Here is a 57671-nt window from a genome sequence, read left to right on the forward strand (position 1 = left end):
TGGGATACAGCTCACCTAATGACTACGCAAAGCAACTGAAGCAAACTGCTTAACACTCACTTCATGGCGTACGTTTTGAGGGAACAAGTCCATGCTTACTTTTGGGCCTTTCCAAAAGTGAGCCGCCGTAAGGGCGGAACCAATATCAGCCGTGACCGCAGCAACGGATATGTACTCGGTCAAACCCAACGACATGGTCGGCCCGAAGGCCGCCACGGAAGCAAGCTCCCTCGCCACAGACCACTGAAAATTGTGTAGATACCCATGCCCCCGATGAGGGCGTGTCAGTTGATGGATTTGGTACTGACCCACTGCAATCGGGGGCAAGTCGAATCGTCGCACCGTCCCTCCCACATTTGATCTGCATACATCAGGTATGCCGTTACCTGAATAACGGATATGTACTCAGTCAACTCAACCCCGACTACCGGCTCTTGTAAGAAATTTCCCAGAGGAGTACAAATGTACTCCATGACGACCCTGACCCCCCGCCGCACCGCCATCCTGACCTTCATCCGCGACCGTATCGCGCAGCAAGGCCAACCCCCCAGCCTCGCCGAGATCGCCGAGGCGTTCGGCTTTGCCTCCCGCAGCGTCGCGCGCAAGCACGTCGTGGCCCTGGCCGAAGCCGGCTTCATCGAGGTCAACCCCAACCAGGCGCGCGGCATTCGTTTGCTCAACCAGCCCCCGCGCCCGGAGTGGCTGGATGTCCCTGTACTCGGCCGAGTGGCAGCCGGCCGGCCCATCGGCGCGGATGCCGACGTGCACAGCCGCCTGCAACTCGACCCCGCCACTTTTGCGAAAACCCCGGATTACCTGTTGCGGGTGCAAGGCGATTCGATGATCGAAGACGGCATCCTCGACGGCGACCTGGTGGGTGTGCGCCGCAGTGCCGAAGCCTTGAACGGGCAGATTGTGGTGGCGCGCCTGGACGGCGAAGTCACCATCAAGCGTTTCGAGCGCAGTGGCGAGCGTGTGCGTCTGCTGCCGCGTAACCCCGCATACGAACCTATCGTGGTCGGCCCCGACCAGGACCTGGCCATCGAAGGGGTGTTCTGCGGCCTGGTGAGGCAAGGCTGATGGGCGCCGTGGTTGCACTGGATACGCTGTTCAATGGCGGCCGCGTCTGGAAAGGCCGGCCTGTCGCGCCTCCGGCCAGCGTGCAGCCTACGGGGCTGGCGGCGCTGGATGCGGTGCTGCCCACGGGCGGCTGGCCGGAGTCGGCCTTGAGCGAAATCCTGATGGCCAGGGACGGTATCGGCGAACTGCAACTGGTGCTGCCGACCCTGGCGCGATTATCGGCGGCGGGGGAGCGCATTGTGCTGGTGGCGCCGCCCTATACCCCGTACCCCCACGCATGGCAGAACGCCGGGGTGGATTTGCGCCAGCTGTCGGTGGTCCAGGCCGAGGCGCGGGATGTGCTGTGGGCGGTGGAACAATGCCTGCGCTCCGGCAGTTGCGGCGCGGTGCTGTGCTGGCCGCGCAAGGCGGATGACCGCGCCTTGCGTCGCTTGCAGGTGGCTGCGGAAACCGGGCAGACCCTGGCGTTTGCCTGGCGCGCCTTGAGTGAAGCGATCAACCCTTCGCCCGCCGCCCTGCGCCTGGCCGTCGAGGCCAAACCTGCCCAGGTGCGGGTGCTCAAGTGCCGGGGTGGCTTGGCTCATCCGGCGCCGATTGCACTGGCGGGGCACTGAGGTTGCCATGCGCTGGGTGTGTATTGTCTTCCCGCAATTGGCGCTGGACGGGGTGCAGCGCCTGCACCCCGAGCCCGACCAACCCCTGGCGCTGCTGGCCGGCACGCCGCAGCGGCGCGTGCTGCAAACCGTCAATGACGCCGCCCGCGCACTGGGCCTGCGCCCGGGGCAATCGCTGACGGCCGCCCATGCCCTGGCCAAGACCTTTGCCAGTGCCGAATACGACCCCGTGGAGATCGAGCGCTGGCAGCAGTTTCTCGCCGCCTGGGCCTACCGCTTCAGCTCCCAGGTCAGTGTGTATTACCCGCGTGCCTTGCTGTTCGAGATCGAATCGAGCCTGGGCCTGTTCGGGCCCTGGCCTCGGTTCGAGGCACGCCTGCGCCAGGAGTTGACCGAGCTGGGCTTTCGTCACCGTATCGTCGCCGCGCCCAACCCGGCGGCGGCGCGGGTGCTGGCCAATCTCTACGATGGCCTGGCCGTGGCCGATGAGGAGGGGTTGCTCCAGGCCCTGGCGCCATTGCCCATCGACCGCGCCGGCCTCGACCCGCAGGCGGCCACCGCGTTGTCGCGCATGGGCCTGCGTACCCTGGCCCAGGTGCAGGCGTTGCCCCGGCACACCCTGGCGCGGCGCTTTGATGCCGGCCTGCTCAAGCACCTCGATGCCTTGACCGGGCAACGGCCGTTGGCCCTGGCGTTCTATCAGCCGCCGGACCAGTTCGATGTGCGCATCGAGTTGAATTTCGATGTGCAATCCCACCAGGCCTTGTTATTCCCCCTGCGCCGTTTGACCGGCGACCTCTCGGCGTTCCTCTGCGGCCGTGACAGTGGCGTGCAGCGTTTCGACCTGCACCTGGAACATGCCGATGCACCGGACAGTGTGATCAAGGTCGGCCTGCTGAGCGCCGAGCGTGAGCCGGCGATGCTGTTCGAACTGGCCCGTGGGCGCCTGGAGCACGTGCAAGTCACCTCGCCGGTGCGTGGTTTTCGCCTGGTGGCCCAGGACCTGCCGGTGTTCGTGCCGCAACGCCAGGACCTGTTCGACGATCGCCCGCAACAGACCCTGCCGTGGGAACAACTGCGCGAACGCCTGCGTGCGCGCCTGGGGGATGAGGCGGTGCAAGGCCTGCGCTTCCATGCCGACCATCGCCCCGAATGCGCCTGGCAAATGGCGGCGGATAAAAGCCCGTGCGCCACCTTGAACAAGGTGCGGCGTCCCGGCTGGTTGCTTGACGAACCGACCTTGCTGGCCGAGCAGGGCGTGCAGATCCTCATGGGCCCGGAGCGCATCGAATCCGGCTGGTGGGACGGTGCCGATATTCGCCGCGACTACTACCTGATCCAGACCCGAGCCGGCCAGCAAGGCTGGGCCTATCGCTGCGTGGGGCAAAGCGATGGGCTGTGGCTGCAGGGCTGGTTCGCATGAGCCTCCATAGGCTGCAACCGGCCCTCTGTAGGAGCGAGCTTGCTCGCGAAAAACCTAAGGGCACCGCGATGACCCAGGGCTCCCGCGTCATCGTTAACGCGCTTCGCGAGCAAGCTCGCTCCTACAGGCGGCGGTGGCCATGAGTTATGCCGAGCTGCACTGCCTGTCCAACTTCAGCTTCCAACGCGGCGCCTCCAGCGCCCTGGAGTTGTTCGAGCGGGCCAAGCGCCAGGGCTACAGCGCCCTGGCGATCACCGATGAATGTACCTTGTCGGGCATCGTGCGGGCCTGGCAGGCGGCGAAGGCGGTGGGCTTGCCGCTGATTATCGGCAGCGAAGTGCGCATCGAAAACGGCCCGAAACTGGTGCTGCTGGTGCAGGACCTCAGCGGCTACCAGCACCTGTGCCGCTTGATCACCGTGGCCCGACGCCGGGCTGAAAAAGGTCGCTACCGCCTGCTGCTGGAAGACTTCGAGCAGCCGTTGCCCGGCCTGCTGGCGCTGTGGGTCGCCGAAGACAGCGACACCCAGGTCTCCATCCACTGGCTGCGCCGTACCTTCGCCGAACGCCTGTGGCTGGCGGTGCACCTGCACTGCGGCCAGGACGATGCGCGGCATCTGGAGCAACGCCTGCACCTGGCCGCCAGCCTGCAGATTCCGGCGGTGGCCTGCGGCGATGTGCATATGCATGCCCGTGGCCGCCGCGCCCTGCAAGACACCATGACCGCGATCCGCCATCACGTGCCGGTGGCCGACGCCGGCACGCGCCTGCACCCCAACGGCGAGCGGCATCTGCGCAGCCTCGACGCCCTGGCCACGCTGTACCCGCAGGCGCTGCTCGACGAAACCCTGGCCATCGCCCAGCGCTGCCGCTTCGATCTTGGCCAGTTGCGCTATCACTACCCGCGCGAGCTGGTGCCCGAGGGCCACGATGCCGAATCCTGGTTGCGCGCCGTCACCGACGAAGGCGTCGCCCGGCGCTGGCCGCACGGGGTCGACGCCAAGACCTTGCAGCAGATCCATCACGAGCTGACATTGATCAGCAAACTGGGTTACGAAAGCTACTTCCTCACGGTGCACGACATCGTGCGCTTCGCCCGCAGCCGGTCGATCCTGTGCCAGGGCCGGGGCTCGGCAGCCAACTCGGCGGTGTGTTTTGCCCTGGGCATCACCGAGATCGACCCGAGCCTGACGAGTACGCTGTTCGAGCGCTTCCTGTCAGAGGAACGCAACGAGCCGCCGGACATCGACGTCGACTTCGAGCACGAACGTCGCGAAGAAGTGCTGCAGTACGTGTTCCAGCGTTATGGCCGTACCCGCGCGGCGCTGACGGCGGTGGTCAGCAGTTACCACGCCGCCGGTGCGGTGCGCGATGTGGCCAAGGCCCTGGGCTTGCCGCCGGACCAGATCAACGCGCTGGCCGAATGCTGCGGGCGCTGGAGTGACGATGCGCCGCCCTTGGAACGCCTGCGCGAAAGCGGCTTCGACCCGGACAGCCCGATCCTGCGCCGTGTGCTGACGCTCACCCAGCAACTGATCGGTTTTCCCCGGCACCTGTCCCAGCACCCCGGGGGCTTCGTGATTTCCGAATACCCACTGGATACCCTGGTGCCGGTGGAAAACGCCGCCATGGCCGAGCGCACCATCATCCAGTGGGACAAGGATGACCTCGATGCGGTCGGCCTGCTCAAGGTGGATATTCTCGCCCTGGGCATGCTCAGCGCGATCCGCCGCTGTTTCGATCTGCTGCGCCGCCATCGTGGCCGTGACCTGTCGCTAGCGACGATCCCCCAGGAAGACCAGGCCACCTACGCGATGATCAGCAAGGCCGACACCATCGGCGTGTTCCAGATCGAGTCGCGGGCGCAGATGTCGATGTTGCCCAGATTGCGGCCGCAAAAATTCTACGACCTGGTCATCGAGGTGGCCATCGTGCGCCCCGGGCCGATCCAGGGCGGCATGGTGCATCCCTACCTGCGCCGGCGGAACAAGGAAGAACCCACGACTTACCCGTCGCCGGAGTTGGAAACCGTGTTGGAGCGCACCCTGGGCATCCCGCTGTTCCAGGAACAGGTGATGCAGATCGCCATGGTCGCCGCCGACTACAGCCCCGGCGAGGCCGACCAGTTGCGCCGTTCCATGGCCGCCTGGAAACGCCACGGTGGCCTGGAACCGCATCAAGCACGCCTGCGCACCGGCATGTTGAAAAATGGCTACACCGAGGCTTTTGCCGCGCAGATCTTCGAACAGATCAAGGGCTTCGGCAGCTATGGTTTTCCCGAGTCCCACGCCGCCAGTTTCGCCTTGCTGACCTACGCCAGTTGCTGGCTCAAATGCCATGAGCCGGCGGCCTTCGCCTGTGCGTTGATCAACAGCTGGCCCATGGGGTTCTACAGCCCGGACCAGATCCTGCAGGATGCGCGGCGCCATCGCTTGCAGATCCGCCCGGTGGATGTGCAGGCCAGCGACTGGGATTGCAGCCTGGAACCCATCGATGGCCAGCAACCGGCGATTCGCATGGGGTTGCGCATGATCTCGGGGTTTCGCGAAGAGGATGGGCGGCGCATCGAAGCCGCACGTCAGCGCCGGGCGTTCAGGGATATTGCCGATCTGGACGCCCGCGCCGGGCTGGATGCGCGCACCCAGGCGTTGCTGGCGGATGCCGGGGCCTTGCGTGCCCTGGCCGGCAACCGGCATACGGCGCGCTGGGCCGTGGCAGGGGTGCATAAGCAGCTTGGCTTGTTCGCCGGCCTGTCCAGCCCCGATGAGGCGCGGGTGGAACTGCCGAAACCGACGGTGGGCGAGGATCTGCACGCCGACTACGCCATGCTTGGCACCACCCTTGGCCCGCACCCATTGGCGCTGCTGCGCGCCGAGCTGCGTAAACGGCGTTGCCGCAGCTCGAATGAACTGCAGGCGGTGGAGCACGGGCGCACTGTCAGCGTCGCCGGGCTGGTCACCGGTCGCCAGCGCCCCGGCACGGCCAGTGGCGTGACCTTTGTCACCCTCGAAGATGAATTCGGCAACCTCAACGTGGTGGTCTGGCGCGACCTGGCCGAACGTCAGCGCCAGGCCCTGGTGGGGTCGCGATTGCTCAAGGTGGACGGGCGTTGGGAGGCGGTGGGCGAGGTGCGACACCTGATCGCCGGGCGCCTGACCGACCTGACGCCACTGTTGGACGGCATCACGGTGCGCAGCCGGGATTTTCACTGAGGCGGGTAGCGCCGGCGGTGATTACCCCCTAATTTATACAAAATGAAACCATCGCCCCTTGATACGTTCCAAATTTTGCGACCGTCCTTTCTCTGCGCAGAGCCGAACGATGCAATTCTTATCCGACCCCCACGGCTGTGAAGGTTGGGCCGGCGAAATGGCCCAGCGCATTCGCGCATTTGACTGGTCAACCACCGACCTGGGACCCCTTGACCGCTGGTCCACCAGCCTCGCCTGTACCGTGCAGATGATGCTGGCATCCCCCGTGCCCATGGTGATGCTCTGGGGGCCGGCGGGGTACATGATCTACAACGACAGCTATTCGGTGTTTGCCGGTGGCCGCCATCCTTATTTGCTCGGCACGCCGGTGGAGCTGGGCTGGCCGGAAGTCGCCGACTTCAACCGCCATGTGGTGGACACCTGCCTGGCCGGCGGCACCTTGTCGTTCAACAACAAAGACCTGGTACTGCTGCGCAACGGCCAGCCGGAAACGGTGTGGCTGGATCTTTATTACAGCCCCGTCGCCGGGGATAACCAGCAACCGGCCGGTGTGCTGGCGATTGTGGTGGAGACCACCGCCCACGTGCATTCCGAACGCGTGCGCCAGGAATTGACCCATAACCTGGAGCAGCGCGTGGCCGCCGAAGTCCAGGCGCGTTCCGCCGCCGAAGACCAACTGCGCCAGTCGCAAAAGCTCGAAGCCATTGGTGGCCTGACCGGTGGCGTGGCCCACGACTTCAATAACCTGTTGCAAGTGATCGCCGGCAACCTGCACCTGCTGGCCCGCCATGAACCGGAGAATGCCCAGGTGCAGCGGCGGGTCACGGCGGCCATTGCAGCGGTGGAGCGGGGCGCCAAACTGTCCTCGCAACTGCTGGCCTTTGCCCGGCGCCAACCGTTGTCACCGGCCGTGTACAACCCGCAGCGCATCTACGCCGGGCTGGGCGAACTGCTGCAACGTGCGTTGGGTGAAACCATTCATATCGATGTGCAGTTGCCCCAGGATTCCTGGTGCATCAACGTCGATCGCAACCAGTTGGAAAATGCGCTGCTCAACCTGGCGATCAACGCCCGCGACGCCATGAAAGGCGAAGGCGTGATTCGCATCACCGGCGAAAACATCATCCTCAACCCCAAGGATTGCCGCGGCAAAAGCATCAAGCCAGGCGAGTATGTGCGCCTGGCCGTCACCGACATTGGCGTGGGCATGCCGGCAGCGATCCTGTCGCGGGTGTTCGAGCCGTTTTTCACCACCAAACGCGATGGCCACGGCACCGGCCTTGGCTTGAGCATGGTGTTTGGTTTTGTCCGCCAGAGCGGTGGGCATGTGGACGTGTGGAGCGAGGAGGGCAAGGGCACCGTGGTGCAAATGTACTTTCCGCGCAGCCTGGGCGAAGAAGTCCAGGAGACTCACCCAGAACCCGTGCCCCACGACATGGGCCAGGAGACCATCCTGGTGGTGGAGGACAACGAGGATGTGCGGGTGACCGTGGTGGATCTGCTCGAACAGGCAGGCTACACGGTGTTGACCGCCGAAGACGGCGACCGCGCGATGCAAGCCTTGCAGGACGGCGTGCGGCCCGACCTGATCTTCACCGATGTGGTGATGCCCGGCCGTATCAAAAGCACTGACCTGGCCGAGTGGGCCCGCGTCCAATCGCCGCCGGTGGCGGTGCTGTTCACCTCGGGGCACACCCGCGACATCCTCTCCAGCAATCACCTGCTCAGCGCTGACATTCATTTGCTGAGCAAACCCTACAGCCCCGAGGCCCTGACGCAACGGCTGCGCAGCGTGCTCACCGCCAGACAAGGTTGTTCATGACGTCACAGCGCAACATGCCTCCGATCACTGCCCAGCACCTTGGATTCGTAAAGGTGCGCGGCGCCCGCGAACACAACCTGAAGAACGTCGACGTGGACATTCCCCGGGATGCCCTGGTGGTGTTTACCGGCGTCTCCGGCTCGGGCAAATCGTCCCTGGCATTTTCCACGGTGTATGCCGAGGCCCAGCGCCGCTATTTCGAATCGGTGGCGCCCTATGCACGGCGCCTGATCGATCAGGTCGGCGTGCCGGATGTCGACAGCATCGAAGGTCTGCCGCCCGCCGTGGCGTTGCAGCAGCAGCGCGGCACGCCGAGTGCGCGTTCCTCAGTGGGCAGTGTGACCACCCTCTCGAGCCTGATCCGCATGCTGTATTCGCGTGCCGGCAGCTACCCGCCGGGACAGGCGATGCTGTATGCCGAGGACTTTTCGCCGAACCTGCCCCAGGGTGCGTGCCCGCAATGCCATGGCCTGGGCCGTGTGTATGAAGTGACCGAGGCGCTGATGGTGCCCGATCCGTCCCTGACCATCCGCCAGCGCGCGGTGGCGTCCTGGCCCCTGGCGTGGCAGGGCCAGAACCTGCGCGACATTCTCGTGACCCTGGGCTATGACGTGGATGTTCCCTGGCGCGACCTGCCGAAAAAACAGCGCGACTGGATCCTGTTCACCGAAGAAACCCCCACCGTACCGGTGTATGCCGGTTTCACCCCGGCGCAAACCCGCGATGCACTGAAACGCAAGCTGGAGCCAAGCTACCAGGGCACGTTCAGCGGCGCGCGGCGCTACATCCTGCACACCTTCACCCACACCCAAAGCGCGCTGATGAAGAAGCGCGTGTCGCAGTTCATGCAGGGCAGCGCCTGCCCGTTGTGCGAGGGCAAGCGGCTGACCCGGGCGGCGCTGTCGGTGAAGTTTGCCGGGGTGGACATTGGCGAGTTGTCGCAACTGTCATTGACGCAATTGGCCGCGTTGTTGCGGCCGGTGGCGGCGGGGCAGGACAAGATGAAGCTGTCGGTGGAAAAACGCCTGGCGGCCCAGCGCATCGCCGAGGATCTGCTGGAGCGGGTCAGTACCTTGATCGAATTGGGGTTGGGCTATCTGTCCCTGGAGCGCAGCACGCCGACCCTGTCGTCCGGGGAGTTGCAGCGCCTGCGCTTGGCCACGCAATTGGGCTCGCAGTTGTTCGGCGTGATCTATGTGCTGGATGAGCCCTCGGCAGGCTTGCATCCGGCAGATGGCGAAGCGTTGTTCACCGCGCTCGAACGCTTGAAAGCGGCGGGCAATTCGTTGTTTGTGGTGGAGCATGACCTGGAAACCATGCGCCGCGCCGACTGGCTGATCGATGTGGGCCCGGCCGCCGGCGAGCATGGCGGGCACGTGCTGTACAGCGGGCCACCGGCCGGTCTGGCGGACGTTGAGGCGTCGCAGACCCGGGCCTATCTGTTCGCCGACAAGCGCCCTGGGAACCCGGCGCGCCGTGAACCCAGCAACTGGCTGAGCCTGGAAGGCGTGACGCGCAATAACCTCAAGGACCTGAGCGTGGATGTCCCGTTGGGTTGCTTTACGGCGGTCACCGGTATTTCCGGCTCGGGCAAGTCCAGCCTGGTCAGCCAGGCGCTGCTGGAACTGGTGGGCAGCGGCCTCGGCAGCCGGGTGGAAAACGACGAAGAGCCGAGCCTGGAAGACGACGCCCCGCAAATCAGCGGCGGGCGCATCAGTGCCGGTCTGGAGCACATTCGCCGCCTGGTGCAGGTGGACCAGAAACCCATCGGCCGCACCCCGCGCTCCAACCTGGCGACCTACACCGGTTTGTTCGACAACGTGCGCAAGTTGTTTGCCGCCACGCCAGCGGCGAAGAAGCGCGATTACGACGCCGGGCAGTTCTCCTTCAACGTCGCCAAGGGCCGTTGCCCGAACTGCGAAGGCGAGGGCTTTGTCAGCGTCGAATTGCTGTTCATGCCCAGCGTCTACGCCCCGTGCCCGACCTGCCACGGCGCGCGCTACAACCCTGAAACCCTGGCCGTCAAATGGCAAGGCCTGAGCATCGCCCAGGTGCTGGGGCTGACCGTGGAACAAGCGGTGGAGGTGTTCGCCGAGCAACCTGGGGTACTGCGTTCACTGCACGTGCTGCGGGATATCGGCCTGGGTTACCTGCGCCTTGGGCAGCCGGCGACGGAACTGTCCGGCGGCGAAGCGCAACGCATCAAACTGGCCACCGAGCTGCAACGCAATGCCCGGGGCGCGACGTTGTATGTGCTGGACGAACCCACCACCGGACTGCATCCGCGGGACGTCGACCGCCTGCTCAGCCAGCTCAATCAACTGGTGGATGGGGGGCATACGGTGGTCGTGGTGGAACATGAAATGCGTGTGGTGGCCCAGAGTGACTGGGTGATCGACATCGGACCGGGGGCCGGGGACCTGGGCGGCAAGGTGGTTGCCAGTGGGACACCGCAGACGGTGGCCAAAAACAAGAAAAGCCGGACTGCACCGTTTCTCGCTCAAGAGCTGCTTTAACAAACATGAGGTCCAAATGTGGGAGGGGCGGTGCGACGATTCGACTTGCCCCCGATTGCCATGGGTATCTACACAACTTGAGCGAGCCTTCTGCGTAGATACCGTCTTATCCAACACCGCGCAAATCCGTAGCAGCTGTCGAGCGCAAGCGAGGCTGCGTCGGTCGCGACTCGAGCTTGAATCGGCAGCGCGCCTGACGCAGCCTCGCTTGCGCTCGGCAGCTGCTACGCACTATTGAAGTTGTGTAGATACTCATGCCGAATCGTCTTACCGCCCCTCCCACATTTGATCAGTATTGGTTCAGGTTGATCTGTGCCCTGGCCTGCTTCACCACATTCTCAACCGTAAACCCGAACTGCTCCTGCAACTTCGCCAGCGGCGCCGATGCGCCGAAGCTGTTCATCACTACCTTGGCGCCGGTCTGGCCGACATAGCGGTCCCAGCCTAGTGGCCCGGCCTGTTCCACCACTACCCGGGCCTTCACTGCCGGCGGCAACACGCTGTCGCGGTAGGCCTGGTCCTGGTCTTCGAACAGTTCCCAGCTGGGCATTGATACCACCTGCGCGGCAATCCCTGCGCTTTTCAATTGCTCATACGCGGCCACCGCCAGGCTGACTTCACTGCCGCTCGCCAGCAGAATCACCTGAGGATCATCCGCCCTCGCCAACACATAGGCGCCCTTGGCCGCCCCCGATGCCGCTGCGTACTTCGTACGATCCAGCGTCGGCAGGGGCTGGCGGGACAGCACCACGCAACTTGGCCGGTGGGTCTGCGCCAGCGCGACCTTCCACACTTCCAGGGTTTCATTCGCGTCGCCGGGGCGCAGGGTCAGCAACCCCGGCGTGGCGCGCAGTTGGGTCAGGTGTTCGATGGGCTGGTGGGTCGGCCCATCTTCGCCCACGCCAATCGAGTCATGGGTGAAGACGAACACCACCGGCAACTCCATGATCGCGGCCAGGCGTATCGGCGGCTTCATGTAGTCGCTGAACACCAGGAACGTCGAGGTGTACGGCCGCAGGTAGGACAGCGCCATGCCGTTGGCAATCGCGCCCATGGCGTGTTCGCGGATGCCGAAGTGCAGGTTGCGCCCGCTGTAGTCGTCGGCACTGAAACGCCCGGCACCGTCGAAGGTGAGGTTGGTCTTGGTCGAGGGCGACAGGTCCGCCGAGCCGCCGAGCAGCCACGGGATCTGCCGGGCAAAGGCATTCAGTACTTCGCCACCGGCGGCACGGCTGGCCACGCCCTTGCCGTCGGGGTCGAAACCGGGCAGGTCATCCTGCCAACGCTCCGGCATTTCGCCGGCACGCATGCGGCGCAACTCCTCGGCCAGTTCCGGCTCGTGCTGCTGCAGCTGCGACAGGCTGTGCTGCCAGGCGTCATATAACGGCTGGCTGCGCTCCAGCAGGGCGTCACGCAACACCGTGCGGGCCTCATCGGGGACCAGGAAGCTGGAATCCTGCGGCCAGCCATACGCGGCCTTGGTCAGGCGGATTTCCTCATCGCCCAACGGCTCGCCATGGGCGGCGGCGGTGTTGTGTTTGTGTGGCGAACCGTAGCCGATCACGCTGTCGACCACGATCAGGGTCGGCGCGCCGGTGTTGCCCTTGAAGGTGTTCAGCGCCTCGTTCAAGGCCTGCAAGTCATTCGCGTCGGTCACGTGCACGGTGTGCCAGCCATAGGCCTGGAAGCGCTTGATCACGTCCTCGCTGAAGGCCAGCTCGGTGTGGCCTTCGATGCTGATGGTGTTGTTGTCGTAGATCCAGCACAGGTTATCCAGCTTCAGGTGCCCGGCCATGGACGCGGCTTCGCTGCTGATGCCCTCCATCACGTCGCCGTCGCCGCACAGGGTGTAGACGTTGTAGTCGAACAGCACCTGGCCGTCGCGGTTGAAGCGCTTGCCCAGCCAACGCTCGGCCATGGCCATGCCGACACTGTTGGCGCAGCCCTGGCCCAGCGGCCCGGTGGTGGTTTCCACGCCGGTGGTCATGCGGTACTCGGGGTGGCCGGGGGTCTTGGAACTCATCTGGCGGAACTGCTTGATATCGTCCAGGCTGATCGCCGGTTGCCCCGAACGTTTGCCGTGGGCATCGATCTCGACCACACCGGCCAGGTGCAGCAGCGAATACAGCAGCATCGACGCATGCCCCACCGACAACACAAAGCGGTCACGGTTGGGCCAGTCGGGATGCTCGGGGTGGTAGCGCAGGCAGCGGCTCCACAGCGTATACCCCACCGGCGCCAGGCCCATGGGCGTGCCGGGGTGGCCGGAGTTGGCCTTCTGCACGGCGTCCATGGCCAGGGTGCGCAGGGTGTTAATGCATTGGGTGTCGACAGCGGTGGCAGCATGAGTCATGAAACCGTTCTCCCTCGGGTGGCGATCTACAGTGGAGGGCTGGGTGTGGCAAAGGTTTGATCCCATTGCCCGCGCCACGACGAACGGGGATGGATTGACCCTGAACATGACAAGACCGGCTGGAATGGGCTAGCTTCAAGGGGGTAAGCCATTGATCAACATGCGGAGGTACGCCATGCCAGTGAAACACGACCTGTATCAGGATTTGGGGTTGAGCAAGGAAGCCGTTCACGAACGCAGGGCGAACGACAAACGCCTGGACTCGCTGTTCACTCAATACGATGCGGCCGATGGGGAGGTGCTGAAGGCGGAATCGGCCAAGGCCAGCGATGAGGAGGTGGAGAAGCTGAAGAAGAAACGCCTGTTGGTCAAGGACGAGATTGTGGGGCGATTGGGTTAAATGAAAATCTTGACCCACCGGTAGGAGCGAGCTTGCTCGCGAAGAACGTCAACGATTACGCAGCTCTTCTGATTTAACGCGGCGTTCTCAAGTTTTTCGCGAGCAAGCTCGCTCCTACAAAAGCACAGCGTATTTATTCAGGATTGTCTTAGGGACATCATTCACGCCACTGTCTATGATCCCGCTCGCCCGCCCGGCCCTGGGGACTGTTGCGGCGCAAGGATTGCGCCGGTGAGCCGGGTGGGCACTCTCCGTTTTTACACCAGCAGTGTCCGGGTGCATTCATCTATGGAGCGCTGCTGCGTCTCGCCATACACCTTCAATTCATCGACAGTCGTGCGCCCCAGGGCCTTCTCGAATTCGGCCTGGTTCGAATTGGCCGCGTAGTGACTCTGCGCCCCATCCCCCAGGTTCGACTGGAAAATCCCCGCCGCACTCACTGGCAGGAAATCCTCATACACCAAGGGTTCGACAGCCACATGGCCGGCGGCGACCAATGCCTCCAGTGTGCGTGGTTGATCGGCCTGGCCGCGTGCCGCCAGGCCTTTCTCCGTGGCGAAGTAGCGGAAGTAGGCCAGATCCTGCTCACGCATCTGCCCGTGGTTATCCGGGAAGGCCTGGAAGTGCTGCTCCATCAACTGCATGTAGCGCGCGGCATTGCCCTCGTTGGGGAAGGCGCCCAGTTCGTCGCGCGCGGCATTCAGCAGTTGGTCGTACAGCGCGCGGCCCTTGGGCGTCAGCGCCACGCCACGCTGTTCGATTTCGCCGAAACGCGCGCTATGGCTGCCCTGGGCATCGGTGAAGGCGATGGGTTCATCGAGGGCCTTGAAGCTGGTCTGGCGCAACAGGATCGGGCACTGGCGGCGGGGCGGCCCTTCGATCACGGCCTTGGGGGTGATGCCCTTGCCGGGCATGGCGGCCTGGACCTGGTCGATGTCCAGGGTGCGCGGGGTCAGGTGGTTGATGTGCGGGCCCTTGAAGGCCACCACGTCGGCGATCAGGCGGTGCTGGTCGCTGAGTTGCTGGTACTGCGCGGCGGTCACGGTCGCGGTGTGGTGCCAGCGGAAGGTTTCCAGGGCCTGGCGCACAAACTCATCGGCATCCGCAGCGTTGAGGCCACCATCCTTCTCCGCTTGTTCGATCAGCGCCAGGGCGCGGGGAGTGAATATCGAGCGCTTGGCCAGGGCGGTTTCGGCAAACCCGCGCAGCTCGGGGTTTTCGATCAGCTCCAGGCGCAGCAATGAGGTAAACACGCGAAACGGGCTGGTCTGCAGCGCGCTTTCGTGCACGGCGCGGAACGCCGTGGAATGCACCGGGACGCCGGCAGGGGTCAGGTCGTAGTAACCCACCGGCTGCATGCCCATCACCGCGAACAGGCGGCCGATGGTCGCCAGTTCCGCCGCGGTGCCGAGGCGGATGGCGCCATGGCGCTCCATGTCCAGGCGCTGGATCTCACCGGTGCGTTGCAGCTGTTGCGCCAGGCCCGGTTCGCTGGCGAGTACGCGGGCGTTGGTGGCGGCGACCAGCTCCATCAGTGCGCCATACAGCGGAACTTCATCTCGGTACATGTCGGACATGGCCTTGGAAAAGCCCTTGCGGATCTCGTCGGGGCTGACATGTGCGGTGCTGTGCATAGAAAAATTCCTGATGACGATGCTGATGGGCGCGGCCGATGCCTGGATTTTGTTGGGCTATGGGCGGGCGTGCAAACGAAGAATCCTCTGGACTTCATTCTGCAAATGAATGAAATGACGTGAATATGACAAAAAACGGCGGCAGGGAAATTTCATTTTCCAGGCCCTTTTCTAAAGAAAGCTTCACGAGGTCCGCCCTGGCCGGCATGAAAGAATCGTCACGTTTGCAGAGCCGACAGTGGGTTTGCACGCCAAACACGATAAAAAAACATTCAGGGGCCGCAGTTAATGAAAATTTCTACACTGGCGCTGTCGATCACCGCCGCCGTTCTTGCACAACAGGCTTACGCTGATGACTTCGGGCTCGGCTCGCTGGGCACAGGCAATGGCCACAGCGGCTTTCTCGAAGACAGCCATGCGTCCGTCAGTTCGCGGACCATGTACTACAGCGCAGATAACCGCTCGGGCACCAACAACGACTTGCGTGAAGCGGCCACCGCGCTGCGTTTCGACTACAAATCCGGCTTCACCCAAGGCACCGTTGGCCTGGGTTTCGACGTGATGGCCTTCGGCGCCCTGCGTCTGGACGGCGGCGATGGTCACACCGCAGGCCCGGGCCTGGCGGGTAATGGCAACAGCTTCTTCCCGACCAAAAACAACGGCACCGAGCCGGCCGATGCCTTCGGTCGCGCGGCCGGCAACGTGAAGTTCCGCATTTCCCAGACCGAGTTGCATGTCGGTGGTGGCCTGGCGCCGGTGTTGCCGATCCTGGTCTCCAACGACAGCCGCGTGGCGCCGCAAACCTTTGACGGCGGCATCCTCACCTCCAACGATATTCCCAACGTCACCTTCACCGGCGGCGAGCTGAACCGCGCCGAAGGCCGTGCCTCCAGCAACTCCACGGGCTTGAGCGTGGCCGGCGGTACGCGCGACAGCGACAGCTTCAAGTTCGGGGGGGTGGACTACAAGCCGTTTGGTTCGTCCGACAACGCCATCGCAAAAAACCTGACGTTGCAGTACTACTACGCCCAGTTGCAGGACTTCTACAAACAGAACTACGTCGGCCTGGTCCACGTGCTGCCCCTGGGCAACGACCAGTCGTTCAAGACCGACCTGCGTTACTTCGACAGCAGCAGCGACGGCAAGAATGGCGAGAGTGGCTACCAGTTCAACAACAACGGCGGCTACGCCAAGCACGCCAACGAAGTGGACAACAAAACCTACAGTGCCGCGTTCACCTACCAACTGGGCGGCAGCAGCCTGATGCTTGGCCACATTGGCGTGGGTGACGATGGTGGTTTTGTCTGGGTCAACCAGGGCAGCCTTGCCGATCCCCACGCCCAAGGCGCCGGCGGCAGCGACTTCTACCTGTTCACCGATGCGGTGGTGGGCCAGTTCTCCCGGGCGGGCGAGCAGGTCAACTTCGGGCAGTACGCGTATGACTTCAAGGCCTACGTGCCGGGCCTGAAAGCGTCCGTGGCCTACCTGGACGGTACGGATATCAAGTCGAAGGTCGCCGGTGGCCCTGACCAGAAAGAAAACGAAACCGACTTCCGCCTGGACTACGTGGTGCAGGCCGGTCCTCTGAAAGGCTTTGGTACCACCTTGCGTACCGGCACCTATCACGGCAAAAACACCGGCACCGCCGACCAGGACCAGACCCGCCTGATCTTCAACTACACCTACGCCATCTTCTAAGTCTTCATGTGCACCCGGGCGTCATTGGGCTCTACACTGCTCCTCACCTGGTAGGCGATGGAGGACCCGATGACGGCCACACCCGACACCCGAATACTGGACACGATCGAAGGCCAACGCCTGGCGACGCCGGAGGCCGAGCGTTGGCGCGAGTGGGGCCCCTATCTGAGCGAACGCCAATGGGGCACGGTGCGCGAAGACTACAGCGCCGACGGCGATGCCTGGGCTTACTTCCCCCATGAACATGCACGCAGCCGCGCCTACCGCTGGGGCGAGGATGGCCTGGCCGGCTTCAGCGACAAGGCGCAACGCTGGTGCCTGGGCCTGGCCCTGTGGAACGAGCGCGACGCGATCCTCAAGGAACGCCTGTTCGGCCTGAATAATGCCGAGGGTAATCACGGTGAAGATGTCAAGGAACTGTACTTTTTCGTCGACGGTGTGCCCAGTCATGCCTATATGCGCATGCTCTACAAATACCCCCATGCCGCCTTTCCCTACGCCGACCTGATCGCCGAAAACGCCCGCCGTGGGCTGGGCGATGCCGAGTACGAGATCCTCGATACCGGTGTGTTCGAAGACAACCGCTACTGCGACGTCAGCGTCGAATACGCCAAGCATCAGCCCGACGATATCTTCATGCGCGTCACCGTGCACAACCGCTCGCAACAGCCGACGCGCCTGCAGGTGCTGCCGCAGGTGTGGGCGCGCAATGACTGGAGCTGGACCTTTGATGCACCCAAGCCGCAGTTGAGGCTGGACGGCGAATACGTGCTGGCCCGTCATCATGAACTGCCCGATCGGCATCTCAGCGCCTGGGGCCAGGAGGGCCTGGAATGGCTGTTCTGTGAGAACGAAAGCAACTTCCCGCTGCTCGACGGGCAACCGGCGCCGGGGCCTTTCAAGGACGGGATCAACGACTACGTGGTCGAAGGGCTGGACGCTGCGATTCGCCGCGACACCGGTACCAAGGTGGCCGCGCGCTTTATCCTTGAACTGGCGGGCCTGCAAAGCCAAAGCCTTTACCTGCGCTTTGCGCCCGTGGACGCGCCCGAGGTCAACGCGCGCAAACTGTTTGAACAGCGGCGCCAGGAGGCCGATGACTTCTACGCCGCCTTGCAGCAAGGCATCGCCGATGACGATGCGCGCAATGTGCAGCGCCAGGCCCTGGCCGGCTTGCTGTGGTCCAAGCAGCTCTACTATTTCGATGTGAACCAGTGGCTCGACGGCGACCCGGCCCAGCCCGCGCCACCGCCCGAGCGCCTGCATATCCGCAATACCCATTGGCGGCATCTGTCCAACTTCGACATCCTCTCCATGCCCGACACCTGGGAATACCCGTGGTACGCCTCTTGGGACCAGGGTTTCCAGGCGGTGGCGTTTGCCCTGATCGATCCGGGGTATGCCAAGCAACAGCTGTTGTTGCTGGTGAAGGACCGCTTCATGCACCCCAACGGCCAACTGCCGGCCTATGAATGGCGTTTCGACGACGCCAACCCACCGGTGCATGCCTGGGCCAGCTGGCGCGTGTACCAGCAGGACAAGGCGCTGACCGGTGTGGGCGACCTGGATTTCCTCGAGCGGATTTTCCACAAGCTGCTGCTGAATTTTTCCTGGTGGGTCAACCGCAAGGACGCTGAGGGTCGCAACCTGTTCCAGGGCGGCTTCCTGGGGCTGGACAATATCGCCTTGTTCGACCGCTCGGCCGCGTTGCCGCCGGGTTATCAGCTCGATCAGGCCGACGGCACCGCCTGGGTGGCGGCGTATGCGCTGGACTTGATGCGTATCGGCCTGGAGTTGGCCAAGCGCAATGCGGTGTATGTCGATATCGCGGTGAAGTTTTTCGAGCATTTCCTGTATATCGCCGGCGCCATCAACCGCGTCGACGACAGCGCCGAAGGCCTGTGGGACGAGCAGGACCTGTTCTTCTACGACGTACTGCACCGTCCCGATGGCCAGAACGAGCCGGTGCGGCTGCGCTCCATCGTCGGCCTGATGCCGTTGTTTGCCGTGCTGGTGCTGGAGCAACGCGAACACGAGGGGCTGGAAGGGTTGCGTGAACGGCTGTTGGGTTTCATGCATCACCGGCCGGACCTGGCCAAACTGGTGTCGCGCTGGAACGAACCGGGGCAGGGCAATCGCCTGTTGCTGGCGCTGTTGCGTGGCGAGCGCACCAAGGATTTGCTGCGGCGCATGCTCGATGACGACGAATTCCTCTCGGCCTTTGGCGTGCGCTCCCTGTCCAAGGCGTTCGCCGAGCAGCCACTGGCGCTGAAGATGAATGGCGACACCCTGTGCGCCCGTTACCAGCCGGGTGAATCCGACTCGCGCCTGTACGGCGGCAATTCCAACTGGCGCGGGCCCTTGTGGATGCCGGTGAACTACATGCTGATCGAATCGCTGCGCGAATTTCACCGCTACTACGCGGACAACTTCTCGGTGGAATACCCCACGGGCAGCGGGTATCTGGCATCCCTGGAGGACGTGGCCGACAGCCTCAGCCAGCGGATGACACGCCTGTTTCTGCGGGATGAAAACGGTTCACGACCGTCGATGGCGGGGTATGCGCAGTTGGAGGCGGACCCGGCCAGTCGTGAGCTGGTGTTGTTCCATGAGTATTTCCATGGCGAGACGGGGCGGGGGTTGGGGGCTTCGCACCAGACCGGATGGAGTGCGTTGGTGGCGTTGCTGCTACAGCCCAAATGCGGGAGGGGGCTTGCCCCCGATAGCGGTGGGTCAGTCAACTGATGACGCGACTGACAAACCGCCATCGGGAGCAAGCCCCCTCCCACAGGGATTCAGGGTTGCCCGTGAATCAGGAAGGGAACAGTTCGCTCAGCTTCATGGCCAGCATCATGTCGCCTTCGGTGCGCAGCTTGCCGCCCATGAAGGCCTGCATGCCGTCGGTGGAACCGTCGACGATGCCCTCCAGGGTCTCGCTGTCCATGACCAGGGTCACTTGGGCGTCCGGGTTTTCGCCTTCCAGCAGTTCGCAGGTCTTGTCTTTGACTACCAGGGAAAAGTTCTTGGTGTCGTCGATACGGAAACCGAACACCAGGTCCAAGCCTTCGGCAGCGCTTGGGTTGAATTTGGCTTTCATTGCTTCTACGGCTTTAGCTACGTCAGTCATGGTTTCGATCCTTTTATGGTGAGTCCAGTGACCTTGGGGTCACGGTTGGCCGCACTTCATCGGAAGGTGATGAGTTGCGGCGCCTTCAACAGTTGCAAGTGGGTGTGACTGTTGAAGGAAGCCAGTGCCACCTCGCGACCGCGGAATTTCAGCTGGTTGAGCGAGGTGTTAACAATTTGCCAGTTCAGTTCGAAGGCCTGGGCGGCAGGCATCCGGGTAATCAGGTGGAGCAGGGCGGTGATGGTGCCGCCGGAGGTGAACACGGCGATCTTCTGCGTGTTGTTCGCCGCTTCCAGAATGCGTTGCAGGCCACCCTGGACGCGCTCGACGAACCCCAGCCAGCTTTCCAGCCCCGGGGTGTCATAGGTGCCGGCCAGCCAGCGCTCGATGATCAGGGCGAAGATGCGTTGGAACTCGCTGCGGTTTTGCGCGGCGTTGCGCAGGATGTCCAGGGCGTCGGGTTCGCTGCCGAGCAGGTCGGGGAGCAGGGCGCGGATGATTGCGTCGGCGTCGAATTCGTTGAAGGCGCTGTCGGTTTCCAATGCAGGCACCGGCAGGCCGAGGGTGCAGTATTGATCGAAGGCGGCAGTAGCGGTGTGCTGCTGGCGGCGCAGGTCGCCGGCGATGCAGCGGTCGAACACCAGGCCCATATCCGCCAGGTGGCGGCCGAGCACTTGCGCTTGTTCCACGCCGACGGGCGATAGCACGTCATAGTCGTCTGCACCGAAGGAGGCCTGGCCATGTCGAATCAAATAGATGCTGCCCACGTCCGTTTTCCCGGTACGTTGAAAGTCTGGCGAGGTTATGAGGATGCCAGGGTGCTGTCAATGAAAAAACATACGCTTGTTTTAAAAGCTCGTTGGAGCGCGTTCCTGCTGGCGGTTTGAGCACTGGCCGCCCGGCGATCCCGTCGGTATGCTTGGGCAATCCGCGCCTGGCGCCGTGCATTGTTAAGGAGACACATGGATTTTTTGGCTGAATACGCGAGCTTTCTGGCGAAGACTGTCACCCTGGTGGTCGCTATTCTGGTGGTCTTGATCAGCTTCGCGGCACTGCGCAGTAAAGGGCGTCGCAAAGCCGCCGGCCAACTGCAAGTCAGCAAGCTCAATGACTTCTATAAGGGCCTGCGTGAGCGCCTGGAGTCGAGCCTGCTCGACAAGGAGCAGCTCAAGGCCCTGCGCAAGTCCGAAAGCAAAGCCGAAAAGAAGAACGGCAAGAAGAAACCCGAGGTCAAGCCACGGGTGTTCGTGCTGGATTTCGACGGTGACATCAAGGCCTCGGCCACCGAGAGCCTGCGCCATGAAATCACCGCGCTGCTGAGCCTGGCCACGCCCAAGGACGAAGTGGTGCTGCGCCTGGAAAGCGGCGGCGGCATGGTCCACAGCTACGGCCTGGCGTCGTCGCAACTGGCGCGTATCCGCCAGGCGGGCGTGCCGTTGACCGTGTGCATCGACAAGGTCGCGGCCAGCGGCGGCTACATGATGGCGTGCATCGGCGAGAAGATCATCAGCGCACCGTTTGCCATCCTCGGCTCCATTGGCGTGGTGGCGCAGTTACCCAACGTCAACCGCCTGCTGAAAAAGCACGACATCGACTTTGAAGTACTGACCGCCGGCGAGTACAAGCGCACCCTCACGGTGTTTGGCGAAAACACCGAGAAAGGCCGCGAGAAGTTCCAGGAAGACCTGGACATCACCCATCAGCTGTTCAAGAACTTCGTCTCGCGTTATCGCCCACAGCTGGCGATTGATGACGTAGCGACCGGAGAGGTGTGGCTGGGTGTTGCCGCGCTGGATAAGCAACTGGTCGACGAACTGCAAACCAGCGACGAATACCTGGCCACCAAGGCCAAGACCGCCGAAGTGTTCCACCTGCACTATGCCGAGCGTAAAAGCCTGCAGGAACGGGTGGGCCTGGCGGCCAGCGGCTCGGTAGACCGGGTGCTGCTGACCTGGTGGAGTCGCCTGACCCAGCAACGCTTCTGGTAAGGCCCTTTGAGGTATAGGTAATACCTGTGGGAGGGACGGTGCGACGATTCGACTTGCCCCCGATGGCGGCCTGACAGCCGACCAGGCCGACCAGGATGTTGGATCAGGCCGAGTACATATCCGTTGCTTCGGTAACGGCGGCTATTGGTTCCGCCCTTACGGCGGCTCACTTTTGAAAAGCGCAAAAGTAAGCAAAACGCTTCGCCCCACCACTCGGCACCTCGCCTAGGCTCGGTGTGCCCGTAATCCGACAGTGATTTGGGGGGCCGCCGCCACGCGCCATCCATGGCGCGGGGCGGCTAAACCGGCATCCCTGCCGGTTTACCCCCCAAATCACTATCGAATTCCGGCCAGCGTGGTTTAACGGGGCGCCTGAGATCAAGATCAAGAGCGGCTCGCTTCGCATCGTGGTTAGCGTTGGCTGCTACAAAGTTTTGTAGATACCTATGCTCATCGGGGGCAAGTCGAATCGTCGCACCGTCCCTCCCACATTCAGTTCGGTGTGGGTATCGGCTTGCGCATCAGCCTCCCCACCACCAGCGCTCCGAGCAATCCCAGCACACCCGCCACCCACAATACGTAACTGAATCCACCCACAAACGCCTGCTGCGCCAGCGGTTGCACCATCGCCCGTGCCGGCTCGGGCAACAAGCCCATTGCCGCCGGCATATCCCCGGCCACCACCCGTGAAGCAATCCCCGCCACCTGCGCCTGCCATTGCGTGTCGATACGTGCGCGCAACACGTGCTCGCTGTGGCTGCTCAGCAGTGCGCCATACACGCCAATCGCCAACATGATCGCGCTGAACCGCATGGTGGTGCTCATGCCCGACGCCATCCCCGCACGGTCCCGTGGCACGCAGGCCATGATGTTTTTTTGCGTATCACCATTGAGCAAACCGGCACCGGCACCGGTGACGGCAATCGCCAGGGCGAAGGGCAGGTAGCCGCCGATATTCACCGCCCAGGCACTTAGCAGGTTGCCGCAGCCCACCAGGGTCAACCCGGTTGCCATCATCGTTGCCGGTGCGAAGCGCCCCGCCAGCCGCGCGCCGATCCGGGGACAGACCAGCATGGTCAGGGCGAACGGCAGCATGCCCAGGCCCGAGGCAATCGCGGAGAAGCCCAGGCCGTTCTGCAGATAGAACGGCAGCAGCGTCATCATCACTTGGGCACAGCCGGCGTAGGCAAACATCCCGAGCAAGGCGCCGATAAAACGCGGGTGGCGAAACAGTTGCAGGTCCACCATGGGCCGCCGCTGCACACGTTCGACCCCTACAAATACACCCAGCAACACCGCACCGCCGATCAGGCGTGCATAGGTCAGCGGGTTATCCCAGCCGATACGGTTGGCCTCGATCAGGCCCCAAATCAGGCACAACAGGCTCGCGCTGAAGGCCAGGCTGCCCCACGGGTCGAGGCGGGCGGATTGGCTATCGCGGGATTCCGCAATGGCGTGCAGCACCAGGCTCATCAGCGCCAGGCCCACGGGCAGGTTGAGGTAGAAAATCCAGCGCCAGCCCAGGTACTCGGTGATCAAGCCGCCCAGGGTCGGCGCGGCCGTCATCGCCACGCCCATGCAGGCGCCCCAGAACGCCCAGGCCTTGGCCCGCTCGACTTCATCGTGGAAGGTGTGGCCAATGGAGGCCAGGGCTGACGTGAGCAATAACGCTGCACCGACGCCCTTGACCGCGCGGGCGATATCCAGCCACAACGCACTCGGCGCCGCCCCGCAGCCAACGGAGGCGAGGATAAAAATACTCAGGCCCCAGACCAGGGATTTCTTGCGCCCGAACCGATCGGCAAGGCTCCCGGCCGGCAGCAGCAAGGCGGCAAACGCCAGCATGTAGGCGCTGACCACCCATTCGATATCGGCAAAGTTCGCCCCCAGGTCGCGAGCGATGCTCGGCAGGGTCACGGCGACGATATTAGTGTCGAGCACGATCAGCGAGCAGACGCCGGACGCGGTCAGCAACGTCAGGCGCGGGTTGACCCGGCTCATGATTGGATTACCTTACAGGCAATAGGGCAAATGCAGTTGATGGGCATCGCAAGGGCGCTCCAATGGTGAGGTGCTTCGAGCTTATCCCTGGCCACTGCTGGTATTGTTAGCCGCTGTGGAGCACTTCATTACCTTTGAGCTAACCCTGTTATGGATATCCGCCATTTTCGCTACTTCCTCGCCGTGGCCCGGCAGCGCAACTTCACCCGTGCCGCCGAGCAATTGGGCATTGCGCCACCGACCCTGAGCCGGCAGATCCAGGACATGGAAACCAGCCTGGGCACGCGCTTGTTTATCCGCCGGCAACGCGAAGTCAGCCTCACCGAAGCCGGCGCCGCCTTGCTGGTCGAGGCCGAAGCCACCGTGCGCCAGTTTGAATTCGCCCAACGCCATGCCCAGCGTGCCGGGCGTGGCGAGATCGGCCATATCGAATTGGGTTACGTGGCTTCGGCGCTGTACGCCGGGCTGTTGCAGCGGCAGATGCGTGCGTTCGGCCAGGCATTTCCCGACGTCAGCGTGACGGTGCGCGAATGCGCCATGGCCACGCTGCCGAGTGCGGTGGCGGACGGGCGCTATGACATCGGCTACATCCGCTCGCCGATGACCTTGCCCGAGGGGGTGGAGGCGGTGCGCCTGGACGGCGAAGGTTTTGTCCTGGCGCTGCCCCAGGATTCCTGGCTGTTGGGGCTCGCGGCCATAGGCTGCGAACACCTGCAAAACGAGACATTTATCCTGCCGGAGCAAATCAGCGGCACCCTGCATATCGCCGCGCAAGGCGGTTATGCCCCGCGCCTGGGGCCACAGCCGGGCGGGCTGGTCGCGGTAGTGGCGCTGGTGTCGATGGGGCAGGGCGTGGCGGTGGTGCCCGCGTCAATGGTCGGGCATGTGCAATTGCCGGGCGTGGTGTACCGCAGCATTCAGGGCTGCGACGCATCCTCGTGGCTGTCGCTGATTCACCGGCGCTTCGAGAAAGCGCCGGCGGTGGCGCGGTATATCCAGCAGGTCAAGCACTCAGGCGCGGCTGCACCGAATCCGCCAGGCGCGTAAGGATCAGGCAGCACGACACCGCCCCCGCATCCAGCACGCCGAGTGAGCGCTCGCCCAGGCGACTGGCGCGGCCGATCTTCGCCACCAGGTCCTTGGTGGAGTCGCGCCCCTGGGAGGCGGCGGTTTTCATCGCCTCCAGTGCATCACTGAAGGACGCCCCCGAGGCGTGCGCGCGCTCGAAGGCTTCCACCGCCGGGATCAATGTGTCCATCAGGCACTTGTCGCCCACGCCCGCTTCGGTGATGTCCTGCAACGAGGTCAGGCCGCCGCGCAACAGGTGGGCGAAGGTGGCCGCGTCGATGTCGTCACGGCCACGCACTTCGTCGGCCATGCCGATAAACAGGCTGCCATACAACGGCCCCATGGAGCCGCCGATGCCTTCCATCAGGCTCAGGGTCAGTTCATCCAGGGCTTCGGCGAGGGTCAGTTGGCGACCTTCGATCGTGCGCCCGCAATGGGCGAAGCCCTTGGCCATGTTGATGCCATGGTCGCCGTCGCCAATCGCGCCGTCGACTTCGCTGAGGTATTCACGGTTGGCCACGATCACGCTGACCAGGTCGGTGACGATGGCGCTGCCGTGGTGGCTGGAAAAATGCTGGCTCATGGTTCAGTCCGCCTGGGTCATGCCGATGGAGCGGCAGGGTTGGTCGATCAGGGTTTTCAGCTCGGCGTCGAGGCCGAGCAGGGTCAGGGTCACGCCCATCATTTCCAGGGAGGTGAAGTAGTTGCCGACGTAGCAGCGGTGAATCTTCAAGCCCTTGGCCTTGAGTTGGCGTTCGACCTCGGCATAGAAAATATACAGCTCCATCACCGGCGTGGCGCCAAGACCGGAGACCAGCACCACCACGCTGTCATCCTGGCTGAAGTCGCGGTCGGCGAGGATCGGCGCGAGCATGCGCTCGGCCATGGCGGCGGCGGATTCGATCGGGATGACCTCAATGCCCGGTTCGCCGTGATGGCCGATGCCCAGTTCCATCTGGCCGTCGGGGATCTGGAAGTTGGGCTTGCCCACGGCGGCAATGGTGCAGGGCGTGAGGCCGATGCCAATCGAGCGGCACTGGTCGACAGTTTTCTGCGCGACGCGAATCACGCCGTCGAGGTCGTAGTGCTGGGCGGCTGCGGCACCGCCGATCTTCCACATGAAGATTTCCCCGGCCACGCCTCGACGTTTGGCGATCTCGGCCTTGGGCGCGGAGGCCACGTCGTCGTTGGCGACCACGGTGCGGATGCGCATGTCTTTGCTGGCGGCCATTTTCATCGCCAGCTTCACGTTCATATTGTCGCCGGCATAGTTGCCGTACAGGCAGGCCACGCCGGCGCCATGGTCGGCAGCGCGGAAGGCGTCGAAAAAGCTCTTGGCGGTGGGCGAGGAGAAAATCTCGCCGACGGCCACCGCGTCGACCAGGCCGGGGCCGACATAGCCGAGAAAGGCCGGCTCATGGCCGGAGCCGCCCCCCGTGACAATGCCGACACGCCCTGGCCCGGAAGGCCTGGCCTTGACGATCACCCGTGGGTTGCTTTCGTACTGGCGCAGTTCGGGGTGCGCGACCAGGATGCCGCGCAGCATGTCCTCGACCACTTGGTCCGGATCGTTGATGACTCGATTCATAACGCGGGTTCCTGTGTTCTTTTTGTAGGAGCGAGCTTGCTCGCGAAAAGCGTGAAGACACCGCGTTTATCCAGAAGCCCCGCGTTATCGTTGTCGACCTTCGCGAGCAAGCTCGGCTCCTGCAGTAAAGCGGTTGTGTGTTCCTAGGGTTCGAGTACAACCTTGAGCGACTTGTCGCCACGTTCCATCACCGCAAACGCTTCCTTGAAGTCCGCCAGGGCGAACTTGTGGGTGACTACATCGCGCATATCGATCTTGCGGTTGCCGATAAAGTCGATGGCCCGCGGGTACATGTACGGCCCCAGGTGCGAGCCGAGGATGTCCAGTTCCTTGCGGTCGCCGATGATCGACCAGTCCACCGTGGCCTCGTCGTTGAATACGCTGAACTCCACGAAGCGCCCCAGCTTGCGCAGCATCGCCAGGCCCTGGTTCACCGCCTTGTGGTGCCCGGTGGCCTCGATATAGATGTCGCAGCCATAGCCGTCGGTGATCGCGCGGATGTTGGCCAGTACGTCCACTTCGGCCGGGTTCCACACTTCGTCGGCGCCCATGCGCAGGGCGAGGGCGGCGCGTTCGGGTTTCATGTCGAGCACGATGAGTTTTTTCGGGTTGCGCAAACGCACGGCGCCGATGATGCCCAGGCCCAGGGTGCCGGCGCCGGCGACCACCACAATGTCGTCATGGTCGACGTTGGCGCGTTCCGCCGCATGCAGTGAGCAGGCCAGGGGTTCGATCAGGATCGCTTCGTCGGGGGCGATGGATTCCGGCACTTTGTGAATGATGCCTTCCTTGGTGAAGATCATGTACTGGGCCATGGCACCCTGCACATTGTTCTGGAAACCATAGAGGTCGTGTTTCTGGCACATCCAGTACTGGCCGTGGTTGCAGAAGCGACAGCCCCAGCACGGCACGATCTGCTCCGAAATCACCCGGTCACCGACCTTCACGCCGCGCTTTTCCGCGCCCGGGCCCAGGGCCACCACGCGACACACGAACTCATGGCCGGGGATCATCGGCGGCTTGACGTAGCGCGGTTGCTCGGCATCGCCCCAGAACGACGGCGCGCCGCGATAGGTCTTGATGTCGCCCATGCAAATGCCGCACAACTCGACCTTGGTGAGGATCTCATCGGGGCCGGGCGTGGGTACGTCGACGGTTTCCAGGCGATAGTCTTCCGGGCCGTGGCAAACCACGGCCTGCATGGTTTTCGGGATGGCCGGCGAGAGTTGTTCGGGTGTGCGTTCGGTGACAGTGGACATGACAAAACCTCACGACAGATAAATGAATTACTGAATGCTGTAGCCGCCGTCGATCACCAGGTTGGCGCCGGTGATCATCTGCGCGGCATCGCTGAGCAGGTACAGCGCCAGCCCGGCGATTTCCTCCGGCTGCGCAAAGCGGCCCGCCGGGATCTGCAATTTGGCCCGTTCGCCGACTTCACCGGCCCAGGCCTTCTTGCCCAGCGCGGTCTCGACGATGGTGGGGGAAATGGCGTTGACATTGATGTGCGGCGCCCATTCCATGGCCAATACCTTGGTCATGCCGACGATGGCCGCCTTGCTGGCGCAGTAGGCGACGTGGCGGTCGAGGCCGATCACCGCGGCCTGGGACGCGAGGTTGACGATGCGCCCGCTGCCCTGGGCGAGCATGTGCCGGGCGCAGGCCTGGGCCACGAAAAAGCTGGCCTTGAGGTTGATGTCCAAGGTGGTGTCCCAGGCGCTTTCGCTGACATCGACGGCCTTGTCCAGCAGGGCCACGCCGGCGCTGTTGATCAGGTAATCCAGGCGTTGGAAGTGTGCGAAGACCTGGTCGATGGTGTGTTGCACCTGGTTGATCTGGCTGAGGTCGACGGCAATGCCCAGATGCCCGGCACCCAGGCCCGCTGCCACTTCAACCACCGCCGGGTCGCGGTCGAGCAAAGCCACGCGGGCGCCGCGCTCCACCAGCAGGCTGGCACAGGCCAGGCCGATACCGGCGGCGCCGCCGGTGATCACCGCGCAACGGCCGTTGAGGTCGAAGGCTTGGTTCCAGAATCCAGACATGCATGACTCCTCTTTCAATAACGATCGAGATCCAATGTGGGAGGGGGCAAGCTCTCTCCCACACTTGACTGTATTTCAAGCCAATGACTACTTACCGCCACTGACTTGTTTGTACAGCGCATCGGCGTTGGCGTTAGTCACGGGCACCCACGGCAGGATGTAGGTCTTGGCCGTGCCATCGCCCCATTTCAGGTCCTTGGCATAGCGCTCCCAGATCACCGACTGCGGCTTGTAGTCCTTGCCGGCGAGTGCGCGCAACGCCACGTCCAGTGCGCCCTGGGACTGGGCCTGGGCGTCCTGGAGGAAGGTGGTGACTTCGTCTTTCTTCGCCGCCTGGATCGCGTCCGGCATGCCGTCGATGGACGTGACGGGCACATCCTTGGAGGTCAGGCCGTGGGATTTGAGGGCCTGCACGGCGCCGAGGGCCATGTCGTCGTTCTGCGCGATCACGCCGTTGATGCCTTTGGGGTGGGCGTTCAACCAGTCTTCGGTCAGCGCCAGGGCCTGGGCGCGGTCCCAGTTGGCGGTCTTCTTCTCGATGATCTTGATGCCAGGGTGCTTGCCCAGCACTTCCAGCTCGCCTTTTTCGCGGTCGATCTGCGCCGACTGGCCAATCGGGCCCTGGATGATCACTACGTTGCCCTTGCCGTTGAGCTTGTCGACCATGGCCTGGGCCTGCAGGCGGCCGCCTTCCACATCATCGTTACCGACGTAGGGCACCGAGGCGTCGGCGACCTTGGTGTTGGAGGCGATAACCACCACGTCGTTGCTCATGGCTTGCTTGACGGTGCCGACGCCGGCCTTGGTGTCGATCGGCACGAACAGGATCGCGTCGTAGCGCTGGGTCACCATGTTTTCGATCTGATTGTTCTGGGTCAGGGCGTCGTAGTTGCCGTCGAACACCGTCAACTGCACGGTGCCGTCCTTGACCGCCGGGTGCTCCTTGAGCTCGCGGACCCAGTTCTGCATGAACTGGCCCTTGAGGCCATAGACGGCCGCGCCGACCTTGTAGGTCTTGCCATCGGCGGCCATTGCGATACTGCCGGCGAGCAGGGAGAGAGCCGCCGCGGCGGCCAGGGTGGTACCAAGTTTCATGGGGGGAACTCCGGTTATTGTTGTAGTGGTCGTTCTCTAGCGTTTTTTCTTGCGCCACACGTCGATCAGTACTGCAAACACGATGATCAGGCCCTTGGCGACCTGCTGGTAATAGGAGGACACGCCGAGCAGGTTCAGGCCGTTGTTGATCACGCCGATCAACAACGCGCCGAACAGCGTGCCGACAATGCTGCCGGTGCCGCCCGACAGGCTGGTGCCGCCGATGACCACGGCGGCAATCGCGTCCAGCTCATAGGACACCCCGGCCTGGGGCAGGGCGGAGGTGGTGCGTGCCGACAACACCACGCCCGCCAACCCGGCGAGCAGGCCGGACACCACGTACACCGAAAACATCACCTTGCGCACGCCGATCCCGGAAGTGCGCGCGCTTTTTTCATTGCCGCCCACCGCGTACACATAGCGGCCGTAGGTGGTGTAGCGCAGCACCATCCAGAAGATCAGCGCGACCACGGCGAAGATGATGATCGGCACGCCAATCGGGCCGATCTTGCCGATGCCCAGGGCCAGGTAGGCGTCGGGCAGGTCGGTGATCGGGCTGCCGTCGTTGAGGATGAAGGTCATGCCGCGGGCAATGCTGAGCATGCCGAGGGTGGCCACGAATGGCGGGATCGACAGGTTGGCGACCATAAAGCCGTTGACCACGCCGAGCATCGCCCCGGCAAACATCCCCGCACTCACTGCCGCCAGCAGCCCGTAGCCCTGGGTCGCGACCATGGCGCTGCACAATCCGGCAAAGGCCAGGATCGAGCCGACGGAAAGGTCGATGCCCTTGGTCAGGATCACGTAGGTCATGCCCACCGCGAGGATGCCGTTGATGGAGGTCTGGCGCAGGATGTCCATCCAGTTGCGCCAGGTCATGAAGTACTCGCTGGAAAACGCCATCACCACGCACAGCAGGATAAACACCAGCGGCAGGCCGAAACGGTCGAGGGACAGGCGCAGGCGGTTGCGTGGCGCTGTGGTGATGGGGGCGGCAATGGTTTTGGCATTCATGAGGCAAGACTCAACAGGGCTTCCTGGGAAAGGGCGGTGTCGGTGCTGATGGTCACCAGGCGGCCGCCCTTGAAGACGGCGATGCGGTCACTCAGGTGCAACAGTTCCGGAGCTTCCGACGACACCACGATGGCGGCGCCACCAGCGCGCACGAATTGGTCCAGCAGGTGGTAGATCTCCTGCTTGGCGCCCTCATCGATACCCCGTGTCGGCTCATCGCACAGCAGGCACACCGGTTCGGTCGACAGGCATTTGGCGAGCACCACTTTCTGTTGGTTGCCGCCGCTCATGGACGCCACCGGCAGTTCCAGTGAGGTGGTTTTGATCTGCAGGCGCTTGACCATGTCCTGGGCCAGTTGGGTTTCCTTGCGCGCATTGATCAGCGACCAGCTCGACAGGCGCTTGTAGGCCGACAGCGCAATGTTGGAAAGAATGCTGCCGGTAAGCACCAGGCCGCTGTCCTTGCGGTCTTCGGTGACCAGCGACATGCCGGCATTGATGGTCGCCTTGGGCAGGCCCACGGGCATGGGCTTGCCTTGCAGGGTGACGCTGCCGGAGTCCGCCACGGTCAGGCCATAGATGCAGTTGAGGAATTCACTGCGCCCCGAGCCCATCAGGCCGTAGATGCCGAGGATTTCACCCTGGCGCAGTTGCAGGCTGATGTCGTGGAACTCACCGGCGCGGCTGAGGTTGTCGACTTGCAGGCAGGTGTCGGCGGCGCATTCGCGGCCGACCTTGTGGTCGATGCGGGTCAGTTCCTGGCCAACGATGCCGCGCACCAGGTGGTCGCGGTCGATATCGGCCATGCGTCCGCTTTCCACAAAGGCGCCGTCGCGGAAGATGCTGTAGTCATCGGCGATCTGCGCCAGTTCGCTCAAGCGGTGCGATACATAGACGATGCCGGCGCCCCGCGCGGTGAGGCGGCGAATCGCCTTGAACAGGGTTTCGGCTTCGCGCTCGCCAATGGCCGAGGTGGGCTCGTCCATGATCATCACCTGGCAGTCATGGCTGAACGCCTTGGCGATTTCCACCAGTTGGATCTGCGCCACGCTCAGTCGGTGCATGGGGCTGCTGGCGTCGACATCGAATTCAAGGCTTTCCAGCAGCTCGCGGGTGCGGCGGTTCAAGGCCTTGTTGTCGACGATGCAGCCGGCGCGGCGCGGTTCGCGGCCCAGCCAGATGTTTTCGGCGACGGTCATGTAGGGGATCGGTTCCAGTTCCTGGGTGATCATCGCGATCCCCGCCGCGAGGGCTTCGCTGGGGCGATTGAACTGTACGGCGGTGCCGTTGAGCAGAATGCTGCCGGCATCACGCGGGGTGATGCCCATCAGGATGCTCAGGAAAGTCGACTTGCCTGCGCCATTGCCGCCGCACAGGGCGTGGACGCTGCCGGCCCGCAGAGAGAGGCGCCCGTCACGCAGGGCAGGGATCCCGGCGTAAGCCTTGGCGACGTGTTCAGCCTGGAGCAGTAATGGCGTGGCCATCGGCGTGTCCTCGTGCTGTGAATTCTTATTAGGTCGCACAGTCATGTTTCGCTGTGATCATATGTGTATCAAATGAAATTCTGATCAGTCAATCTCTTTCATGTAAATGCTGCGATTCTGATCTTTTTCGCCAATTACCCTTTTTTAGAGCGCTTTGACTGGCAAGTCAGTTAAATCCTGCTTGACAGGAGAGGGTTACGCCTGCGAAATGAATGAGAGAAATTTCATTGAGTGATCAGTTGATCAGTCATAAGCACCCTCACGGCAGCGGAGCCAGACACCATGAACACACCTTTCCCGGTGGCTATCGGATGCGATGAAGCGGGTTTTGAGCTCAAGGAGCTGTTAAAGCGCCATATCGAGGCGCTGGGCTATCCGGTGACCGACTTCGGCACCCATTCCACCGCGCCGGTGTTGTACCCTGACATCGCCCTGGCCGTGGCCACCGCCATCAACGCCGGGCAGCAGCGCCTGGGCGTGCTGGTGTGCGGCACGGGGATCGGCATGGCGATCTCGGCCAACAAGGTGCTCGGGATTCGTGCGGCCCAGGCCCATGACACGTACTCGGCAGAGCGGGCGCGCAAGAGCAACGATGCGCAGATCCTCTCTATCGGCGCGCGGGTGATCGGCGCCGAACTGGCGAAAAGCATCGTCAAGTCGTTCCTGGAGTCGGAGTTCGAGGCGGCACGTTCCGGGGCCAAGGTCGAGCGCATCAATGCGATCGAGCGCGATGGGCATCAATAGTGGACGTAGCAGGGCAAGAGTCGGGAGAATGCGCCTTTGACGCCGAAACGGAAGCCCGTCCCCATGAGTGACAGTACCCAGCGCATGGCCAGCGATATTGATCAGATGACTGAAGTGGCGATGCTCTATTACCTCGAGAACGTCACTCAGGAAGCCATCGCCAAGCGCTTCGACCTGTCCCGGGCCAAAGTCAGCCGATTGCTCAAGCGCGCGCGGGATGAAGGCATTGTCGAGGTGCGCGTCTTGCAGCATCCGGCGATGAACAACGAGCTGGAACAGGCCTTGGTGGCGCGCTTCAAGCTGGATCGCGCGTTGATCGCGGTGGACCACAGCGACCCCGATACCCAGCGCTCGGCGGTCGCCAGCCTGGTGGCCAACTACCTGAACAAGACCTTGAGTGACGGCATGATCGTCGCCGTGGGCATGGGCCGCAACGTCGGCGCCGTGGCCGATAACGTGTTCCTGCCGGTGACGCGCAACTGCACATTTGTCTGCGCCATTGGCGGTTCGCTCAAGGCCGGCGAATACATGAACCCCGATCACATCTGCCGGCGCCTGGCCCTGCGCTTTGGCGGCGAGAGTGAAAGCCTGTACGCCCCGGCCCTGGTGGCCAACCCGGAGTTGCGCGGGGTGTTGATCAACAACGACACGGTGCGCTCGACCCTCGACCGTGCGCGGCGGGCTGACATGGCGCTGATCGGCATCGGCGACATGAGCGAAAACAGCAATATGGTGCGCATGGGCTGGTTCTCGCCCCAGGAGATCGCCCAGGCACGCTTGTCCGGCACCGTGGGCGACATGATGGGCTATGACTTCATCGACATCCATGGCCAGCCGGCGGTCAACGCGATCCAGGGGCGAGTGATCGGGTTGACGGTGCAGGAGTTGTTTCGCATCCCGGACGTGGTGGCGATTGCCAGCGAGAACACCAAGGCGGCGGCAACGCTGGGGGCGTTGCGTTCGGGGGTGATCAATACGTTGGCGACGACGGTGACGAATGCCCACACCATCCTGGCGCTGGACGATGCAACCCGTAAAACCTGACACGCCCTCGTCGGGGCATGGGTATCTACACAACGTTGGCTCAACGCCGGACGCCCGGCAGACAGGGCTGTTGTGGTGAGCGGGCTTGTCGAATCGTCGCACCGCCCGCGCCGGGCTGCGAAGCAGCCCCAGTAAAGAAGTACGCGGTGTATCAGGCACTCTGTAGAGGCTGGTTTTGGGGCTGCTTCGCAGCCCAGCGCGGGGCAAGCCCGCTCACCACAGAGATTTGGCAGGATCTGAAAATACTCATGCTCGTCGGGGGCAAGCCGTCTCCCACATGATTTTGTGTGGGGTTCGAAGACAGGTTTTGTAATAGTTTTGCGTTGCAGGAAATTTGTATTTCGCCTGTAGGATTCAAGTCCTTTTGTTATTTCAGGACCTGCATGAACATCCTCTCGGAGCCTCCCAGTCGTCTTTCCCCAAGACATCCGCCGCCGCTGTTCCCGCTGAAACACCCCGTATCCCGACTGCCAGCCGTGTCCCGGTCCACTGACCGCGCCTTGCCGTGCCCGGCATTCTGAAACCTGTAGAGAGACTTGTATAAATGGAATGGTTAGCGGATCCAACGGCCTGGCTCGGCCTGTTGACCTTGATTGTGCTGGAACTGGTGCTGGGCATCGACAACCTGGTGTTTATTGCGATCCTGGCGGATAAGCTGCCGCCGGAGCAGCGCGACCGAGCGCGCTTGATCGGTTTGTCCCTGGCGTTGCTGATGCGCCTGGGCTTGCTGGCGAGTATTTCCTGGTTGGTAACCCTGACCCAGCCGCTGTTCGAGGTGTTCGACAAGAGCTTCTCCGGCCGTGACCTGATCATGCTGTTCGGCGGTGTGTTCCTGTTGTTCAAGGCCACCATGGAACTGCATGAACGCCTGGAAGGCCATGTGGCCCAGCGCACCGGCAACGTGGCATACGCGATGTTCTGGCCGATTGTGGCGCAGATCGTGGTGCTCGACGCGGTGTTCTCCCTGGATGCGGTGATCACGGCCGTGGGCATGGTGGATGAGCTGGCGGTGATGATGATCGCCGTGATCATTTCCATCGGCCTGATGATCGTCGCGAGCAAGCCGCTTACACGCTTCGTCAACGCCCACCCGACGGTGATCATGCTGTGCCTGGGCTTCCTGATGATGATCGGTTTTGCCCTGACCGCTGAAGGCCTGGGTTTCCATATTCCCAAGGGCTACCTGTACGCGGCGATTGGTTTCTCGATCCTGATCGAGGTGTTCAACCAGATTGCCCGCGCGCGTCGCAAGAAGTCGGCCCAGGGCGTGTTGCCGGTGCGTGAGCGCACGGCCCATGCGGTGATGCGCTTGCTCGGCGGTCGCAGCCTGGCGGTGGAGGAGGTGGGGGAAGAGGTGGCTGACCTGTTGGGCGAGACGGATGCCGCCCAGGGGCCGCTGTTCGACCGACGCGAGCGGGTGATGATCAGCGGTGTGCTGCAACTGGCCGAGAGGCCGATTCGCAGCTTGATGACGCCGCGGGCCAACGTCGACTTTATCGACCTGGCGGACGACCCCGACACGATTCGCCTGAAGCTGATGCATTCGTCCTATTCGCGCCTGCCGTTGATCCGCAATGGCGCGGTGGATGAACCGTTGGGCTTTGTGCATAAGAAGGAATTGCTCAAGGAGTACCTGGCCGGCAACGAGCCGAACCTGGAGCACCTCGCACGCCGGGCGATCAACCTGCTGGAGAGCTTTTCGATCCTCAACGCCCTGGAACAGATGCGCCAGGAATCCACCCATATCGCCTTCGTGATCAACGAATTCGGTGACTTCATGGGCGTATTGAGCATGACCGACATTCTTGAATCCATTGCCGGTGAGTTGCCGGACGCCAGTGAGATCGAAGGGCCGGATATTGTCGAGGAGGGCGCGGGCTTCCGTGCCAATGGCGCCCTCAACCTCACCCAGATTCGTCAGCGTACCGGCTTCAAGGCCGTCGCGACCGAGGACTACCAGACCCTGGCCGGCCTGGTGATGAGCCTGCTCGACCGCCTGCCTGTGGTGGGCGATAGCCTGGAGCATGAGGGCTGGCGCCTGACGGTGGCGGCGGTAGAGGAGCGGCGGGTGACGCAGGTGTTATTGCAGCCTTGCGGCGTGCATAACGCCTGAAGGTGTCCTCCACAAACTGCGCTTGCTGCTCCTCGGGTCCGAAACCCTTGAATGTTTCCATCAAGGTGCCGTTCTGGAAGACCAGCAGCGTCGGGGTGCCTGTAACCTGCGGGTGCCTCGGCGTTTTCGCGCAATCGAGCACCAGGCTCACTACTGATCGGTACTGGGCGGCAATCTGCTCAAACAGCGGCCCGGCTACCCCGCAGGCCGGGCAGTGAGCTGAGATGAACAGCATGAACACCGGGCGCGAACTGCTCAGCACGCGCCGGTAGTCGTCGGTAGTGGCAATGGTTGCAGTGGCAATCCCCATGATGATCTCCCTTTGGACCGTGCAGGTTTTTTACCAACGCTAGGCCCGGGGACCGTCACCGTCTACTGTCAACCTTCACAGGTCTGCCTCACGCTCCACCCGTTCCCGGGCCTTGCGCGCCTGGTTTGCGCACTTGCGGTATTCCTCATTGTCCCGGGAGGCCTTGGCCCGGCGGTAGTCGTGGTGGTTCTGGCTGGTGTAGTTGGTGTCGAAGGCTTCCTTGAGCCTGCGCAGTTCTTCCTTGCAGTCGCGGCGGTCGTTGCTGGCCGACGCGTTGCCGGCTGCCAGCAAGGTGAGCATCACCAGGGTAAGGCATGACTTCATCAGGGCAGGGTCCTTGTCGGCAGGGATGTGCCAAGGCTAGTCCAGCGTGGAGATTTTTCCACGCTGCGCGCGCACTGCAACGGTGCGCGGTAACGCTGTCGCAGTGCGTCCAAAGGGACCTGTCACCGCCATATGGGGCCCTGGGTAGCAAAGTGATTGCAGATGCTGGCGTAGCGCCTTGTCTCCCCGAAATATTTATCTAACTGATTTAAAAAGCCTTTATTGCAGGCATGTTTTTCTTTGAGGGCGTGTGGCACACTTTCTGCTGTCTATTCCGTTGTTACATACTATGTTCCGGTATAGCGGAATACACAACTCCTGGAGTGCTTGTCATGCATCACCGACCTTCCGTGTTCAAAGCGTGTGTTTTTCTCTTCGCCGCATCGGCTTCCCTCGCAGGCATCGTGCAGGCGGCGGACAGCAAGCTCGATGATGTGCTCAAGCGTGGGCACCTGATCGTGGGTACAGGCAGTACCAATGCGCCGTGGCACTTCCAGGGAGCGGATGGCAAGTTGCAGGGGTTTGATATCGACATCGGCCGTATTGTGGCCAAGGGCTTGTTCAACGACCCGAGCAAGGTCGAGTTTGTGGTGCAGTCGTCCGACGCACGCATTCCCAACCTGCTGACCGACAAGGTCGACATGAGCTGCCAGTTCATCACCGTCACCGCCAGCCGTGCCCAGCAAGTGGCGTTCACGCTGCCGTACTACCGCGAAGGCGTGGGCCTGCTGCTGCCGAACAACAGCAAGTACAAGGAAATCGAAGACCTGCAGGCGGCCGGCGATGGCGTCACCGTGGCGGTGCTGCAGAACGTGTATGCCGAAGAACTGGTGCACCAGGCGCTGCCCAAGGCCAAGGTCGACCAATACGACAGCGTCGACCTGATGTACCAGGCGGTGAACTCCGGTCGCGCCGATGCCGCCGCCACCGACCAGTCCTCGGTCAAGTACCTGATGGTGCAGAACCCTGGCCGCTACCGCAGCCCGGCCTATGCCTGGAGCCCGCAGACCTACGCGTGTGCGGTCAAGCGTGGCGACCAGGACTGGCTGAGCTTCGTCAACACCGCGTTGCATGAAGCCATGACCGGTGTGGAATTCCCCACCTACAAGGCGTCGTTCAAGCAGTGGTTCGGTGTGGACCTGCCGGAACCTGCCATCGGCTTCCCCGTCGAGTTCAAGTGATTCGTGAAAACCGGGGCGCCGCCAACGGCGCCCCCATCAGGTACTGCTGACCATGAACTATCAGTTGAACTTTGCCGCCGTGTGGCGCGATTTCGACACCTTGCTGGCGGGGCTCGGCCTGGGCCTGCAACTGGCATTGCTGTCGATCGCCATCGGCTGCGTGATCGGCCTGTTGATGGCGTTTGCCATGCTGTCCAGACATCGTGCGTTGCGAATCCTGGCCTCGGTGTATGTGACGGTGATCCGCAATACGCCGATCCTGGTGCTGATCCTGTTGATCTACTTCGCCTTGCCTAGCCTGGGTATCCGCCTGGACAAGATCCCCTCGTTCATCATCACCCTGTCGCTGTACGCCGGTGCCTACCTGACCGAAGTGTTCCGCGCCGGGCTGTTGAATATTCCCAAGGGCTTGCGTGAAGCCGGACTGGCCATCGGCCTCGGCGAATGGCGGATCCGCGCCTATATCACCGTGCCAGTGATGCTGCGCAACGTACTGCCCGCGCTGTCGAACAACTTCATTTCGCTGTTCAAGGACACTTCCCTGGCCGCCGCCATCGCAGTGCCCGAGCTGACCTATTACGCCCGCAAGATCAACGTCGAAAGCTACCGGGTGATTGAAACCTGGCTGGTCACGACCGCGCTCTACGTGGCGGCCTGTTACCTCATTGCCATGCTGCTCCGTTACCTGGAACAGCGTCTGGCGATCCGTCGTTAAGGAGGGTGTCCATGTACGAGTCCCCCAGCTGGCTGCATGAGTTGTGGATCGCCCGGGATACGCTCTGGGCGGGGTTTCAGGCCAGTGTCGCGGTGTCGGCACTGGCGATTGTCTTTGGCACGCTGATCGGTATCGTCGCCGGGTTGATCCTGACCTACGGCAAATTCTGGATGCGCGCACCGTTTCGCCTGTATGTCGACCTGATCCGTGGCACACCGGTGTTTGTGCTGGTGTTGGCGTGTTTCTACATGCTGCCGGCGCTCGGCTGGAAAATCACCGCGTTCCAGGCCGGCGCCGTCGGGCTCACGCTGTTTTGCGGCTCCCACGTGTCGGAAATCGTGCGCGGTGCACTGCAAGCCATTCCCCGTGGGCAGTTGGAAGCAGGCAAGGCGATTGGCCTGACATTCCGGCAGTCCCTGGCCTACGTGCTGCTGCCCCAGGCGTTGCGACAGATCCTGCCGACCTGGGTCAACTCCTCGACGGAAATCGTCAAGGCCTCGACCTTGCTCTCGGTGATCGGCGTGGCTGAATTGCTGCTGAGTACCCAGCAGGTGATCGCACGTACCTTCATGACCCTGGAGTTCTACCTGTTCGCCGGGTTTCTGTTCTTTGTCATCAACTACGCCATCGAGTTATTCGGGCGCTACATTGAAAAACGGGTGGCCTTGCCATGAACCAACCTCAAATAACCGAGCCGCTGCTGGACATCCGCGGCCTGCGTAAACAATACGGCGAGGTCGAAGTGCTCAAGGGCGTCGACCTGTCCATGGCGCGCGGCAACGTGGTGACGTTGATCGGCTCCAGCGGCTCGGGCAAGACCACCTTGCTGCGTTGCGTCAACCTGCTGGAAGAGTTCCAGGGTGGGCAGATCACCCTGGATGGCGAGTCCATTGGCTACAGCGATATCGGCGGCAAGCGCGTGCGTCACCCCGAACGCGTGATCGCCCAGCACCGGGCGATGACCGGCATGGCGTTCCAGCAGTTCAACCTGTTTCCCCATCTGAGCGCGTTGCAGAACGTCACCCTCGGCCTGTTGAAAGTTAAGAAAATGCCTAAGGACGAGGCGGTGGCACTCGCGGAAAAATGGTTGGACCGTGTAGGACTTCTGCAGCGCCGCGATCACTTCCCCGGCCAGCTGTCCGGCGGCCAGCAACAGCGTGTGGCGATAGCCCGTGCCATTGCCATGAACCCGAGCCTGATGCTCTTCGACGAAGTCACTTCGGCCCTCGACCCGGAATTGGTGGGCGAGGTGCTCAGTGTGATCAAGGGCCTGGCGGAAGAGGGCATGACCATGTTGCTGGTCACCCACGAGATGCGCTTTGCCTATGAAGTCTCGGACAAGATCGTCTTCATGAACCAGGGCCGGATTGAAGAGCAGGGCTCGTCGAAGGACATCTTCGAGCGGCCGCAATCGCCGCGCCTGGCGGAATTTCTCAAGAACATTCGTTTTTAATCAGGAGCATCGTTTTATGAGCATCACTCGTTACGGAGCCGGCAGTACGGCCGGCGGTGGCCAGCCGCGTCCCTTCGCCCGCGCGGTGGAAGCGGACGGTTGGTTGTACGTCTCGGGCCAAGTGCCTGCGGTGGACGGCGAAATCATCACCGGCGGGATCATCGAGCAAACCCGGCAGACCCTGCGCAATGTGGTGGCAATCCTCGAAGAAGCCGGCTACGAGTTGAAAGACGTGGTGCGGGTCGGCGTGTGGCTGGAAGACCCGCGGGACTTCTGGAGTTTCAACAAGGTCTTCGGCGAATACTTCACCCCGGAACACGCCCCGGCGCGGGCCTGTGTGCAGGCCAACATGATGGTGGACTGCAAGGTCGAGATTGATTGCGTGGCCTACAAGAAAAAGGGCTAAATTGCCCTCACTCTTAAGCCCACCAGAGATCAAATGTGGGAGGGGGCTTGAACCCGATAGCGGTGTATCAGTAACAGAGGTGTTGATTGACACGCCGCCATCGGGGGCAAGCCCTAATGCCAGTCAGTTAAGGCTTTTTGTAGGAGCGAGCTTGCTCGCGAAAAACTCACAGGCGCCGCGTTCATTCAGGAAGCACGCGTTATCGTTGACGTTTTTCGCGAGCAAGCTCGCTCCTACAGGAGGCGATGTACGCTTAACTGACTGGCATTAGGGCAAGCCCCCTCCCACAGTGGACCTGCGCCAGCCCTACCATTTCGACCGGACCGAAATTGCCATGACCGAAGACACCATCAAACGCCGCGCCAAAGGCCTGGACCGTGCATTCGATATCCTCGATTTTCTCAAGGAAATCGGCCAGCCCCTGCGCCCGAATGATATTGCCAGCGGCATCGGCAGCCCCAAATCCACGGTCTACGAATTGGTCGCCTCCTTGTTGGAGCGGCGCATCCTCGAAACCGTGGGCAAGGACGGTCACGTCTACCTCGGCCGTCAGTTGTACTTCCTCGGCCAGGCGCATCTACGCCATTTCGACCTGACCCGCGAGGCCGACCACGCCTTGCAGGAGATCGTCAGCCAAACCCACGAAACCGCGCAGATGTGCCTGCTCAACGGGCGCAAATACACGGTGGCGCTGATGCGCGAAGGCGAGCGGCATTTCCGCATTTCCTCGGACATCGGTGAAGACGCGCCGATCCCATGGACCGCCTCCGGGCGCCTGTTGCTGGGGCACTTGAGCGACCAGCAGATCATCGACCTGATCGACCACGACGACTTTATCCTGCCGGACGGCCAGCGCCTGCCGCTGGAGACCTTTCTCGCGCAAATCCGCCAGGCCACCCTCGACGGGTTCTTTTCCTTCGACAGCGTGGCCGACACCTTTACCCACTGCTTTGCCGCCCCGGTCCGGGACGCGCAGGGCATCAGCATTGCGACGCTGTGCATCGTCGCCCCTCGGGCCGATGCGAGCAAAAACTACAACGACTATCGCCGGGTGTTGATCGACAGCGCCAACAACCTGGCTCGTCGCATCAACGAATAGGAGTTTTCCATGTCAGCCATCAATGCCGTTGAAAAGGGCGCCGCCGCCGTCGGTGCCCACCTGGTCCGCGACGTCGGCCTGCCCGCCCTGGTGCTGCACCGCGATGCCCTGGAGCACAACATTCGCTGGATGCAGGATTTCGTCAGCAACAGCGGCGCGGAACTGGCGCCCCACGGCAAGACCAGCATGATGCCGGCGTTGTTCCAGCGCCAGCTTGCTGCGGGCGCCTGGGGCATCACCCTGGCCAACGCGGTGCAGACCCGCGCCGCCTATGCCGGTGGCGTGCGCCGGGTGCTGATGGCCAACCAGTTGGTGGGCGCACCGAACATGGCGTTGATCGCCGACCTGCTGGCCGACAAGGATTTCGACTTCCACTGCATGGTCGACCACCCGGACAACGTCGCCGACCTGGGCCTGTTCTTCGCTGCCCGTGGCCTGCGCCTCAACGTGATGATCGAATACGGCGTGGTCGGTGGCCGTTGCGGTTGCCGCAGCGAGCAGGAAGTGCGCGACCTGGCCAAGGCGATCAAGGCCCAACCAGCCCTGGCCCTCACCGGTATCGAAGGCTACGAAGGTGTGATCCACGGCGAGCACGCCATCAGTGGCATCCGCGACTTCGCCGCGAGCCTGGTGCGCCTGGCCGTGGACCTGCAAGACAACGGGGCCTTCGACCTGCCCAAGCCTATTATCACGGCGTCGGGGTCGGCCTGGTACGACCTGATCGCCGAGTCCTTCGAAACCCAAAACGCAGCTGGTCGTTTCCTCAGCGTGCTGCGCCCCGGCAGCTATGTGGCCCACGACCATGGCATCTACAAAGAGGCGCAGTGCTGCGTGCTCGACCGCCGCGGCGACCTCCAGGAAGGCCTGCGCCCGGCCCTGGAAGTCTGGGCCCATGTGCAATCGTTGCCTGAGCCGGGGTTTGCGGTGATCGCCCTGGGCAAGCGCGACGTGGCCTACGACGCCGGTTTGCCGGTGCCGCTCAAACGCTATCGCGCCGGGATCCTGCCGGCGGAAGGCGATGATGTGAGCGCCTGCACCGTCACCGCCGTGATGGACCAGCACGCCTTCATGACCGTCGCGGCAGGTGTCGAGCTGCGCATCGGCGACATCATTTCCTTCGGCACCTCGCACCCTTGCCTGACCTTCGACAAGTGGCAGGTCGGCTGCCTGGTGGATGAGCAGTTGCGGGTGATCGAGTCCCTGGAAACCCGTTTCTGAGTGTAAAGCCATGACCACCACCCATCCCAGCATCGCCCTGATCGGCGAATGCATGATCGAATTGCAACACCGCGCCGATGGCAGCCTGCAACAGAGCTTCGGCGGCGATACCCTGAATGCGGCGGTGTACCTGCGCCGTGAGCTGGGGGATATCGGCACGGTAGACTATGTCACCGCCTTGGGCGATGACAGCTTCAGCGACGCCATGTGTGCGCACTGGGCCGAAGAAGGCCTGGGGCTGGAGCGGGTCCAGCGCCTGCCCGGACGTTTGCCCGGCTTGTACTGCATCCAGACCGATGCCAACGGCGAGCGCAAATTCCTCTACTGGCGCAACGAAGCGGCCGTGCGCGACTGCTTTACCACGCCGGCGGCTGCGCCGATCCTGGCGGCATTGCCGGACTACAACGTGGTGTATTTCAGCGGCATTACCCTGGCGGTGCTGGGTGAAGTCGGGCGCCAGCGCTTGCTCGAAGTGCTGATCGAAACCCGCCGACGTGGCGGCGCAGTGGTGTTTGACAACAACTACCGGCCACGGCTCTGGGCCACGGTGGACGTTGCCCGCGAGGCTTATCGCAGCGTACTGGCCGAGGTGGATATCGCCTTGCTGACCGAGGATGACGAACGCGCGTTGTTTGGTTATGCCGACAGCGAACAGGTATTCGCGGCGTACCCGGCGATTGCGGAAGTGGTGCTCAAGCGCGGTGCGGATGCGTGTTTGATCCGTTGCGACGGCGAGCGCCTTGCCGTGCCGGCGCTGAAGGTGGAGAAGGTGGTGGACACCACGGCGGCGGGGGATTCGTTCAGTGCGGCGTACCTGGCCAGTCGGCTCAAGGGTGGTTCGCCCCAGGAGGCTGCTTTGGCCGGGCATCGATTGGCGAGCCGGGTTATCCAGGTGCCGGGGGCGCTGATCCCCAGGGAGTAGGTGAATGGCCGCCTGCGGCGGATCGGGAGCAAGCCCCCTGTGGGAGGGGGCTTGCTCCCGATAGCGGTCTTAAGCCAAAGCCTCAATCCCGGTAAAACACCTGCACCAGGTGATACCCGAACTTGCTCTTGATCGGCCCGTGCACCACCTTAACCGGTTTCTTGAAGATCACCGCATCGATCACCCCGACCATTTGCCCCGGCCGCACTTCACCCAAGTCGCCGCCGCGCTTGCCGGACGGGCACGTGGAGTACTTCTTGGCCAGCACATCAAAGGCTTCGCCCTTGGCAATGCGCTGCTTGAGTTGTTCGGCTTCTTCGCTGGTTTTCACCAGGATATGGCGGGCTTGGGCTTTCATCGGTCTCTACCAGGTGTGCGACGGCGCGCGATTATGCCTGAACTGAATCATCGACGCTGATCATGCTGCGGATTTTGGTCGCCAGCAGGTCGATGGAAAACGGCTTGGCGACCATGTCCATGCCGTCCTCCAGGAAGCCCTGGCGTTCGGCGGCTTTCTCCGCGTAGCCGGTCATGAACAGCACCTTGAGCCCCGGCCGATGCTGGCGAGCGATCTCCGCCAGTTGGCGGCCGTTCATGCCGGGCAGGCCGACGTCTGTCACCAGCAGGTCCACGCGCAAGTCCGACTCCAGCAACGGCAGCGCTGCACGCGCATCCCCCGCCTGGTGTGCGGTATAACCCAACTCGTCGAGCACATTGACCACCAGCATGCGCACCGCCGGGTCATCCTCGACCACCACCACCGCTTCGCCGGCAAGGGCCAGCGGGACTTCGCCCAGATGGGCGGGCTGGCTGCTTTCCAGGGAGGTGCCGTGCAGGCGCGGCAGGTACAGGCGCACGCAGGTACCCTGGCCCGGTTCGCTCTGGATGGTCACGTGGCCACCGGACTGCTGGGCAAACCCATAGATCATCGACAGCCCCAGGCCGGTGCCCTGGCCGATGGGTTTGGTGGTGAAGAACGGGTCGAACGCCTTGGCGAGAATCTTCGGTGCCATGCCGCTGCCGTTGTCACACACGCCGAGCATCACGTAGTCGCCGGCCCTGACCGGTTCGAGGGTGGTGATATCGGTGCCGTCCAGGTAACTGTTAGCGGTTTCGATCAGCAGTTCGCCGCCATCGGGCATGGCGTCGCGTGCGTTGATCACCAGGTTGAGCAGGGCGTTTTCCAGTTGGCTGGCGTCGGTGTTGACCGGCCAGATGTCGCGGCCCAGTTGCACCTTGAGCGTGATATGCGCGCCCTTGGTACGCTGGAACAGCTCCTCCAGGGACGCTACCAACTGGTTCGGATCCAGCGGGCGAAGGTCCAGCGACTGGCGCCGCGAAAACGCCAGCAGACGGTGGGTGAGGGCGGCCGCGCGATGGGCCGAGGACACGGCGGCGTCGGTAAAGCGGCCGATCTCGTCGCTGCGCCCGGCGGCGATGTAGCGCTGCATCAGATCCAGGCTGCCGATGATGCCGGTGAGCATATTATTGAAGTCGTGGGCGATACCGCCGGTGAGCTGGCCCACCGCTTCCATCTTCTGCGCATGGCGCAGAGCATCTTCGGCGCGCTCGCGCTCGAACATCTCGTTTTGCAGGCGTTCGTTGGCTTCGGCCAGCGCCTGGGTGCGCTGGGCCACGCGCTCCTCGAGGTTCTCGTTGAGGTGGCGCAGGGCTTCTTCGGTGAGTTTGCGTTCGGTTTCATCGATGACAAAGATGTAGAAACCGTTCACCGAGCCGTCATTGCTGAAGCGCGGTAGGTATTTCATCAACGCATGGCGCGGGCGGCCATCGCGATGGGGGGTGACGGTCATGAAACTGCAGGCCTTGCCCCTGAGCGCAGCGGTGATCTTGTCCTCGCGCCCGGCGTACACATCGTCGCCGAGCACCTCGCGGATGGTCTTGCCGTACAGCTCCTGGGGCGTCATGCCGTACCAGTCGAGGTAGGCACTGTTGTTCAGGCGAAAGCGCTGCTCGTGGTCGACGTAGCCGATCAGCACCGGCATGGCGTTGATGATCAACTGCAGTTCGGTCTGGCTCTGGCGCAGGGCCTGCTCGGTGTTTTTGCGCTCGGTGAGGTCCAGTGCCGCGCCGAGGAAGCGCGCGGGGCGGCCTTGATGATCCTTGTAGCAACGCCCCCGGGCGAACACCCAGCGCACCTGGCCGTCGGCTTGTTGCAGGCGATATTCCTCGGCGTATTCAGTGCCGTAGGTGATGCAGTGCTTGATGCTGCGCGCCACCATGCCGCGATCTTCGGGATGTACGCCTTGCAGGTAGTCGCTGATCGGCAACCGGCTGGCGTCGCTTGGATCAACCCCGTGCAGGTAGGCGAAGTGCGCATCGGCGATAAAGTGGTCTTCACCAATGTCCCAGTCCCAGGTGCCCACCGCATCGGTGGCGGCCAGGGCCAGTTGCAGGCGTTGTTCGGTGTTGTGTTGGGCCTTGCGCCGTTCGTTGGTTTCGATGGCCGTGACCAGGATGCCGGCCACATTGGCGCTTTCATCGCGGATCGGGCTGTAGGTCAGGTCCAGCCAGATTTCGGTATCGCGATTGTTGCGTTGCAGGACAAAACGCTGCTCGCTGAAGGTGCGCACCTGGCCGCTCAGCACGGCGTCGTAGATCGGCGCAGTGAAGCTTTCGAGTTCCGGCCAGGTCTGGTGCGCCGGCTGGCCCATGGCGTCCGGGTGTTTATTGCCCGCCAGCAAGGCGAAGCCGTCGTTGTAGAGTTGGGTGAGTTCGCTGCCCCACAGCAGGAGCATCGGCATCGGTGAGTGGATGACGATGTCCACGGCTGTGCGCAGGCTTTGCGGCCAATCATTGGCCTCACCGAGGGGGCTGTGCGCCCAGTCCAGCCGCGCAATCAATGCAGCGGCTTCGCTGCCGGTGGTTGTTCCCTTCATAAAAAGCCCTGAGCGTAACGCTTTGAAAAATGACAACACCCATTATCCCGTGGGACACCGATGGGTGACTACCCTCGAAAAATAGCATGCATTGAGGGTTTGTCTTCAAATGAGTGCGGCAGGGCTGAAACCTTTCATCTTTCCGCCAGTTCGGGGAGGTCGCGAAATTGCTCCAGGGCCTGCGGGTTGGCCAGTGCGTCGGTATTCTTCACCGGCTCGCCGTGCACCACGTTACGCACCGCCAGTTCGACGATCTTGCCGCTGATGGTGCGCGGGATATCGCTGACGGCGAGGATCTTCGCCGGCACATGGCGCGGCGTGGTGTTGGCGCGGATCACCTGGCGGATCTGTTGCTCCAGGTCCTCATCCAGTTCGATCCCGTCATCCAGGCGCACAAACAGCACGACCCGCACATCGTCCTGCCAGCGTTGGCCGATGGCCAGGCTTTCCAGCACCTGCGGGACTTTTTCCACCTGTCGATAAATCTCCGCAGTGCCGATGCGCACGCCGCCGGGGTTGAGGACTGCGTCGGAGCGGCCGTGAATCAGCAGGCTGCCGTTGGGGCGTTGCTCGGCGTAGTCGCCCTGGGCCCACACCCCGGGAAACTGGCTGAAATACGAGGCGCGCAGCTTCTGCCGGTCCGGGTCGTTCCACAAGCCGATGGGCATCGCCGGGAAGTGCCGGGTGCACACCAGCTCGCCTTTTCCCCCGACCAACGGCCGGCCCTGGTCGTCCCACACCTCGATGGCCATCGCCAGGCTCTTGCATTGCATTTCCCCGCGCCGCACCGGCAGCACCGGATTGCCGATCACAAAGCAGGAGACGATATCGGTGCCACCGGACATCGATGACAGGCACAGCTCGGCCTTGATCTCGCGGTACACGTAGTCGTAGCTCTGGGGCGACAAGGGCGAGCCGGTCGAAATCAGGCCCTTGAGGCTGCCCAGGTCGTGGCTCAGGCGCGGTTGCAGCCCGGCCTTTTCCAGGGTGGCAAGGAACTTGGGGCTGGTGCCGAACACGCTGATCTTTTCCGCGTCGATCAGGTCGATCAAGCGTTCCGGGCCGGGGTGAAACGGCGAGCCGTCATACAGCACCGCCGTGGCCCCGATGGCCAGCACCGAGACCAGCCAGTTCCACATCATCCAGCCGCAGGTGGTGTAGTAGAACAGGCAGTCCTCGCTGGATATGTCCGCGTGCAGGCCGTGTTCCTTGAGGTGGGTGAGCAGCACGCCGCCGGTGCCGTGGATGATGCATTTGGGCACGCCGGTGGTGCCGCTGGAATAGAGGATATACAGCGGATGGTCGAACGGCACCGCGACGAATTCAGGCTCGCCGCCGGGTTGGTAGAAGTCGTTCCAGAGGGCGACGCGGGCCTGGGTCTGATAGTCCTCGACGCAGGCCTGGGGCCGTGCATACGGGACGATGATCAATTGCTCCAGGGACGGCAGGCGTTCGAGGATTTCATTGAGCTTGGCGCTTTGGTCGATGGTTTTACCGGCGTAGCGGTACCCGGCGCAGGTGATCAGCACCTTGGGCTCGATCTGGCCGAAGCGGTCGATGACGCCTTGGGTGCCGAAGTCTGGCGAGGAGCATGACCAGATCGCGCCGAGACTGGTGGTGGCAAGCATGCCGACCAGGGTTTGCCAGGTATTGGGCATGCACGCGGCGACCCGGTCACCGCGGCCGACACCGGCCGCCCGCAGGCTGTCCTGCAGGCCGGCGACGTGGGCGGCCAGTTCGGCGTAGGTCAGTTGTTCGCGCTGGCCGTCTTCGCTGATCGCGACCACCGCCGGGTGATCGTCGCGGCGGCGTAACAGGTGTTCGGCAAAATTCAGGGTCGCGCCGGGAAACCACTGGGCGCTGGGCATCTCGACGTTTTCGATCAGCACTGCACTGGGCGGGCTGCGAAACTGCACATCGAAGAACGTGACGATCGCCTGCCAGAAGTCCGGGCGCTGGTCGATGCTCCACTGGTGCAGGGCCGGATAGTCGCTGAGCTGCACGCCGTGGCGATCATTGATAAAGCGCCGGAACTGGTCCATTCGCGTGGTGTGGATGCGTTCGGGGGAAGGTTGCCAGAGGATTTCGGACATCAGCACGGTCTCTTGTTCTTGTAAAAATCTACCCGTCAACATAGATCAACTGTGGGAGGGGGGGTTGCCCCCCCACAGTTTAGAACTCCAGTGTCTGGTTTTATTGGGCCAGCCAGCCACCATCAATGTTCCACGCCGCCCCCCGCACCTGGGCCCCGGCCTCGCTGCACAAGAACAGCACCAGCTCTCCCAGCTGCGACGGCGTCACGAACTCCAGTGACGGCTGTTTCTCCGCCAGCAGATCATGTTGCGCCTGCTGCGGATCGACGCCATTGGCCACGCGATCATCAATCTGCTTCTGCACCAGCGGCGTCAGCACCCAGCCGGGGCAGATCGCGTTGCAGGTCACGTTGCTGGTGGCGGTCTCCAGGCCCACCACCTTGGTCAAGCCGATCACGCCGTGCTTGGCCGCCACATACGCGGCCTTGCCCACCGAGCCGACCTGGCCGTGCACCGAGGCGATGTTGACGATACGCCCCCAGCCCTTGGCCTTCATGCCCGGCAGGCTCAAGCGTGTGCTGTGGAACACCGAGGACAGGTTGATCGCGATGATCGCGTCCCAGCGCTCCAGCGGGAAGTCCTCCACCGCCGCCACGTGCTGGATGCCGGCGTTGTTGACCAGGATGTCGACACCGCCGAACTCACGCTCGGCGTAGGCGAGCATGTCGGCGATCTGCGCCGGGTCGCTGACGTCCGCCGGGTGATGGCCGACCTTGCCGCCAAACGCCTGCACCTGGGCGACCACCGCGCTGGCGTCGCCGAAGCCGTTGAGGATCAGGTTGGCGCCGGCCTTGGCCAGGCTCAGGGCGATACCCAGGCCGATGCCGCTGGTGGAGCCGGTAACCAGGGCGGTCTTGCCGTTCAATCTCGTCATGAAAACCTCACACAATGCCGGTGGCGTAGAAAGTACCGATCACCACGAACACCGCGAGGGTCTTGATGATCGTGATGCCGAAAATGTCCTTGTAGGCTTCGCGGTGGGTCAGGCCGGTCACAGCCAGCAGGGTGATCACCGCGCCGTTGTGGGGCAGGGTGTCCATGCCGCCGCTGGCCATGGCCGCGACCCGGTGCAGCACTTCAAGAGGAATATTGGCCGCATGGGCCGCCGCAATAAAGCTCTCGGACATGGCCGCCAGGGCGATGCTCATGCCGCCGGACGCAGAGCCGGTGATACCGGCCAGCAGGGTCACGGTAATCGCTTCGTTGACCAGCGGGTTGGGGATGCCCTTGAGCCAGTCCGCCAGCACCAGGAAGCCCGGCAGCGAAGCGATCACCGCGCCGAAGCCATATTCGGAAGCGGTGTTCATCGCCGCCAGCAATGCGCCGCTGACCGCGCTTTTGCTGCCGTCGGCGAGCTTACTTTTGATCGCCGACCAGCCGAATACCAGCACCATGATGATGCCCACCAGCAACGCCGCCTGCACCGCCCAGATCGCGGTGAGCTTGGCGATTTCAGTGGTCACCGGTGCGCTCATGCCCGGCAGGCTGAGGCTGTGGGTCTTGCCGTACCACTGTGGGATCCAGTGGGTGAACAGCAGGTTCATCACGCCCACCAGGATCAGCGGCGACAGCGCGATCCACGGGTTGGGCAGGGCAATGTTCTCGGCGGTCTCAGGCTCGTTGCGCAGCTCGGTGCCGTAGCCTTCACCCGCGCGCTGGGCCTTGTTGCGCTGGCGCGCCAGGTAGAGCATGCCGGCGCAGAACACGAAAATCGTGCCGATCAACCCCAGCCACGGCGCCGCCCAGGCGGTGGTGTTGAAGAAGGTGCTGGGGATGATGTTCTGGATCTGCGGCGTGCCGGGCAGGGCGTCCATGGTGAACGAGAACGCACCGAGGGCGATGGTCGCTGGGATCAGGCGCTTGGGGATATTGCTCTGGCGGAACATCTCCGCCGCAAACGGGTACACCGCAAACACCACCACAAACAGCGACACGCCACCATAGGTGAGCAGGGCGCAGACCAGCACGATCACCAGCATCGCCTGGCGCGTGCCGAGCAAACGGATCGCCGCCGCCACGATAGAGCGCGAGAAACCCGACAGCTCGATCAGCTTGCCGAACACCGCACCGAGCAGGAATACCGGGAAATACAGTTTGATAAAGCCGACCATTTTCTCCATGAACACCCCGGTAAAGGCAGGGGCGACGGCGGACGGGTCGGTGAGTAGCACGGCGCCGAGGGCGGCGATGGGGGCAAACAGGATAACGCTATAGCCACGGTAGGCAGCCAGCATCAGCAACGCGAGCGCTGCCAGGGCAATGATCACACTCATGGTGTGTCTCCATCGGATTGTTATTGTTGTGGGTGAAGCAGTGGGGAGGGCTATAGCGAGATGTGTGCCATATTTTCAAGCTATTGAAATATATGGATATTTTTTAAATTCATTCGAGTGTTTTTGACTGCTGTCTCGATTTTGAGACAAATGAAGACAAAATGTGGGAGGGGGCTTGCCCCGATAGCGGTGTATCAGCCAGTAAATGTGTTGACTGGCCTGATGCTATCGGAAGCAAGCCCCCTCCCACAGGGAGTGTCTTTCTATGGAGAATTTTGTCTCTGTTTGGAGATCAGGCGATTCCAAGTGCCACCATCTTCTTGTACAACGTCGACCGCCCCAGCCCCAATCGCCTGGCCGCCTCCACCACATTCCCGTCACACGCCTGGAGTGCCGCCGCAATCACCTGCCGATCAAGCCGCTCCCGCGCCGCCGCAAACGTCTCACCCTCAACCGTGTCCACTGCGCCGCGCGTCACCGGGCTGAACGTGCCAATCGCCGCGCGAATGTCCCTAGCGTTCAGCACCAGGTCATCGCTCAGCAACGCCGCGCGCTCCAGCACGTTGCGCAGTTCGCGGATGTTCCCCGGCCACGCATGCTGCGCCAACAGCGCCAGGGCCTCGCGGTCCAGTTCATGCTGGCTGCGCAGTTCCTCAAGGATCGCTTCGCTCAGCGCCGGAATGTCCTCCAGCCGTTCACGCAGCGGCGGCACCTGGATCGGCAATACGTTCAGGCGGTAATACAGGTCCGCGCGGAACTCACCGCGCTTGATCGCCGCTTCCAGGTCCATGGAGGTGGCCGCGATCACCCGTACATCGCTGTGCAGCATTTCGTTGGAACCCACCGGTTCGAATTCCTTTTCCTGCAACACCCGCAGCAGCTTGCTTTGCAGCGGCAGCGGCATATCGCCGATTTCATCGAGGAACAGCGTGCCGCCCTGGGCAATCTGGAACTTGCCTGGACGGCCCTTGCGATCGGCACCGGTAAAGGCGCCCGGCGCGGTGCCGAAGAACTCGGCTTCCAGCAGGTCATGGGGAATCGCCGCGCTGTTGATGCTGACAAACGCCTTGTGCGCACGCGGTGAGGCACCGTGGATCGCCTGGGCGAGCAATTCCTTGCCGGTACCGGTCTCGCCCAGCAGCAGCACCGGCGATTCGGCGCTTGCGCTGCGTCGTGCACGGCGTTTGACTTCCAGGCTGGCGGCGCTGGTGCCGATAAAGTGCGCGAAGTTGTACTTGCTCTGGCGTGAGCGCAGCAACGAGCGGGTGGAGGCCAGTTCCTGCTGCATGCTCAGGTAGCGTTCGATCAGCGGCGACAGGTTGCGCAGCTCATCGAACAAGGCAAAGCCAATCGCACCGATCACTGCACCGGCGTCGTTGTGGATCGGCAGGCGCATCACCACCAAAGGGCCTTTGGGGGTGTCCTGGATGTCCAGCAGAATCGGCCGGTCGGTGCGCACCACCTGGCGCAACAGGCTGTTGGAAATCACCCGCTCGCACGGCTGGCCGATGGCTTCATCGGCACTCTTGAGGCCGAAGCGCTTGGCGTAGCGCTCATTCATCCAGACGATATTGGCGTCGCGGTCGACAATCACCGTGCCTTCGCTGGACTGCTCGATGATCTCGAACAGCGACTGGATCGCCAGGCCGCGAACCTGTTGGTAGTCCGTCAGGCTGGTACTCATGACGACAGCCCGCCGGCCGCCGCCAGGAGTTCTTTGGTATACGGGTGCTGCGGTGCTTCGAAAACGTCATGGCTCGGCCCGCGCTCCACCACCTTGCCGTCCTTGATCACGATCATGTCATGGGCCATGGCGCGCACCACGGCGAGGTCATGGCTGATAAACAGGTAGGTCAGACCGTACTTTTCCTGCAATTCACGCAGCAACGCTACGACCTGCTTCTGCACCGTACGGTCCAGTGCCGAGGTCGGTTCATCCAGCAGCATCAGCGCCGGCTTGAGCACCAGCGCGCGGGCGATGGCGATGCGTTGGCGCTGGCCGCCGGAGAATTCATGGGGGAAGCGATGGCGGCTGGCGGGGTCGAGGCCCACGTCCTTGAGCACCTGGATCACTTGCGCATCGCGGTCGGCCAGGCTGCACGGCGCATGCACCTCCAGGCCTTCGCTGATGATCTGCTGCACCGACATGCGCGGGCTAAGGCTGCCGTAGGGGTCTTGGAAGACCACCTGCATCTGTTTGCGCCACGGGCGCATTTGCTTGTGGTTGAGCGGGTCGAGAGACTCGCCCTGGAAGCGGATGCTGCCGGTGGAGTCCAGCAGGCGCAGGATCGCCTGGCCGAGAGTGGACTTGCCCGAACCGGACTCGCCGACAATCCCCAGGGTCTTGCCGCGCTGCACGCTGAGGCTGATGCCATCCACCGCGCGCAGGTAGGTCTTGCGCCGGAACAGGCCGCCGCCCAGGGGGAATTGCACGCTCAGGTCGTGTACGTCCAGCACGGTCTCCCGTGGCTCGCTGCACAGCACATCGCCGGACGGCTCGGCGTCCAGCAGCAGGCGGCTGTAGGGGTGTTGGGGGGCCGTGAACAACGCCTCGCAGTCGGCCTGCTCGACAATCTCGCCGGCACGCATCACGCACACCCGCTGGGCAATGCTGCGCACCAGGTTGAGGTCATGGCTGATCAGCAGCAGCGACATGCCCAGGCGGTGTTGCAGGGACTTGAGCAGCAGCAGGATCTTGCGCTGCACGGTCACGTCGAGGGCGGTGGTGGGCTCGTCGGCGATCAGCAGTTCCGGCTCACAGGCCAGGGCCATGGCGATCATCACCCGTTGGCGTTGGCCCCCGGAGAGTTGGTGGGGATAGGCCTTGAGGCGTTCCTGTGGTTTCTGGATACCCACCAACTGCAGCAACTCGAGGATGCGCGCCTGAGCCGCCTTGCCGCCGAGGCCCTTGTGCAGCAGCAAGGTTTCGCCGATCTGTTTTTCGATGCTGTGCAGTGGGTTGAGGGAGGTCATCGGCTCCTGGAAGATCATCGCAATGCGGTTGCCGCGCAGTTTCTGCAAGGTCGACGCCGAGGCGCCGATCAGTTCCTGGCCGCGATACTTCACGGAGCCGCGGGTTTCAGTACCGGCTTCGGGCAGCAGTTGCAGAATCGAATGGGCGGTCACCGACTTGCCGGAGCCGGACTCACCCACCAGCGCCAGGCACTCGCCGGGGCGTACGTCCAGGCTCAGGTTGCGTACCACGGTCTGGCCGCTGAAGGCGACGCTGAGGTCGCGGATTTCGATCAGGTTCATACGCAGTCACTCATGAGCGTGGGTCGAAGGCATCACGTAATGCCTCGCCGATAAAGACCAGCAGCGACAGGATCAGCGCCAAGGTGAAAAACGCCGTCAGGCCCAGCCACGGCGCTTGCAGGTTCTGCTTGCCCTGGGCAATCAGCTCGCCCAGTGACGCACTGCCCGCAGGCATGCCGAAACCGAGGAAATCCAGGGCGCTCAGGGTGGAAATCGCCCCGGTGAGGATAAACGGCAGGTAGCTCAAGGTGGCGGTCATGGCGTTGGGCAGGATGTGCCGGCGAATGATCTTGCCGTCGCCCAGGCCCAGGGCCCGTGCGGCCTTGACGTACTCCAGGTTGCGCCCGCGCAGGAACTCGGCGCGCACCACATCCACCAGGGCCAGCCAGGAAAACAGCGCCATGATCCCCAGCAACCACCAGAAGTTCGGCTCGACAAACCCCGACAGGATGATCAGCAGGTACAGCACCGGCAGCCCGGACCACACTTCAAGGATGCGTTGGCCGAGCAGATCCACCCAGCCGCCGTAATAGCCCTGCAAGGCCCCGGCGGCGATGCCGATGGTGGCGCTGATCGCGGTGAGTGCCAGGGCAAACAGGATTGACACCCGCGCGCCGAAGATCACCCGTGCCAGCACATCCCGCGACTGGTCATCGGTACCCAGCCAGTTCACCGTCGAGGGCGGGCTGGGGGCCGGGCGGGTCAGTTCGTAGTTGGGGGTGTCGTCGCTGAACGGGATTGGCGGGAACAGCATCCAACCGCCGTCCTGCTTGATCAGCTTTTGCACGTAGTCACTGCGGTAATCGGCCTGGAACGGCAGTTGCCCGCCGAACTGCTGCTCGGTGTAGCGCTTGAATGCCGGGAAATACAGCTCGTTCTTGTAGCTGAGCACCAGAGGCTTGTCGTTGGCGATCAACTCGCCGCCCAGGGTCAGGATAAACAGCCCGATAAACAGCCACAGCGACCACCAGCCGCGACGGTTTTTCTTGAAGCGTTCGAAACGCCGACGGGCCACGGGAGACAGGTTAAGCATCAGGCGTTCCTCGCGGCGAAGTCGATACGCGGGTCCACCAGGGTGTAGCAGAGGTCGCCGATCAGTTTTATCAGCAGGCCAAACAAGGTGAAGATAAACAGCGAGCCAAACACCACCGGGTAGTCCCGGGACACGGCCGCTTCGTAGCTCATGCGGCCGAGGCCATCGAGGGAAAAGATCACCTCGATCAACAGCGAACCGGCAAAGAACACACTGATGAACGCCTGGGGAATCCCCGAGATCACCAGCAGCATGGCGTTGCGAAACACATGGCCGTACAGCACCCGGCGTTCGCTCAGGCCCTTGGCGCGGGCGGTCACTACGTAGTGGCGCGTGATTTCATTGAGGAACGAGTTTTTGGTCAGGATGGTCAGGGTGGCGAAACCGCCGATTACCAGCGCGCTGACCGGCAGCACCAGGTGCCAGAAGTAGTCGGCGATCTTGCCCACGGTGCTCAGCTCGGCGAAGTTTTCCGAGACCAGCCCGCGCACCGGGAACCAGTTCAATGACGTGCCTCCGGCGAACATCACGATCAGGAACATCGCGAACAGGAACGCCGGCATCGCGTAGCCAATCACAATGGCGGTGCTGCTCCACACATCAAAGCTGCTGCCATGGCGCACCGCCTTGCGAATGCCCAGGGGGATCGACACCAGGTAAGTGATCAGCGTGGCCCACAGGCCGAGGGAAATGGTCACCGGCATTTTTTCCAGGATCAGGTCGATCACGGTGGCGCCGCGAAAGAAGCTGTTGCCGAAATCCAGCTGGGCGTAGCTCTTGAGCATCAGCCACAGGCGTTCCGGCGCGGGCTTGTCGAAGCCGTATTGTTTTTCGATGTCCTTGATCAGTTTCGGGTCCAGCCCGCGGCTGGCACGGGAGCCGCTGCTGACAGCGTCGCCGGATGAGCCGCCGACCGCGCCGCCGCCGATGCCCTGCAAGTGGGCGATGGCTTGTTCCACCGGCCCGCCGGGGGCGGCCTGGACGATCACGAAGTTGACCAGCAGGATGATCACCAGCGTCGGGATGATCAGCAGCAGGCGCCGCACGATATAGGCAAACATCAGCGAGCTCCCGCGCGTTTTTTCAACTCGGCATTCATTTGTTCATTGGTCAGCGGGGTAGGGCTGATTTCCCACCAGGTTTCCAGGGCCTCATCATTCCTGGCCTCGATGGCCGGACGGCCGAAGCGGTTCCACCACGCAGCGGAGGTGCCGGGCGGGTAGTAATTGGGGATCCACAGGTAATTCCATTGCAGCACCCGATCCAGGGCATGGGCATAGGTGAGCATCTGCGCCTGGGTGTCGGCCTTGACCAGGCCCTTGATCAGGCTGTCGACGGCCGGGTCCTTGAGCACCATGTAGTTGTTGGCGCCCGGATCGAATGCGGCGGTCGAGCCGAAGTAGTTGTACAGCTCCATGCCGGGCGAGGTGGTCACCGGGAAGCCGGTGACGATCATGTCGTAGTCGCGGGCCATCAGGCGGTTCACGTATTGCGAAGAGTCGATGCGGCGGATGTTCAAGGTAATGCCGATCTGTGCGAGGTTGCGTTTGTACGGCAACAACAGGCGTTCCAGGCCGTTCTGGGCATTGAGGAAGGTGAACTCCAGCGGCTCGCCCTCGGCATTGACCAGTTTGTCGCCGTCTGGCTTCCAGCCGGCTTCTTCCAGCAGGGCCAGGGCTTGCAACTGTTTGTCGCGGATCATGCCGCTGCCATCGGTGACCGGGGCCTTGAACACCTGGGTGAATACCTCGTCGGGAATCTGCCCGCGCAAGGGTTCGAGAATCGCCAGTTCTTCCGGGGTGGGCAGTTGGGTGGCGGCCAACGGGCTATTGGAGAAGTAGCTTTGCTGGCGGATGTACAGGTTGCGCATCATCTGCCGGTTGGCCCATTCGAAGTCCCACAGCATCGCCAGGGCCTGGCGCACGCGACGGTCCTTGAACATCGGTTTTTGCACGTTGAACACATAACCCTGGGCCGGTTGCGGCATGTCCTTGGCCAGGTGCGCACGTTGCAGGCGGCCATCGTCCAGGGCCGGGCCGTTGTAGCCGATGGAATAGCCGGTGGCGGAAAACTCACGGTTGAAGTCGTAGGCGCCACCGCGCAGTACCTGGCGGGCCACTTCGGTGTCACCGAAGTACTCCAGGCTCAGGTGATCGAAGTTGTACAGGCCGCGGCTGACGGGCAGGTCCTTGCCCCACCAGTCGGGGTCGCGGGTAAAGGTGATAGTGCTGCCCGAGTCAATCTTGCCGACCTTGTACGGGCCGCTGCCCAGGGGGGCTTCGTAGCCACCGCCGTTGGCGAAGTCGCGAGTTTTCCACCAGTGCTCGGGAAACACCGGCAGGGTGGCGATATCCAGGGGCAGGGTGCGGTTTTCATTGCTGGAAAAATCAAAACGTACCTGGCGCTGGCCTTCGACTTCGACGTGCTTGACGT

At 63.0% G+C, this 57671-nt stretch carries 45 protein-coding genes and 1 pseudogene (1 of these 46 running past the window's edge); 22 read left to right on the forward strand and 24 right to left on the reverse strand.

The features are described from left to right. The first annotated feature begins 462 nt into the window (after positions 1 to 462). The 6 genes from lexA to uvrA all read left to right on the forward strand — a co-directional run bounded on the left by lexA (position 463) and on the right by uvrA (position 10666). Complete coding sequence (gene lexA, locus PspCFBP13509_RS18855; RefSeq protein WP_137212499.1) at positions 463 to 1080, forward strand: transcriptional repressor LexA; 618 nt, start codon at positions 463 to 465, stop codon at positions 1078 to 1080. Continuing rightward, the gene (gene imuA / locus PspCFBP13509_RS18860; protein ID WP_065927187.1) at positions 1080 to 1694 is read left to right on the forward strand and encodes a translesion DNA synthesis-associated protein ImuA; all 615 of its coding nucleotides are present in this window, start codon (positions 1080 to 1082) and stop codon (positions 1692 to 1694) included. Before lexA ends, imuA begins: the two co-directional genes overlap by 1 nt. Before the next feature lie 7 nt (positions 1695 to 1701). Beyond that, positions 1702 to 3117 carry a Y-family DNA polymerase gene (locus PspCFBP13509_RS18865; RefSeq protein ID WP_065927186.1) on the forward strand — a complete coding sequence of 472 codons (1416 nt, stop codon included), beginning with the start codon at positions 1702 to 1704 and terminating at the stop codon, positions 3115 to 3117. Positions 3118 to 3256: 139 nt separating this feature from the next. Beyond that, positions 3257 to 6328, forward strand: coding sequence for an error-prone DNA polymerase (locus PspCFBP13509_RS18870; RefSeq protein ID WP_137212500.1), 3072 nt, complete (start codon positions 3257 to 3259; stop codon positions 6326 to 6328). A gap of 109 nt (positions 6329 to 6437) precedes the next feature. Continuing rightward, positions 6438 to 8150 carry an ATP-binding protein gene (locus PspCFBP13509_RS18875; protein ID WP_065948183.1) on the forward strand — a complete coding sequence of 571 codons (1713 nt, stop codon included), beginning with the start codon at positions 6438 to 6440 and terminating at the stop codon, positions 8148 to 8150. Then, entirely contained in the window at positions 8147 to 10666 is a 2520-nt protein-coding gene (gene uvrA / locus PspCFBP13509_RS18880) for an excinuclease ABC subunit UvrA (RefSeq protein WP_137212501.1), read from the forward strand. The genes PspCFBP13509_RS18875 and uvrA overlap by 4 nt, the downstream gene beginning before the upstream one ends. Before the next feature lie 289 nt (positions 10667 to 10955). Here uvrA and tkt read toward each other — a convergent pair whose 3' ends face one another. Beyond that, positions 10956 to 13019: a transketolase gene (gene tkt / locus PspCFBP13509_RS18885; RefSeq protein WP_137212502.1), complete on the reverse strand. Its 2064-nt coding sequence runs from the start codon at positions 13017 to 13019 to the stop codon at positions 10956 to 10958. A gap of 175 nt (positions 13020 to 13194) precedes the next feature. On the opposite strand from tkt, the gene PspCFBP13509_RS18890 reads away from it, so the two are divergent. After that, positions 13195 to 13419, forward strand: a complete 225-nt coding sequence (locus tag PspCFBP13509_RS18890) for a DUF465 domain-containing protein (RefSeq protein ID WP_027608652.1) — start codon at positions 13195 to 13197, stop codon at positions 13417 to 13419. A gap of 257 nt (positions 13420 to 13676) precedes the next feature. Here PspCFBP13509_RS18890 and hglS read toward each other — a convergent pair whose 3' ends face one another. Then, positions 13677 to 15053, reverse strand: a complete 1377-nt coding sequence (hglS, locus tag PspCFBP13509_RS18895) for a 2-oxoadipate dioxygenase/decarboxylase HglS (protein ID WP_065948186.1) — start codon at positions 15051 to 15053, stop codon at positions 13677 to 13679. A 288-nt stretch (positions 15054 to 15341) separates the two neighbouring features. On the opposite strand from hglS, the gene PspCFBP13509_RS18900 reads away from it, so the two are divergent. Together PspCFBP13509_RS18900 and PspCFBP13509_RS18905 are read left to right on the forward strand one after the other, a co-directional pair. Beyond that, a complete protein-coding gene (locus tag PspCFBP13509_RS18900; protein ID WP_065927180.1) occupies positions 15342 to 16751 on the forward strand; it encodes an OprD family outer membrane porin in 1410 nt (469 codons plus the stop codon). Positions 16752 to 16820: 69 nt separating this feature from the next. Continuing rightward, positions 16821 to 19496, forward strand: a complete 2676-nt coding sequence (locus tag PspCFBP13509_RS18905) for an MGH1-like glycoside hydrolase domain-containing protein (protein WP_137212503.1) — start codon at positions 16821 to 16823, stop codon at positions 19494 to 19496. A 67-nt stretch (positions 19497 to 19563) separates the two neighbouring features. On the opposite strand, the gene PspCFBP13509_RS18910 is transcribed toward PspCFBP13509_RS18905, so the two are convergent. Then, entirely contained in the window at positions 19564 to 19878 is a 315-nt protein-coding gene (locus PspCFBP13509_RS18910; protein ID WP_065927178.1) for an SCP2 sterol-binding domain-containing protein, read from the reverse strand. A 56-nt stretch (positions 19879 to 19934) separates the two neighbouring features. After that, positions 19935 to 20645, reverse strand: a complete 711-nt coding sequence (locus PspCFBP13509_RS18915) for a histidine phosphatase family protein (protein WP_074847015.1) — start codon at positions 20643 to 20645, stop codon at positions 19935 to 19937. A 195-nt stretch (positions 20646 to 20840) separates the two neighbouring features. Here PspCFBP13509_RS18915 and sohB point away from each other — a divergent pair, with 195 nt between their 5' ends. Then, positions 20841 to 21866, forward strand: coding sequence for a protease SohB (sohB, locus tag PspCFBP13509_RS18920; RefSeq protein ID WP_065927176.1), 1026 nt, complete (start codon positions 20841 to 20843; stop codon positions 21864 to 21866). A gap of 492 nt (positions 21867 to 22358) precedes the next feature. Here the strand turns inward: sohB and PspCFBP13509_RS18930 are convergent, their stop codons facing one another. After that, on the reverse strand, positions 22359 to 23867 hold the full coding sequence (locus PspCFBP13509_RS18930; protein WP_074847014.1) for an MFS transporter: 1509 nt from the start codon (positions 23865 to 23867) through the stop codon (positions 22359 to 22361). A gap of 150 nt (positions 23868 to 24017) precedes the next feature. Here PspCFBP13509_RS18930 and PspCFBP13509_RS18935 point away from each other — a divergent pair, with 150 nt between their 5' ends. Further along, positions 24018 to 24914 carry a LysR family transcriptional regulator gene (locus PspCFBP13509_RS18935; protein WP_065927174.1) on the forward strand — a complete coding sequence of 299 codons (897 nt, stop codon included), beginning with the start codon at positions 24018 to 24020 and terminating at the stop codon, positions 24912 to 24914. On the opposite strand, the gene dhaL is transcribed toward PspCFBP13509_RS18935, so the two are convergent. From dhaL to PspCFBP13509_RS18970, 7 genes are all read right to left on the reverse strand, one after another. Next, entirely contained in the window at positions 24871 to 25518 is a 648-nt protein-coding gene (dhaL, locus tag PspCFBP13509_RS18940; RefSeq protein WP_065927173.1) for a dihydroxyacetone kinase subunit DhaL, read from the reverse strand. The two genes, PspCFBP13509_RS18935 and dhaL, sit on opposite strands and share 44 nt — an antisense overlap. Positions 25519 to 25521: 3 nt before the next feature. Further along, on the reverse strand, positions 25522 to 26523 hold the full coding sequence (locus tag PspCFBP13509_RS18945) for a dihydroxyacetone kinase subunit DhaK (protein WP_065948190.1): 1002 nt from the start codon (positions 26521 to 26523) through the stop codon (positions 25522 to 25524). 143 nt (positions 26524 to 26666) lie between these two features. Continuing rightward, the gene (locus PspCFBP13509_RS18950) at positions 26667 to 27782 is read right to left on the reverse strand and encodes an MDR/zinc-dependent alcohol dehydrogenase-like family protein (protein WP_065948191.1); all 1116 of its coding nucleotides are present in this window, start codon (positions 27780 to 27782) and stop codon (positions 26667 to 26669) included. A 27-nt stretch (positions 27783 to 27809) separates the two neighbouring features. Beyond that, a complete protein-coding gene (locus PspCFBP13509_RS18955) occupies positions 27810 to 28565 on the reverse strand; it encodes an SDR family oxidoreductase (RefSeq protein WP_065927170.1) in 756 nt (251 codons plus the stop codon). An 87-nt stretch (positions 28566 to 28652) separates the two neighbouring features. Then, entirely contained in the window at positions 28653 to 29660 is a 1008-nt protein-coding gene (locus PspCFBP13509_RS18960) for a substrate-binding domain-containing protein (RefSeq protein WP_074847011.1), read from the reverse strand. A 36-nt stretch (positions 29661 to 29696) separates the two neighbouring features. Further along, on the reverse strand, positions 29697 to 30674 hold the full coding sequence (locus tag PspCFBP13509_RS18965) for an ABC transporter permease (protein WP_027608638.1): 978 nt from the start codon (positions 30672 to 30674) through the stop codon (positions 29697 to 29699). Next, positions 30671 to 32158, reverse strand: coding sequence for a sugar ABC transporter ATP-binding protein (locus PspCFBP13509_RS18970; RefSeq protein WP_074847010.1), 1488 nt, complete (start codon positions 32156 to 32158; stop codon positions 30671 to 30673). The genes PspCFBP13509_RS18965 and PspCFBP13509_RS18970 overlap by 4 nt, the downstream gene beginning before the upstream one ends. 282 nt (positions 32159 to 32440) lie before the next feature. Here PspCFBP13509_RS18970 and rpiB point away from each other — a divergent pair, with 282 nt between their 5' ends. The 3 genes from rpiB to PspCFBP13509_RS18985 all read left to right on the forward strand — a co-directional run bounded on the left by rpiB (position 32441) and on the right by PspCFBP13509_RS18985 (position 36059). Next, a complete protein-coding gene (rpiB, locus tag PspCFBP13509_RS18975; protein WP_016969738.1) occupies positions 32441 to 32902 on the forward strand; it encodes a ribose 5-phosphate isomerase B in 462 nt (153 codons plus the stop codon). Between the two features lie 63 nt (positions 32903 to 32965). Next, positions 32966 to 33946 (forward strand): sugar-binding transcriptional regulator, encoded by a 981-nt coding sequence (locus PspCFBP13509_RS18980; RefSeq protein WP_027608636.1) that lies wholly within the window; start codon positions 32966 to 32968, stop codon positions 33944 to 33946. 544 nt (positions 33947 to 34490) lie between these two features. Beyond that, on the forward strand, positions 34491 to 36059 hold the full coding sequence (locus PspCFBP13509_RS18985; RefSeq protein ID WP_027608635.1) for a TerC family protein: 1569 nt from the start codon (positions 34491 to 34493) through the stop codon (positions 36057 to 36059). A gap of 19 nt (positions 36060 to 36078) precedes the next feature. Here the strand turns inward: PspCFBP13509_RS18985 and PspCFBP13509_RS31975 are convergent. Together PspCFBP13509_RS31975 and PspCFBP13509_RS18995 are read right to left on the reverse strand one after the other, a co-directional pair. After that, positions 36079 to 36369: pseudogene (locus PspCFBP13509_RS31975) on the reverse strand (thioredoxin family protein); the annotation flags it as partial. A gap of 75 nt (positions 36370 to 36444) precedes the next feature. Continuing rightward, positions 36445 to 36693, reverse strand: a complete 249-nt coding sequence (locus PspCFBP13509_RS18995; protein ID WP_065927168.1) for a hypothetical protein — start codon at positions 36691 to 36693, stop codon at positions 36445 to 36447. A gap of 332 nt (positions 36694 to 37025) precedes the next feature. On the opposite strand from PspCFBP13509_RS18995, the gene PspCFBP13509_RS19000 reads away from it, so the two are divergent. The 8 genes from PspCFBP13509_RS19000 (at position 37026) to PspCFBP13509_RS19035 (ending at position 43687) form a co-directional block, all read left to right on the forward strand. Beyond that, positions 37026 to 37874 carry a transporter substrate-binding domain-containing protein gene (locus tag PspCFBP13509_RS19000; RefSeq protein ID WP_137212504.1) on the forward strand — a complete coding sequence of 283 codons (849 nt, stop codon included), beginning with the start codon at positions 37026 to 37028 and terminating at the stop codon, positions 37872 to 37874. A gap of 52 nt (positions 37875 to 37926) precedes the next feature. Continuing rightward, positions 37927 to 38589 carry an amino acid ABC transporter permease gene (locus PspCFBP13509_RS19005; protein WP_027608632.1) on the forward strand — a complete coding sequence of 221 codons (663 nt, stop codon included), beginning with the start codon at positions 37927 to 37929 and terminating at the stop codon, positions 38587 to 38589. Between the two features lie 11 nt (positions 38590 to 38600). After that, positions 38601 to 39263: an amino acid ABC transporter permease gene (locus PspCFBP13509_RS19010; RefSeq protein WP_065927167.1), complete on the forward strand. Its 663-nt coding sequence runs from the start codon at positions 38601 to 38603 to the stop codon at positions 39261 to 39263. Next, positions 39260 to 40042, forward strand: a complete 783-nt coding sequence (locus PspCFBP13509_RS19015; RefSeq protein WP_065927166.1) for an amino acid ABC transporter ATP-binding protein — start codon at positions 39260 to 39262, stop codon at positions 40040 to 40042. Before PspCFBP13509_RS19010 ends, PspCFBP13509_RS19015 begins: the two co-directional genes overlap by 4 nt. Before the next feature lie 16 nt (positions 40043 to 40058). Beyond that, on the forward strand, positions 40059 to 40448 hold the full coding sequence (locus PspCFBP13509_RS19020) for a RidA family protein (RefSeq protein WP_012723821.1): 390 nt from the start codon (positions 40059 to 40061) through the stop codon (positions 40446 to 40448). A gap of 334 nt (positions 40449 to 40782) precedes the next feature. Further along, on the forward strand, positions 40783 to 41547 hold the full coding sequence (locus PspCFBP13509_RS19025) for an IclR family transcriptional regulator (protein WP_065927191.1): 765 nt from the start codon (positions 40783 to 40785) through the stop codon (positions 41545 to 41547). A gap of 9 nt (positions 41548 to 41556) precedes the next feature. Next, positions 41557 to 42765, forward strand: a complete 1209-nt coding sequence (locus PspCFBP13509_RS19030; RefSeq protein WP_065927165.1) for an amino acid deaminase — start codon at positions 41557 to 41559, stop codon at positions 42763 to 42765. Between the two features lie 10 nt (positions 42766 to 42775). After that, positions 42776 to 43687: a sugar kinase gene (locus PspCFBP13509_RS19035; RefSeq protein WP_065927164.1), complete on the forward strand. Its 912-nt coding sequence runs from the start codon at positions 42776 to 42778 to the stop codon at positions 43685 to 43687. 82 nt (positions 43688 to 43769) lie between these two features. Here PspCFBP13509_RS19035 and PspCFBP13509_RS19040 read toward each other — a convergent pair whose 3' ends face one another. The 10 genes from PspCFBP13509_RS19040 to PspCFBP13509_RS19085 form a co-directional block, all read right to left on the reverse strand. After that, positions 43770 to 44045 (reverse strand): peptidylprolyl isomerase, encoded by a 276-nt coding sequence (locus tag PspCFBP13509_RS19040; RefSeq protein ID WP_010564624.1) that lies wholly within the window; start codon positions 44043 to 44045, stop codon positions 43770 to 43772. A 31-nt stretch (positions 44046 to 44076) separates the two neighbouring features. Beyond that, positions 44077 to 46584 (reverse strand): PAS domain-containing protein, encoded by a 2508-nt coding sequence (locus tag PspCFBP13509_RS19045; protein ID WP_137212505.1) that lies wholly within the window; start codon positions 46582 to 46584, stop codon positions 44077 to 44079. A gap of 134 nt (positions 46585 to 46718) precedes the next feature. Then, positions 46719 to 48677, reverse strand: a complete 1959-nt coding sequence (locus PspCFBP13509_RS19050) for an acetoacetate--CoA ligase (RefSeq protein WP_137212506.1) — start codon at positions 48675 to 48677, stop codon at positions 46719 to 46721. Between the two features lie 100 nt (positions 48678 to 48777). Next, entirely contained in the window at positions 48778 to 49551 is a 774-nt protein-coding gene (locus PspCFBP13509_RS19055; protein WP_065927161.1) for a 3-hydroxybutyrate dehydrogenase, read from the reverse strand. 7 nt (positions 49552 to 49558) lie between these two features. Beyond that, positions 49559 to 50950, reverse strand: a complete 1392-nt coding sequence (locus PspCFBP13509_RS19060) for a GntP family permease (RefSeq protein ID WP_065927160.1) — start codon at positions 50948 to 50950, stop codon at positions 49559 to 49561. A 292-nt stretch (positions 50951 to 51242) separates the two neighbouring features. Next, positions 51243 to 52634: a sigma-54 interaction domain-containing protein gene (locus PspCFBP13509_RS19065; protein WP_065927159.1), complete on the reverse strand. Its 1392-nt coding sequence runs from the start codon at positions 52632 to 52634 to the stop codon at positions 51243 to 51245. Continuing rightward, the gene (locus PspCFBP13509_RS19070; RefSeq protein WP_065948198.1) at positions 52631 to 54205 is read right to left on the reverse strand and encodes an ABC transporter ATP-binding protein; all 1575 of its coding nucleotides are present in this window, start codon (positions 54203 to 54205) and stop codon (positions 52631 to 52633) included. The genes PspCFBP13509_RS19065 and PspCFBP13509_RS19070 overlap by 4 nt, the downstream gene beginning before the upstream one ends. Positions 54206 to 54215: 10 nt before the next feature. Further along, positions 54216 to 55238, reverse strand: coding sequence for an ABC transporter permease (locus PspCFBP13509_RS19075; protein WP_065927157.1), 1023 nt, complete (start codon positions 55236 to 55238; stop codon positions 54216 to 54218). Further along, positions 55238 to 56299 (reverse strand): microcin C ABC transporter permease YejB, encoded by a 1062-nt coding sequence (locus tag PspCFBP13509_RS19080; RefSeq protein WP_137212507.1) that lies wholly within the window; start codon positions 56297 to 56299, stop codon positions 55238 to 55240. The genes PspCFBP13509_RS19075 and PspCFBP13509_RS19080 overlap by 1 nt, the downstream gene beginning before the upstream one ends. Then, positions 56299 to 57671, reverse strand: partial view of an extracellular solute-binding protein gene (locus PspCFBP13509_RS19085; protein WP_065927155.1) — the 3' portion only. Its footprint extends 487 nt past the window's final position; 1373 of the gene's 1860 nt are visible here — the last part of the coding sequence; its start codon lies off the right edge, out of view; the stop codon is at positions 56299 to 56301. The genes PspCFBP13509_RS19080 and PspCFBP13509_RS19085 overlap by 1 nt, the downstream gene beginning before the upstream one ends.

This window comes from Pseudomonas sp. CFBP13509 (genome assembly GCF_005233485.1).
Classification (GTDB): Bacteria; Pseudomonadota; Gammaproteobacteria; order Pseudomonadales; family Pseudomonadaceae; genus Aquipseudomonas; species Aquipseudomonas marginalis.

What these genes read in the sequence shown, in the direction of transcription:
- lexA (WP_137212499.1), top strand. Translation starts at nt 463, where the DNA reads ATGTACTCCATGACGACCCTGACCCCCCGCCGCACCGCCATCCTGACC.
- imuA (WP_065927187.1), top strand. Translation starts at nt 1,080, where the DNA reads ATGGGCGCCGTGGTTGCACTGGATACGCTGTTCAATGGCGGCCGCGTC.
- PspCFBP13509_RS18865 (WP_065927186.1), top strand. Translation starts at nt 1,702, where the DNA reads ATGCGCTGGGTGTGTATTGTCTTCCCGCAATTGGCGCTGGACGGGGTG.
- PspCFBP13509_RS18870 (WP_137212500.1), top strand. Translation starts at nt 3,257, where the DNA reads ATGAGTTATGCCGAGCTGCACTGCCTGTCCAACTTCAGCTTCCAACGC.
- PspCFBP13509_RS18875 (WP_065948183.1), top strand. Translation starts at nt 6,438, where the DNA reads ATGCAATTCTTATCCGACCCCCACGGCTGTGAAGGTTGGGCCGGCGAA.
- uvrA (WP_137212501.1), top strand. Translation starts at nt 8,147, where the DNA reads ATGACGTCACAGCGCAACATGCCTCCGATCACTGCCCAGCACCTTGGA.
- tkt (WP_137212502.1), bottom strand. Translation starts at nt 13,019, where the DNA reads ATGACTCATGCTGCCACCGCTGTCGACACCCAATGCATTAACACCCTG.
- PspCFBP13509_RS18890 (WP_027608652.1), top strand. Translation starts at nt 13,195, where the DNA reads ATGCCAGTGAAACACGACCTGTATCAGGATTTGGGGTTGAGCAAGGAA.
- hglS (WP_065948186.1), bottom strand. Translation starts at nt 15,053, where the DNA reads ATGCACAGCACCGCACATGTCAGCCCCGACGAGATCCGCAAGGGCTTT.
- PspCFBP13509_RS18900 (WP_065927180.1), top strand. Translation starts at nt 15,342, where the DNA reads ATGAAAATTTCTACACTGGCGCTGTCGATCACCGCCGCCGTTCTTGCA.
- PspCFBP13509_RS18905 (WP_137212503.1), top strand. Translation starts at nt 16,821, where the DNA reads ATGACGGCCACACCCGACACCCGAATACTGGACACGATCGAAGGCCAA.
- PspCFBP13509_RS18910 (WP_065927178.1), bottom strand. Translation starts at nt 19,878, where the DNA reads ATGACTGACGTAGCTAAAGCCGTAGAAGCAATGAAAGCCAAATTCAAC.
- sohB (WP_065927176.1), top strand. Translation starts at nt 20,841, where the DNA reads ATGGATTTTTTGGCTGAATACGCGAGCTTTCTGGCGAAGACTGTCACC.
- PspCFBP13509_RS18930 (WP_074847014.1), bottom strand. Translation starts at nt 23,867, where the DNA reads ATGAGCCGGGTCAACCCGCGCCTGACGTTGCTGACCGCGTCCGGCGTC.
- PspCFBP13509_RS18935 (WP_065927174.1), top strand. Translation starts at nt 24,018, where the DNA reads ATGGATATCCGCCATTTTCGCTACTTCCTCGCCGTGGCCCGGCAGCGC.
- dhaL (WP_065927173.1), bottom strand. Translation starts at nt 25,518, where the DNA reads ATGAGCCAGCATTTTTCCAGCCACCACGGCAGCGCCATCGTCACCGAC.
- PspCFBP13509_RS18945 (WP_065948190.1), bottom strand. Translation starts at nt 26,523, where the DNA reads ATGAATCGAGTCATCAACGATCCGGACCAAGTGGTCGAGGACATGCTG.
- PspCFBP13509_RS18950 (WP_065948191.1), bottom strand. Translation starts at nt 27,782, where the DNA reads ATGTCCACTGTCACCGAACGCACACCCGAACAACTCTCGCCGGCCATC.
- PspCFBP13509_RS18955 (WP_065927170.1), bottom strand. Translation starts at nt 28,565, where the DNA reads ATGTCTGGATTCTGGAACCAAGCCTTCGACCTCAACGGCCGTTGCGCG.
- PspCFBP13509_RS18960 (WP_074847011.1), bottom strand. Translation starts at nt 29,660, where the DNA reads ATGAAACTTGGTACCACCCTGGCCGCCGCGGCGGCTCTCTCCCTGCTC.
- PspCFBP13509_RS18965 (WP_027608638.1), bottom strand. Translation starts at nt 30,674, where the DNA reads ATGAATGCCAAAACCATTGCCGCCCCCATCACCACAGCGCCACGCAAC.
- PspCFBP13509_RS18970 (WP_074847010.1), bottom strand. Translation starts at nt 32,158, where the DNA reads ATGGCCACGCCATTACTGCTCCAGGCTGAACACGTCGCCAAGGCTTAC.
- rpiB (WP_016969738.1), top strand. Translation starts at nt 32,441, where the DNA reads ATGAACACACCTTTCCCGGTGGCTATCGGATGCGATGAAGCGGGTTTT.
- PspCFBP13509_RS18980 (WP_027608636.1), top strand. Translation starts at nt 32,966, where the DNA reads ATGAGTGACAGTACCCAGCGCATGGCCAGCGATATTGATCAGATGACT.
- PspCFBP13509_RS18985 (WP_027608635.1), top strand. Translation starts at nt 34,491, where the DNA reads ATGGAATGGTTAGCGGATCCAACGGCCTGGCTCGGCCTGTTGACCTTG.
- PspCFBP13509_RS18995 (WP_065927168.1), bottom strand. Translation starts at nt 36,693, where the DNA reads ATGAAGTCATGCCTTACCCTGGTGATGCTCACCTTGCTGGCAGCCGGC.
- PspCFBP13509_RS19000 (WP_137212504.1), top strand. Translation starts at nt 37,026, where the DNA reads ATGCATCACCGACCTTCCGTGTTCAAAGCGTGTGTTTTTCTCTTCGCC.
- PspCFBP13509_RS19005 (WP_027608632.1), top strand. Translation starts at nt 37,927, where the DNA reads ATGAACTATCAGTTGAACTTTGCCGCCGTGTGGCGCGATTTCGACACC.
- PspCFBP13509_RS19010 (WP_065927167.1), top strand. Translation starts at nt 38,601, where the DNA reads ATGTACGAGTCCCCCAGCTGGCTGCATGAGTTGTGGATCGCCCGGGAT.
- PspCFBP13509_RS19015 (WP_065927166.1), top strand. Translation starts at nt 39,260, where the DNA reads ATGAACCAACCTCAAATAACCGAGCCGCTGCTGGACATCCGCGGCCTG.
- PspCFBP13509_RS19020 (WP_012723821.1), top strand. Translation starts at nt 40,059, where the DNA reads ATGAGCATCACTCGTTACGGAGCCGGCAGTACGGCCGGCGGTGGCCAG.
- PspCFBP13509_RS19025 (WP_065927191.1), top strand. Translation starts at nt 40,783, where the DNA reads ATGACCGAAGACACCATCAAACGCCGCGCCAAAGGCCTGGACCGTGCA.
- PspCFBP13509_RS19030 (WP_065927165.1), top strand. Translation starts at nt 41,557, where the DNA reads ATGTCAGCCATCAATGCCGTTGAAAAGGGCGCCGCCGCCGTCGGTGCC.
- PspCFBP13509_RS19035 (WP_065927164.1), top strand. Translation starts at nt 42,776, where the DNA reads ATGACCACCACCCATCCCAGCATCGCCCTGATCGGCGAATGCATGATC.
- PspCFBP13509_RS19040 (WP_010564624.1), bottom strand. Translation starts at nt 44,045, where the DNA reads ATGAAAGCCCAAGCCCGCCATATCCTGGTGAAAACCAGCGAAGAAGCC.
- PspCFBP13509_RS19045 (WP_137212505.1), bottom strand. Translation starts at nt 46,584, where the DNA reads ATGAAGGGAACAACCACCGGCAGCGAAGCCGCTGCATTGATTGCGCGG.
- PspCFBP13509_RS19050 (WP_137212506.1), bottom strand. Translation starts at nt 48,677, where the DNA reads ATGTCCGAAATCCTCTGGCAACCTTCCCCCGAACGCATCCACACCACG.
- PspCFBP13509_RS19055 (WP_065927161.1), bottom strand. Translation starts at nt 49,551, where the DNA reads ATGACGAGATTGAACGGCAAGACCGCCCTGGTTACCGGCTCCACCAGC.
- PspCFBP13509_RS19060 (WP_065927160.1), bottom strand. Translation starts at nt 50,950, where the DNA reads ATGAGTGTGATCATTGCCCTGGCAGCGCTCGCGTTGCTGATGCTGGCT.
- PspCFBP13509_RS19065 (WP_065927159.1), bottom strand. Translation starts at nt 52,634, where the DNA reads ATGAGTACCAGCCTGACGGACTACCAACAGGTTCGCGGCCTGGCGATC.
- PspCFBP13509_RS19070 (WP_065948198.1), bottom strand. Translation starts at nt 54,205, where the DNA reads ATGAACCTGATCGAAATCCGCGACCTCAGCGTCGCCTTCAGCGGCCAG.
- PspCFBP13509_RS19075 (WP_065927157.1), bottom strand. Translation starts at nt 55,238, where the DNA reads ATGCTTAACCTGTCTCCCGTGGCCCGTCGGCGTTTCGAACGCTTCAAG.
- PspCFBP13509_RS19080 (WP_137212507.1), bottom strand. Translation starts at nt 56,299, where the DNA reads ATGTTTGCCTATATCGTGCGGCGCCTGCTGCTGATCATCCCGACGCTG.